We start from the raw sequence: 56175 nt of genomic DNA, 5'->3' as shown, positions 1-56175 counted from the left end.
TGCTGTTCAGTTTCGTGGTGGGCCTCGTGCTGATGGTGTTCGGAATGTACGGCAGGGTGAGCACGAACCTGCCACACGACAACCCCTACTGGCGGGCCCGCCACCCCGAGGCGGAGGAGCAGGCCGGATCACGGACTCAGGTGCCGTAGAGACCGCGGTCGTGCGGCCGAGGGCGCAATTCTGAGGTGCAGCGATGCCCGTCACCGCCCGCCGCTCCCGTTAGCCTGTCCTCATGCCCCGCTACGAGTACCGCTGCCGCGCCTGCGGCGACACGTTCGAACTGTCCCGCCCGATGGCCGAGTCGTCCGCTCCGGCGGCATGCCCCGAGGGGCACGAGGACACGGTGAAGCTCCTGTCGACGGTGGCGGTGGGAGGCACCGCGTCCGCGCCCGCCGCCCGCTCCACCGGAGGCTCCCAAGGGGGCTGCTGCGGCGGCGGCTGCTGCGGCTAGCCCTCCGTACGGACCGTCTTCAGGAATTCCCGCAGGATCCGTTCTCCGGCGAGCACTCCGCGCTCCGGCAACGCGACCACGGCCGGCCCGGCCCATCCGGCGTCGGCCAACTCGCCGTGCCCCGGCCGCCAGCCACGGTCCGCGGCCAGCAGCAGGTCGGCGTCGAGCAGCGAGTCCCCGGCGGCCAGCGTCAGCCCGGCCCCGGTCCGCCGCGCGACCTCCCGCATCGCCGCGCTCTTCGTCAGCGGCTTCGGCACGGCGTAGATCTTCCGCCCCTGCAGCGACACCGTCCAGCCGCGGTTCTCCGCCCACACCGCGAGGCTCTTCACCCACTCCTCGGGCAGCAGCTCCCGCTCCACCACCAGGTAGGTGAACAGGTCCTCGGCGACCCGGAGCTTGCGCAGCCACACCGGGTCGGCGTGCTCGGCCAGATACGCCTGCACCTCGTCCAGCGGCGCGCACTCGTCGGCCAGCCGCGCCAGCACCCGCCCGTGCCAGTCCCCGTCGGACACCCCGTCGACCAGCAGATGGCCGCCGTTGGCGCAGATGGCGTACCGCGGCGCCGGCCCCGGCAGGTTGATCCGCTCGTACTGCTTACGGGTCCGGGTGGTCGTCGGCACGAAGACGGCCGCGTCCCCGAGTTCGGTCAGCAACCGCGCGGACGTCTCGGTCAGGTACGACAGCGGCCTGCTCTCGTGCACCTCGACACAGAGCAGCCGGGGCGCCCGCGCGTCCGGCATGGTCAGGGAGAGCGCACCCGCCGAGTAGATGAGCGTACGGTCGAGATCGCTCGCCACCAGCACCGCCATCAGACGTTCACCGTCCTGCCGTCGGCGCCGGTCGCCCCGCGCGTGAATTTGGGATGGATCAACCCGACACAGGTGTAGGGCAGTTCGCCGACCTCCTCGACCGGCACACCGCGCTGCTCGGCCAGCAGCCGCACGTGGTCGAGGTCGGCGCCCGCCCCGGCCCGCGCCAGGATCTTCCAGGGCACCCGGCGCAGCAGCACCCGGGTGGTCTCCCCGACGCCCGGCTTGACGAGGTTCACGTCGTGGATGCCGTACTCCTCGCTGATCCGCTCGACGGCCGCCCAGCCCTCCCAGGTCGGCGTGCGGTCGGCGACGGCCAGCTCCTTCACGGCCGCGTCCACCGCGTCCACGACCTCCCCGAACCGGGCGGCGACCGCGTCCAGGAAGGCCACCGACACATCCGCCCCAGCCAGTTCGCGGTAGAACTTCGCGCCGTGGAAGTCGTCGGGACCCACCAGGTCGGCCCGCAGCACGGTCCGCGAGATCAGCCCGGAGACGGTCGAGTTGAGACAGGCGGAGGGGATCAGGAAGTCCTCCCGGGTGCCGTACGTCCGCACGCACGACCCGGGGTCCGCGAGCACCGCGATCTCCGGGTCGAACCCGGAGACGCCCTCCCGCTCCTCGAACTCCTCGACCGCGTCGGCGAGTTCCCGGGTGATCGCGCCCTTCCCGGTCCAGCCGTCCACGAAGACCACGTCCCGCGGGTCGTGGTGCGCGGCCAGCCAGCGCAGCGCGTTCGCGTCGATACCGCGGCCGCGCACGATCGACACGGCGTAGTGCGGCAGCTCGACGCCGTACCGGAACCGCGCCCAGCGGCGCATCAGCACGCCCACCGGAGTCCCGGCGCGGGCCAGCGAGACCAGCACCGGCCGGGCCGCCCGTTCGGCCAGCACGGTCTCCGTCACGACCCCGACGGCCTGCGCGATGCGGGCGGCCGAGGTCTCCAGGGCGGCGTGGAAGAGCGCCTGGTACCGCTCGCTCGGCTGGTACTCCACCGGCAGCGACTCCGCGTAGTGCGCGCCGCCGCTCTGGATCGCCTCCTCGCGTTCCTCGGTGGGTGCCTCCAGGGTGACGTCCGAGAGGTCCTGGAGCAGCCAGCCGACGTCCTCCGGCGGGTACGAGGAGAAGGCGGGGCCACGGAGGGGCTCGGGCAGCATGGCGGGGCTCTCTTCGGTCAGCGCGGGGACGTACGACGGTACAACCGCGAGCAGGACATGCGGGGCATGCGCGCCGAGCCGGGCCAACAGGCCGTCCGGGGCGTGGAGTTCGGGGGTGTCGCCGGCCGAGTCGACGAAGACGACCACCGCGTCGAAGCCGGCGCCGGCCACGTTGTACGCGTAGCGCTCGCCGGGGCCGTCGGCGGGGTTGTCGTGGGCCGGGAAGACGAGCCGGCTGCGGATGGCGTAACCGGGGTCGTCGACGGCCAGCACGGGTGAGCGGGTGGTGGTGGAGTACCGCACCTCGGCGGCGACGAGGGGCTCCAGTTCACGGGCGACTCTGAGGGGGGCGTACATCAGCTCCTCGAAGCCGAGGGTGAGTACGCGGCGGGCGTCGGGGGGCAGGGCCTCGGCGAGGCGCGCGGCCATGGCGGGGAGGGCCGCTTCCAGGCGTATTCGGTGAGCCGGGGTGAAGCCGTGGCGCCCGCCGTCGGGGAGGCCGTGCGGCCAGTGCAGGTCGATACGGGTGACGGTGAGGTCGTCCTTCGCCTGCGGGCCGGTGGGGGCTGGTCGCGCCCACGCGGCGGTAGCCGCAGGTTCGACACAGCCCCGCGCCCCTGGGTGGGGAGACTGGTCGTCGGCCTCAGGAGCCACCCCGGGAAGGGGCGCGGGGAACTGCGCGCTCAGCCCGGACGGCGCCGCACCCGGCTGACCACCTGCCGAGGCACTCTCCTCGTACCGCGCCACCAGCTCCTGCCCCTTCTCCAGCACCCCCGCCGGCAGGCGAACGGTGCCGGAGGCGCCGGCCACCAGGTCCACCCTCGCGCCGATCTCACCGGCGAGATCCGCGAGGCGCCCCGCGTCCGCGGGCGACCGCATATCCACCAGAGCCACCACGACGTAACGTTTCCGCGGATAACGGGCGTGCAGGTCCCTGATCGTGTTCAGGATCGTGTTGCCCGTGGAGAACTCGTCGTCGACCAGGACCAGCGGGCCCTCGCCGGAGAGCAGCGCGGGGTCCTCGGGGAGCAGCAGGTGGGACGTCGCGTGCGAGTGGGACTCCTCGAAGCCCCCCGCGGGCTCGACCCCGGCGACCGGCCGGCGCGTGGAGTGCAGGTACGGGGCGAGGCCGATACCGTCGGCCACCGAATGCCCGAGGCCCGTGGCCGTCTCGGCGTAGCCCACGACGACCGCCTGCCCGGCCTCCGTCTCGCCGAGGAGGTCGCGTACCCGGCGGCCCAGACCGAACCCGTGGCCGTACACCACCGCCGGCGACTGGGGCACGTGCTTGCCGAGCACGTTGGAGACCAGCAGGTGGGCCCGCTTCGGGTTGCGGCGCAGGGCGAGCCCGAGGAGGGCCCGCAGACCGTCGTCGCCCACGAGTTCGACGCCGAGCCGCTCGGCGACCCAGCTACCGGACCAGTCCCCGCTGTTCACTGCGATGTTCATGCGCTTCCTGTGTCGTCCCCTAGGCCCGTCAGCCGGGGATTCCGGCGGCGAGCAGCTCCACGAAGCCGACGTCCTCGTTGGCCACGCCGAACACCTCGGCCCGCAGCATGGTCCGCTCGGCCCAGGCGCGGTGCGGTTTCACCTCGTTCATCTTGTTCGTGTACGCCGAGCGGAGTACACCCCCGCCGCCCCGTTCCGGCCGCAGGATGTCCTGGGCGTCGCAGAACTCCTCGTGACTGACGACCGACAGCGCGTGCACGGGGATGACGTGCGAGGGGTGGATGCAGGTCTTGCCGAGCAGCCCGTTGGCCTGGTCAAGGGAGATCTCTCTCAGCAGGCCGTCCATGGCGTGCTCGATGAGCCGGTTGCGCAGTTCCACGGCCTGCTCCTCCAGGAAGGGGCTGGTCCGCAGCATCGGCTTGAACATGCGCTCGGGCACCCGGAAGTACTCCCAGACCGGCCCGGTCACCGTGAACCCGGTGCCGTCGGCCCGTCCCAGCATGTTCACCACGTCGGCGATGACGGAGGCGATGATCTGCACGTCGTAGGCGGTCATGTCGGGTGCCCGTCGCAGCCCGTACGACGAGCAGAAGTCGGTCACGCCCAGGCGCAGCGCCAGCACCTTGTCACGGTACTTGTCGACGGCGCGGGCGATGCCCTCGAGGGCGTCCACGCGCGTCTCGCGGTACATGAGCTCGGGTGTCTCCAGGACGGGCATCCCGAACAGCCGGCGGCCGCTGCGCGCCTCGGCGCCGTCCAGGGCCTGCAGGAAGGGGATGCCGCGCTCCTCGGTGAACTTCGGGAACACGAAGCCGGACAGCAGTGACACGCTGTCACCGAGCCGTCGTACGAGATCGGGGATCTGCTCGGGCTCGCGGACCCGGATGAAGAGCAGCGGCGGCTCCACGCCCTCCCGGACCCGGGCGGCCAGGTCGGCGAACTGCCGGACGAGGTTCTCCTCGCCCGCCACCACGTCCTCGTCGCCGATGGAGTCCTCCAGGCACAGCACCATCGAGACCACGCCGAGTCCCGCCTGTTTGACGATGTCGTCGGCGAGCCGTTCCCGGGTGGCCGGGCTGTACAGCGTGGCGCCCAGGGCCGCGGAGAGCAACCGGGCGGAGGAGTCGGCGGTGAACTCGCACGGCTCCTGGTGGAAGAGGCGCTGGCGCACCTCAGGTGCGATGTGCCCGAAATGACGCATAGAACTCCCCCGTGGCGTGGGCCTAGCCTGTGGAATGGGTAAAGGGTGGCCGGTAATAGTACGTACAAAGCCATGTCGAGGGTTCCCGCCGGGCATGAATTCCAGGTAACCCGCCCGTGTCGGCCGCGAGGCCCCCCGCGTTGTCGTGACCAGGACCGAGAGGGCAGGATGACCGCATGACGCACGCGATGCTGAAGGGGTCGAACGTCCCGCTGGAAGCCACCACGGTCCGGGCCGTGCTGCGCTGGACACCCGGGCAGGGAGTTCCGGACGTGGACGCCTCGGCGCTGCTCCTCGGCCCCGACGGACGTGTGCGCTCCGACGAGGACTTCGTCTTCTACAACCAGCCCCGGCACCCCTCCGGGAAGGTCTGGCGGCTCGGCAAGAAACGGGTGGCGGAAGGCCTCACCGACACGATCCAGACAGATCTCCCCGGTGTCGAGCCCAATGTCGGCCGAATCCTCCTGGTCGCATCGGCGGACGGCATCCCCTTCGAACACGTACCCGCCCTGCGCATCCTGCTGTACGACGCCTCGGCCCCCGACGCCGAGCCGCTGGCCCACTTCGACATCAAGCCGGAGACCGGCGCCGAGACGGCCCTGATCTGCGGCGAGCTGTACCGCAGGGGCGAGGGCTGGAAGTTCCGCGCGCTGGGCGAGGGCTACAGCAACGGACTCAAGGGCCTGGCGACCGACTTCGGCATCTCGGTGGACGAGTCGGAGACGCTGGACGAGCCCCAGGCCTCCCAGCCGCTGCCTCCCGAGCAGCCGACCTCGGTCCCGACCCAGCCGGCGTACGGCTACCCCCAGCCGACCTCACCCGCCCCGCAGCCGGCCTACGGCTATCCCCAGCAACAGCCCCGGTCGGGCTACGGCTACCCGCCACCGGCCCCGGTCCCGGTGGCGACGGTCCCGAACACGGACTTCCGGCTGCCTCCGCAGGGCCCGCAGTTCATCGGGCGGTGACGGGAGCCGCCCGGGGGGCTACTTCTCGACCTTCGTCTTGTAACCCCGCCCCCACTGCAGCCCCCACCCGTACAACCGGTCCAGCTCCCCCTGGAACCCGTACACGAACTTCACCTCGCGCCGGACGACCAGCTCGCCCTTCACGTTCTCGATCATGACCACCGCGCAGGACCGGGCCTGCGGATGCCGTTCGTCCAGGCCTATCTCGATCCGCGGTCCGTTGCTCGGATACAGCGTCACGACCGCGTGAGTACGGTCGAACGCCGGCGTCTGGTCGTAGATGTACACGAACACCAGCAGCCGCTTGATGTCGTCGCGGTGGTCCAGGTTGACGTACATCGTCTCGCCGGACGCCGACCCGAACCGGTCGTCGCCGCTGAGCTTGATGTACGGCGGTGCGTTGACGTCCCCGAGCAGGCCGCCGAGCGGCTGGACGACCCCCTTGCTCCCGTCGGTCAGCTCGTACAGCGCACCGAGGTCGAGGTCGACGTTGACCATGCTCTGCCCGTGCCCGACCACCTCCGGCGGCCTGAGCGCCTTGAAGGGGTGCCGGAAGAGGCTGGTCCGCTGTTCGCCGTCGAAGTCGGACGTCCGCATCCGCCAGCTCAGGTTGACGCGCAGGTTGCCGGTGGCCGCGCCCTGCTTGGTGAGGGACACCTGCTGGTGCCGCTTGGTGAGCTCGATGGAGTTGGACGCGGCGCTGCCCGAGTCGAACTCGGCCGCCCTTCCGCCGAGCAGCCCGTCGAAGAAACCCATTCCCGCCCCCAGAGACTTCTGCCAACGCCTCGGGGCGGCCGACCGTGTCGGCCGCCCCGAACAGAGCGTTCCTCGTCCAGAAGGGTGTCACACCCTCCGTTTTCGGCCCGGTGAGCCGGTTCAGACGCCGGACGAGACCTCAGTCTTCTCGTCCGTCCCCGCTTTTCCCTCCGCCACCGCCAGCCGCTGGTTGCGTCGCACGGAGGACCAGAACGACCAGCCGATCAGGACGACGCCGACGAGACCGGTGATGACCTCGTTGATCTGGTACTGGATGGTGACCATCAGGATGACCGCCAGCGCGCCGATCGCGTAGTGGGCGCCGTGCTCCAGATAGACGTAGTCGTCGAGGGTGCCCTGGCGGACCAGGTAGACCGTGAGCGACCGGACGTACATCGCGCCGATGCCGAGGCCGAGGGCCATGAGCACGATGTCGTTGGTGATGGCGAACGCGCCGATCACGCCGTCGAAGGAGAAGGACGCGTCCAGGACCTCCAGGTAGAGGAACATGAAGAACGCCGCCTGGCCGGCCAGGACGACCGCCGACTTCTTCTTGCCGCTGCGCTCGGCCTCTTCCTCCTCCTCGTGCTCGCGTTCCTCCTCGGCCTCCAGCCGGTCCTCGAAGAAGCCGGAGAGGCCGCCGACGATCATGTAGGTGATCAGGCCGGCGATACCCGCGATCAGGACCGTCTGCGCCTTGTCGACGTGGCCGCCGCCGTGCTGGTGGGCGTGGGTGGCGAAGGTGAAGGAGGTGATCAGCAGGACGATCAGGGCGATGCAGACCGCCAGCATGTCGACCTTGCCGAGCTTGGCCAGCGGGCGCTCGATCCAGCGCAGCCACTGGATGTCCCGGTCCTCGAAGATGAAGTCGAGGAAGATCATCAGCAGGAACATACCGCCGAAGGCGGCGATCGCCGGGTGGGCGTCGGTGACCAGTTCCTGGTACCGGTCCTTGTTGTTGAGCGCGAGGTCGACGGCCTCGATGGGGCCCATCTTGGCGGTGACCGCGACGATCACGACGGGGAAGACCAGTCGCATGCCGAAGACCGCGATGAGCACACCGACCGTGAGGAAGATCTTCTGCCAGAAGGCACTCATCTTCTTCAGGATTCCGGCATTGACGACCGCGTTGTCGAACGACAGGGAGATCTCGAGGACGGCGAGGATCGCGACGATGCCGAAGGCCTCCCACCCCCCGTAGAAGACCGCGGCGACCAGGCCGAGCGCGGTGATCGCGAACGACCAGCCGAAGGTTTTCAAAAGCACTGGTTACCCAATCATGGTGTGTGGGGGTACCTCCCAGACGGAGTCTGGGGGAGGGTCTCTCCCGCGCCGTACTCGGCTTTACTCACTGTTGACCACGGAGTCTAGAGGGCATCGGTGTCCTACGGCTCGCGCGGGCCCAACATCCGGCTGTGAGGGGTGCTACGAGACGTTCACACCGAAGTCGAGCGCGATACCCCGCAGTCCGGAGGCGTAGCCCTGGCCGACGGCCCGGAACTTCCACTCGCCCTGGTAGCGGTAGAGCTCGCCGAAGATCATGGCGGTCTCGGTGGAGGCGTCCTCGCTGAGGTCGTAGCGGGCGAGCTCCTGGCCGTCGGCCTGGTTGACGACCCGGATGAACGCGTTGGAGACCTGACCGAAGGTCTGGCCACGCTCGTCGGCCATGTGGATGGAGACCGGGAAGATGATCTTGTCGCACTCGGCCGGGACCTTGGGCAGGTCGACCAGAATCGATTCGTCGTCGCCCTCGCCCTCACCGGTGAGGTTGTCGCCGGTGTGCTCGACGGAGCCGTCGGGACTCTTGAGCTGGTTGTAGAAGACGAACCACTCGTCGCCGAGCACCCGGCCGTCCTTGCACAGCAACGCGCTGGCGTCCAGGTCGAAGGGGGCGCCGGTGGTGGAACGGGCGTCCCAGCCGAGTCCGATCATGACGTTGGTGAGGTTCGGTGCGGCCTTGGAGAGGGAGACATTGCCTCCCTTGGCGAGCGTGACGCCCATGGTGATGGTCCTCCCCTAGTGGTGCTTCTCCGGTTGTCCTGCGCGTCCGGCGCCGACCGTAAACGGTGCGGCGCCGGACAGAGCGGACGTGCGAGTGCCGAGGCCCTCGGATGGGCTCAGACGTTGACGCCGAAGTCCTGGGCGATGCCGCGCAGGCCGGAGGCGTAGCCCTGGCCGATGGCGCGGAACTTCCACTCCGCGCCGTTGCGGTACAGCTCGCCGAAGACCATCGCGGTCTCGGTCGAGGCGTCCTCGGACAGGTCGTAGCGGGCGATCTCGGCGCCGCCGGCCTGGTTCACGACGCGGATGAACGCGTTGCGGACCTGGCCGAAGGACTGCTGGCGGTTGTCGGCGTCGTAGATCGACACCGGGAAGACGATCTTGTCGACGTCGGCGGGGACCGTGGCCAGGTTGACCTTGATCACCTCGTCGTCGCCCTCGCCCTCACCGGTGAGGTTGTCACCGGTGTGCTCGACCGAGCCGTCGGGGCTCTTGAGGTTGTTGAAGAAGACGAAGTTCTGGTCGCTGGCGACCTTGCCGGCCGTGTCCAGCAGCAGCGCGCTGGCGTCCAGGTCGAAGTCGGTGCCGGTGGTGGTCCGGACGTCCCAGCCCAGACCGACGAGGACCGCGGTCAGGCCCGGGGCCTCCTTCGTCAGCGAAACGTTGCCGCCCTTGCTGAGGCTGACTCCCACGAGTCCTCCCTTGTGGTGTCCAGGGGCGGGGAGCCCCCGTGGCTTCGGATACCGGATCAACGATTCGATCCTAGTGACGGGTTCCCGCCCCCCGCAGGCCCTGGACCCCGAAGAATTACCGGGTGTCGGCCGTGTCGGCCCCTAGGGGATCGGTGGGCGGTCCGCGGAGCGGTCTACAGGGCGTCGAGCGCCCGCACGTAGTCGTTCAGGTCGCGCGCGTCCGGCAGTCCGTTGACCACGGTCCACCGCACGACGCCCTCCTTGTCGATGACGAAGGTGCCGCGCACCGCGCAGCCCTTGGCCTCGTCGAAGACGCCGTAGGCGCGCGAGGTCTCGCCGTGCGGCCAGAAGTCGCTGAGCAGCGGGTACTCCAGGCCCTCCTGCTCGGCGAAGACCCGCAGGGTGTGGATGGAGTCGTTGGAGACGGCGAGCAGCTGGGTGCCGCGGTCCTCGAACTGCGGCAGGTTGTCGCGCAGCTCGCACAGCTCACCGGTGCACACGCCCGTGAAGGCGAACGGGTAGAAGAGCAGCACGACGTTCTTCTCGCCGCGGAAGTCGGACAGCTTCACGGCCCGGCCGTGGTTGTCCTTGAGCTCGAAGTCGGGCGCCTTGTCGCCGACCTGGATCGCCATCGCTGCATCCCTTCGTAAGGGGCTGTTCGGGTGAGGACACCCTATGCGGCGGCCCTTGCGCGGCGATCACGGCAGGCCGACGGACGGACCGGGGCACGGTCCGTCCGCCGGTCGGGGCTCAGCGCTTCTTGGCGGCGCCCTTCGGGGTCAGCAGCCGGCTGCCGTTCCAGTCCTTGCCCACGCTGACGCTCTTCGTCTGCGAGAGGCCGGCGGTCGTGGCCGCCTCGCCGATGTCGCTCGGCTCGACGTAGCCGTCACGGCCCGTCTTCGGAGTCAGCAGCAGGATCCAGCCGCCTTCCTCCATGTAGGTGACGGCATCCACCAGCGCGTCCGTCAGGTCGCCGTCATCCTCACGGAACCACAGCACCACGGCGTCGGCCACGTCGTCGTAGTCCTCGTCCACCAACTCGGTGCCGATGGTGTCTTCGATGGACTCGCGGAGTTCCTGGTCGACGTCGTCGTCGTAGCCGATCTCCTGGACCACCTGGTCTGGCTGGAACCCCAGCCTGACGGCAGGGGTGGTCCGCTCCTCCGCGTGGTCCGCGGTCGCGCTCACGGGTTGCCTCCTGATCATGTCTTGTTGATTAACTCAGCCACGCGCGTGCGCGAAGCATTGGCCGTAGTCCACACGGGCGGGACCGATCGCGCAAGTACCCGGCCGTTCAGACCGCCGAAACGGTGACGATCCCGGCCGTGTCGCCGCAACTCCCGGCACCGTATCGCAGACAGGTGTGGCACACACCACTCCCTTTTGCCCGCTATGTTCCTTTCGGAATCATCCTCACATACGACGGTCGAACGAGTTTGCCAAACACGTCACACCCCGGGCGTATCGTTGCGTTTTGGCCGGGCCCGAGTTACCTCACGGTAGAGATGACGTGCGCTGCCCCGAGGTGGACGATGGACAGCGGTGCAGGGAAACGCAGGGATATGCAGGAAAACGCAGGTAATCAGTGCCCCTCTGACAGGTAAGGAACAGCGTGGCTTCCGGATCCGATCGCAACCCGATCATCATTGGCGGCCTTCCGAGTCAGGTTCCTGACTTCGATCCCGAGGAAACCCAGGAGTGGCTCGACTCGCTCGACGCCGCCGTGGACGAGCGCGGCCGGGAACGGGCCCGTTATCTGATGCTCCGCCTGATCGAGCGCGCCCGCGAGCGGCGGGTGGCCGTACCCGAGATGCGCAGCACGGACTACGTCAACACGATCCCCACGCGCGCGGAGCCGTTCTTCCCGGGCAACGAGGAGATCGAGCGCAGGGTCCTCAACGCGACCCGCTGGAACGCGGCCGTGATGGTCTCCCGCGCACAGCGTCCGGGCATCGGCGTCGGCGGGCACATCGCCACCTTCGCCTCCTCCGCGTCCCTCTACGACGTCGGCTTCAACCACTTCTTCCGCGGCAAGGACGACGGCCGCGGCGGCGACCAGGTCTTCTTCCAGGGCCATGCCTCCCCCGGTATCTACGCCCGCGCGTTCCTGCTCGACCGGCTCGGCGAGGAGCAGCTGGACGGCTTCCGCCAGGAGAAGTCGAAATACCCGAACGGCCTCTCCAGCTACCCGCACCCGCGCTCCATGCCGGACTTCTGGGAGTTCCCGACGGTGTCGATGGGCCTCGGCCCGATCGGCGCGATCTACCAGGCGCGGATGAACCGCTACATGCACGCGCGCGGGATCGCCGACACCTCGAAGTCGCACGTCTGGGCGTTCCTCGGCGACGGCGAGATGGACGAACCGGAGTCGCTCGGCCAGCTGTCCATCGCCGCGCGCGAGGGCCTGGACAACCTGACCTTCGTCGTCAACTGCAACCTCCAGCGGCTCGACGGCCCGGTCCGCGGCAACGGCAAGATCATCCAGGAGCTGGAGTCGGTCTTCCGGGGCGCCGGCTGGAACGTGATCAAGCTGGTCTGGGACCGCACCTGGGACCCGCTGCTCGCCCAGGACCGCGACGGCGTCCTGGTCAACAAGATGAACACGACCCCCGACGGTCAGTTCCAGACCTACGCCACCGAGTCCGGCGCGTACATCCGCGACCACTTCTTCGGCGACGACCAGCGGCTGCGCGCGATGGTCGAGCACATGACCGACGACCAGATCCTGCACCTGGGCCGCGGCGGCCACGACCACCGCAAGATCTACGCGGCGTTCAAGGCGGCCACCGAGCACCGGGGCCAGCCGACGGTCATCCTGGCCAAGACGATCAAGGGCTGGACGCTGGGCCCGAACTTCGAGGGCCGCAACGCCACGCACCAGATGAAGAAGCTGACGGTCGCCGACCTCAAGGGCTTCCGGGACCGGCTGCACCTGCCGATCTCCGACCGGGAACTGGAGTCCGGCCTGCCGCCGTACTACCACCCGGGCCGGAACTCGGAGGAGATCCAGTACATGCACGACCGGCGCAAGGGGCTCGGCGGTTACGTCCCGACCCGTGTCGTGCGCTCCCAGCCGCTCGCCCTGCCGGACGACAAGGCGTACGCGACCGTGAAGAAGGGCACCGGCCAGCAGTCCATCGCGACCACCATGGCCTTTGTCCGCCTCCTCAAGGACCTCATGCGGGACAAGGAGCTCGGCCGTCGCTTCGTACTGATCGCGCCGGACGAGTACCGCACCTTCGGCATGGACTCCTTCTTCCCGAGCGCGAAGATCTACAACCCGCTCGGCCAGCAGTACGAGTCGGTCGACCGCGACCTGCTGCTCGCCTACAAGGAGTCCCCGACCGGCCAGATGCTGCACGACGGCATCTCCGAGGCCGGCTGCACGGCCTCCCTGATCGCGGCGGGCTCGGCCTACGCCACCCACGGCGAGCCGCTCATCCCGGTCTACGTCTTCTACTCGATGTTCGGTTTCCAGCGCACCGGCGACCAGTTCTGGCAGATGGCCGACCAGCTGGCGCGCGGCTTCGTCCTGGGCGCGACCGCCGGCCGTACGACCCTGACCGGTGAGGGCCTCCAGCACGCCGACGGCCACTCCCAGCTGCTCGCCTCGACGAACCCGGGCTGTGTGGCCTACGACCCGGCGTACTCGTACGAGATCGCGCACATCGTCCGGGACGGCCTGCGCCGCATGTACGGCGGCGACGCCGAGCACCCGCACGGCGAGGACGTCTTCTACTACCTGACCGTCTACAACGAGCCGATCCAGCACCCGGCCGAGCCGGCCGACGTGGACGTCGAGGGCATCCTCAAGGGCATCCACCGGATCAGCGCGGGCACGGACGGCACCGTCCCGGCGCAGATCATGGCCTCCGGTGTCGCGGTGCCCTGGGCGATCGAGGCGCAGCGGATCCTCGCCGCGGACTGGAACGTGAAGGCCGACGTCTGGTCCGCCACCTCCTGGAACGAGCTGCGGCGCGAGGCCGTGACCTGCGAGGAGCACAACCTCCTCCACCCGGAGGAGGAGCAGCGCACGCCGTACGTGACGCGCAAGCTGAGCGGCGCCGAGGGTCCGTTCGTGGCCGTGTCCGACTGGATGCGATCGGTTCCGGACCAGATCGCGCGCTGGGTGCCGGGCACGTACCAGTCGCTGGGCGCCGACGGCTTCGGCTTCGCCGACACGCGCGGCGCGGCGCGCCGGTTCTTCCACATCGACGCGCAGTCGATCGTGGTCGCGGTGCTGACCGAGCTGGCCCGTGAGGGCAGGCTCGACCGCTCGGTGCTCAAGCAGGCCATCGACCGCTACCAGCTGCTGGACGTGACGGCGGCGCATCCGGGCGCGGCGGGCGGCGACGCGTAGCCGCTGCGCTCGGCTTCGGCCGGGGCGGGCGGCGGCCAGCCGCGGCGACGTCGTGGCTGGTCGCGCCCGCGCGGCGGAGCCGCAGCTCGGCGCAGGCCCGCCCCCTTCGGGGCGCGGATGATGCCTACGATGCCCCCATGGAGCGACAGTCCGCGCAGGTGCGTTGGGAGCAGCTGACCCAACGGCCGTTGCTGGCGCTCGCGGTGGCCTTCGCCGTCGCCTACGCCCTGCCGATCGTGGACAGTTCCGCAGGGCACGGCCTCACCGCGGTCTGCACGGCGGCGGAGTGGGTGGTCTGGGGTTCTTTCGCCGTGGACTACCTGGTACGGCTGGCTCTGGCGCCCCGGCGCAAGGAGTTCGTGCGGACCCACTGGATAGACCTGTGCGCGGTGGTGCTGCCGCTGCTCCAGCCGCTGCGGCTGCTGCGGCTCGTCGCCACGCTGACGCTGGTGGGGCGGCGGGCCCGGATGGCCTCGCAGATCCAGCTGACGACGTATGTGGTGGGCGCGGTCGTCGGACTGCTGATGTTCGGGTCGCTGGCCGTGCTCTCGGCGGAGCGGGACTCTCCGAACGGGAACATCCGGACACTGGGTGACGCGCTGTGGTGGTCGTTCACGACGATGACCACGGTGGGGTACGGCGACCACGCGCCGACGACCGGGCTGGGCCGGATGATCGCGGTCGGCCTGATGCTGTCCGGGATCGCCCTGCTCGGTGTGGTGACGGCGAACATCGCGACCTGGTTCATCGCACGGTTCGAGAAGGACGACGTGGAGGAGCGCCGGCAGACGGAGGCGATCGGGATGCTGACCGAGGAAGTACGGGCACTCCGCGCGGAGGTCACTGCTCTGCGCGAGGGGGTGGGGGCCGAGGTCACGCCGTCGCGCTCACCGGCGCTGACCGGGTGCGGCTGCGCCCACCCGTGCCGACCGGGGGTCCCCCCAGGCCTTTCGGGCTCTGGGGGAGGCACGACTGCCCGCGGCTGAGGCGCCCCTTCGGGGGCGCGGGGCTGTGTCGATCTGCGGCTCCGCCGCGTGGGCGCGACCCGCCCCCACCGGCCCGCAGCTAGACCGATACGCCCGCCAGCCAGAACAGAGCAAGCAGCGTGTCGATCGCTCCCAGCACCACCGCCACCAGCGCCGGTATGGAACTCTTCGGGTTCCATACCCGGCCCATGGAGAGCCAGCCGCACACCAGTGCCGCCGGCCCCAGCACGATCCCGAGCGCGAAGAAGCCGACCACGGCGAATATCGTGCCGATGATTCCGAGCGTGCCATGGTCCAGCCCGCTCCGCATACCTGTGCGGCCGCGTGAACGGGGGTACCCACGTGTTCGCTGGCCGAAGCTCGCCATCATCAACTCCCTGGTCTCCATGGACTGTTCGGGTGCGATGACCGGGTACCCCTGTTCCGCGTCCGCAGACCTGCCCGCGCGCTGCCCCCCTCCAGCAGCGCGCCGCGGCCCGGCTGTCCCCCATGCCCTGCGGAGGACTTGACCCACTGTGACCTGCGGCGCGTGCCGAGTGCGAGGAATCTTTAGCGGAGTCACCCTGATAGGGGAACTCCGCCAAAGGAAACCGGACATATCGACCTGCGTGTGTGCTGAACCCGCGTCAGATGTGCCCGACGCCCGCGCCGGCGTCCGCGTTCTCGCCGCGCTTGGTGAGCAGCGCGACCAGGATCGCGACCGCCGCCACACCCGCCGCGACCAACGAGGCGAGGCTCATGCCGGAGATGAACGTGTCGTGGGCGACGTCGGAGATCTTCGCGGCGATCTCCGCGGGCGTCCCCTTGGCGACCGGCGCGACACCGACCTGGACCGCCTCGGAGGCCTGCGCCAGCTGCGCGTCGGTCAGCTTCGGCAGCCCCGCGCCGGCCCAGTTGCCCGGCAGGTCGCTGTCGACCTTGGAGGCCATCACGGCGCCCAGCACGGCCGTACCGAGGCTGCCGCCGATCTGCATCGCGGCCTGCTGGAGACCGCCGGCCACCCCGGACAGCTCCATCGCCGCGTTGCCGACGATGACCTCGGTGGCGCCGACCATGACCGGCGCGAGGCCGAGGCCGAGCAGGGCGAACCAGATGGACATCAGGCCGCTGCCGGTGTCCGCCTTCAGGGTGGACATGCCGTACATGGCGATCGCGGTGGCCGCCATGCCGCCGGCCAGCGGGATCCGCGGGCCGAGCTTGGTGATCGCGGCGCCGGCCAGCGGGGAGCCGACGATCATCATGCCGGTGAGCGGAAGGAGGTGGAGGCCTGCGTCGACCGGGTCCATCCCGTGCACGTTCTGCAGATAGAACGTCACGAAGAACAGGCCGCCCATGAAGGCGATGGCCATCAGGACCATCAGGACCACGCCCGCGGAGAGCGGGACCGAGCGGAACAGGGTGAGCGGGATCAGCGGCTCCTTGACCCTGGTCTCCCAGAACGAGAAGAGGGCGAAGCCCAGCACGGACACGGCGATGAACGTCCACGTCAGGCCGGCGCCCCAGCCCCAGCTCGGCGCCTTGATGAGCGCCCAGACCAGGCAGAACATCGCGCCGGAGAGCAGGGCGATGCCGAGCAGGTCGAAGGAGCGCGGCGCGTTCTCCGCGCGGTGGTCACGCAGGATCAGGACGCCCAGGACGAGGGCGAGCAGGCCGACCGGCACGTTGATGAAGAACACCGACTGCCAGCTGACGTGCTGCACCAGCACGCCGCCGAGGATCGGGCCGCCCGCGGTGGAGGCGCCGATGACCATGCCCCAGATGCCGATCGCCATGTTGAGCTTCTCGGCCGGGAAGGTGGCCCGCAGCAGGCCCAGCGCGGCCGGCATCAGCAGCGCGCCGAACAGGCCCTGGAAGACGCGGAAGGTGACGACCAGGCCGATGCTGTCGGACAGGCCGATGGCGCCCGAGGCGGCGGCGAAGCCGACGACGCCGATCAGGAAGGTCTGCCGGTGGCCGAAGCGGTCACCGAGCTTGCCCGCGGTGATCAGGGAGACCGCGAGGGCGAGGAAGTAGCCGTTGGTGATCCACTGCACCTGGGCGAAGGTGGCGCCGAGGTCCTTCTGGATCGCCGGGTTGGCGATGGCCACGATGGTGCCGTCGAGGGCGACCATCATGACCCCGACGGCGACGGTGATCAGGGTGAACCAGGGGTGGCCACGCAGGCCGGGGGCCGGCGGCTGTTCCGGCAGGGCTGTAGGTGGTGCGTCCCCCGACCCCGCCGTGTCGATCGTGGTCTGACTAGTCATACGATCGAGGCTAGTGACAGCCGCTGACAGTTGACAAACGAAATCACTAGTCAGTAACTGTCAGACATGGAAACGCTGCGCGAACGCAAGAAACAGCGCACCCGGGACGCGCTGCTGCGCAACGCGCTGGAGCTGTTCGTGACCCGGGGCTACGAGCACACCACCATCGACGAGATAGCCGAGTCCGTCGACGTCTCGCAGCGCACCTTCTTCCGCTACTTCGCCAGCAAGGAGGACGTTGCCTTCTTCGTGCCACGGCTCACCGAGGCGCACTACGTCGAGGCGGTGCGCCGGCGGCCGGCCGAGGAGACCCCGCTGGAGGCGCTGCGCCGGTCCGTCATGGACAGCTGGGACAGCATCGAGGAGGCCATCGAGCGGTACGTCCCGGTGGAACTGCTGATGCGCACGTACAAGATGATCGAGGCGACGCCGGTGCTGTTCGCCGCCCATCTGCGGCGGCAGTCGGAGACGGAGGAGGAGATCGCGCGGATCGTCGCCGAGCGGGAGGGCGTCGACGCGGACACCGACCCGCGGCCCCGGCTCGTGGTCGCCGTGTTCGGCGCGGTCATCCGGGTCACCGAGCGGCACTGGTCGGTCGGCGACGACTTCAGCGTCACGGCGATCCGCGAACTCACCTCGTCGTACCTCGACCAGCTGGGGCCGGCGCTCACCGGGAACTGGCGCGAGCGCCCCGCGAGCTGAGACGGGCCGCACGAGGCGTGATGGGCCACACGTTTGCCGAAACGTGATAACTGTCACTCAGTTACCGCGAGACCCCTTCGTTCTCCTAGTGTGTCCTCCCAGTGACTTCCTTCGACACCTCCCCGCCACTGAACGTCTGGCGCGCGCTGCTTGCCCTGGCCGTGGTGTTCGTGATGCTCGCGACCACCGGCTGGACGGCCATGCGCGCGCACCGCGAGACCACCGCCATGCAGACCTCCCTCGCCAAGTGGGAGCACGGCAGCCTGCGCGGTCTCCACCTGCCGGACCCGGAGGCGTCCCCCGCGCTGCTCACCCGTTTCTTCGCCACGCTCACCGTGCCGGAGCGCGACCGGCTCGTGCACCGCTACCCGCTCGTGGTCGGCAACATGAACGGCGCCCCGGCCGCCCTGCGCTACCGGGCCAACCACATCGCCCTCGACCAGCAGCGCGCCGTCGAGAAGAAACGCATGCACGACCCACGGCTCACCGCGGCCGGCCAGCAGGACGCGGGCCGCCGGATGCACCGTTACGAGGCGCTGATGGCGAAGGGCCGGCAGATCCTCGCCTTCGACCCGGACGGCAGCGGCCGGGTCGCCGAGGTGTTCGGCGACCTCACCAGGGCCGAGCGGGTCTCCGTCGTCGTCCCCGGCGTCGACACCGACCTGCTCACCTTCCAGCGGACGAACCGTCAGTACACCGCCCCGGTGGGCATGGCCAAGGCGCTGTACAAGGCGGAGCGCACGGCGAGCCCCTCGACCCGTACGGCGGTGATCGCCTGGGCCGACTACACCGCGCCCGACGGTCTCGGCGTGGGCGCGGCGACCGGCACGGCCGCCGCGCAGGGCGCCGTACGCCTCAACGCGCTGCTGCGCGCGCTGCCCGGCGAGGCGCCGGTGTCGATGTTCTGCCACAGCTACGGCTCGGTGGTCTGCGGGGTGGCCGCGCACTACATGCCGGACCGGGTGTCCGACATAGCGGTGGCCGCCAGCCCCGGGATGCGGGTCGAGAACGCCGCGCACCTGGGCACCTCGGCCCGGGTGTGGGCGATGCGGGACGCCACCGACTGGATCCAGGACGTCCCCTACATGGAGCTCGGCGGACTCGGCCACGGCGCCGACCCCGTCTCCTCCTCCTTCGGGGCACGGGTGCTGTCGGCGCACGACGCACAGGGACACGCCGGCTACTTCGAGCCGGGCACGGACAGCCTGCGCAATCTCGCCGACATCGGGGTTGGCGCGTACGGCTCGGTGACGTGTGCCCACGACGATGACGGGTGCCGGGCGGGTTTGTCCGGCACGTTGATGGCCGGACGCGCGTAGAGACAGCAGGAAGTGCGGTATGCGCGGGGATGGGACTGGGAAGCACGTGCCGCATACGATGAGCCGCATGGGTGACGTACTGGCCGGATTTCATGCCGCCTGGGAGTTCGAGTCCGACTCCGTGCTCATCCGCTACGAACGGGGGATTCGCACACCCAGGCTCTTCCAGACGCTGGGGGAACGCCGGGTGCCGTTCGCCGCGCTCGCGGGGGTGACGCTCGCCCCCGGCAAACGGGGCACCGTGGTCCTGCGAGCCGAGCCGCGCCCGGGCGCCGATCCCCTGATGGAGGCCGCCGCCGGGCAGCTGAAGGACGGCAGCGACCCCTACCGGCTCGTCCTCCCGGCCGAGCGGGAGACCCTCGCGGAGTACTACGCCGACGAACTGCGCGCGGTGCTCACCGAGTCCGCGTCCGAGCCGGCCGAAAGGTTTCTGGTGCCCGCGCCCGAGGCACCCCGGCAGTTCAAGGCGTACGACGGCAAGGCGAGCTTCGACGGCCGGGCCGTGCACTTCCGCTGGTCGTGGACGGGCGCGTCGACGGCCAAGTGGAAGGCCGGCGACCAGCGCTTCGCGGTGGCCGATCTCGGGGGCGTGGAGTGGCGGTCCCCGGAGGTCTTCGAGGGGCACCTGCGACTGCTGCGCCGCGCGGACCTGACGGGGGCGGCGCCGGCGGTCGCGGCCGACCAGGACCCGGCGACCGTGGTGTTCGGGCTCGGGTACGGGCCGGTGCACGAGTCGTTGCCGTTCGCGGCGGCGGTCCTGGAGGCGGTACGGGCGAAGGGCGGGGCCGCACTGCCGGCGTCGGCGGGCCGGCGGGACCCCGCGGACATCGCGGAGCGGATTCGCCATCTGGGCGAACTGCACGAGGCGGGGCTGGTCACCGACGAGGAGTTCGCCGCGAAGAAGGCGGAGTTGCTGGCCGAGCTGTGAGGGCGCCTCAGCCGGCACCCTGCTCATAGAAGCTGATCTTCCGGTCCAGCACCGACAGGGTGTCGTGCAGTTCGGCGATCCTCGACACGACGTCCCTGCGCGTCTGTTCCAGGAGTTCCCGGCGGTCGGAGTAGGTGGTCTCGCCCTCTCTCACCAGTTCCGCGTATCTCACCATGTCCGCCACCGGCATCCCGGTCAGGCGGAGCTTGGTCACGAAGTCCAGCCAGTCCAGGTCGCTGTTGCTGTAGCGGCGCTGGCCGGTGTGGGAGCGGTCGATGTGGGACATCAGCCCGATCCGCTCGTACCAGCGCAGGGTGTGGGCGGTCAGTCCGGTGAAGGCGACGACCTCGCTGATCGTGTAGCGGTCCTGCCCTTCGGGGCGCGGATGCCGGCGGGGCGGGGCGGAACAGATGTCGGCGGGTGCGCGGTCGGACTGCTGAGTGGGCGCCGCGGTCGAGGTCTGCATCACCGTCATGACTCAACGCTATGGCCTTGGAGTGCGCTCGAAGCAAGCGGAACCCGGTAAGACGGTAAGAAATGCGCGCGACGCGGGGACGGCCGATGACTACCGTGCGCGGGTATGAGTCTCGTACGCCGTGCCAGGCCCGAGGACGCACCGGAAGTGCTGCGTCTGCGCCAGGTCATGATCGACGCACTGCCCGGTGGGGACACCACCACCCACTGGCACGCCCTGGCGCTGCCGGGGCTCCGGGAGAGACTGGGCGAGCCGGACGGGGACTTCGCCGCGTTCGTCGTCGACCACCCGGACCGGCCGGGGGCGCTGGCCGCGCTGGTCGTCGGGACCCTCGACTACCGGATCGGCAAGGCGTCCAGTCCGCACGGGCGCTCCGGGTACGTCTTCAGCGTGGCCACCGACCCGGACGCGCGTCGCCGCGGGTACGCGCGCGCGTGCATGGCGGAGCTGCTGGCCTGGTTCCGCGAGCGGGGCGCCGGGCAGGTCATGCTGACCGCGTCCGCCGAGGCCGAGCCCCTCTACGCCTCGCTCGGCTTCGTCCACAAGCCGGACCCCACGATGACCCTGACGCTCTGATCCGCATAGGCTCGTGAGCATGTCCTTGCAGAGCCTTGCGTCGATCGAGAACTGGCCGGTCCCCACCGCGGCGGCGGGTGCCGTACGGGCCGACGGGACGGTCCTCGGCACCCACGGTCCGGCCGGGCAGCGCTTCCCGCTGGCCTCCGTGACCAAGCCGCTCGCCGCGTACGCGGTGCTCGTCGCGTACGAGGAGGGGGCGGTCGAGTTCGACGAGCCGGCCGGTCCTGAGGGGTCGACGGTACGGCATCTGCTCGCGCACGCCTCGGGGCTGGCCTTCGACGAACACCGGGTGACGGCGCCGCCCGGGGAGCGGCGGCTGTACTCCAACGCCGGGTTCGAGGTGCTCGGGGACCATGTCGCCAAGGCGACGGAGATGCCGTTCGGCGAGTACCTGCGGCAGGCGGTCCTCGAGCCGCTGGGCATGACGTCGACGTCTCTGGAAGGGTCGCCGGCGAAGGACGGCGTCTCCACGGTCTCCGACCTGCTCCGCTTCGCGGCGGAGTTGCAGGCGCCGAGGCTGCTGGATCCGCGGACGGTGGCGGAGGCGACGCTGACCGTCCAATACCCGGGGACGAAGGGCGTGTTGCCGGGGTACGGCCACCAGAACCCGAACGACTGGGGGCTGGGCTTCGAGATCCGGGACTCCAAGTCCCCGCACTGGACGGGCGGTTCGTCCTCCCCCCGCACCTTCGGCCACTTCGGCCAGTCCGGCACGTTCCTGTGGGTGGACCCCGAAGCGGGCGTGGCGTCGGTGGCCCTGACGGACCGTGCGTTCGGCCCCTGGGCGGTCGAGGTCTGGCCGGCATTCACGGACGCGGTCCTGGCGGAGCTGCGCGGCTGAGCCCTGCCGGGGCCCGGGGGCGGGGACGCTCACCGGCGCTGACAGGTTGCCGCCCGCGCCCACCCGTGCCGCCCTGCGGCACGCCTGCCCGCGGCTGAGTAGAGGCGGCGGCCACAGCGCCCCGTCAGGGGCGCGGGGCTGTATCAATCTGCAGGCTCCGCCGCGTGGGCGCGAACGGCCCCCACCGGCCCGCAGGCGACGTGCTACCCCGCCATCTCCCACACCAACACCTCCGCCGCCGTGATCCCGAGCGCGTCCAGGTCCTTCGCCCCCGCCACCCGAACCGAGTCCCCCGCCCCCAACGGCTCCCCGCCCACCCGCACTTCCCCCCGCACCACGTGCACGTACACATACGCCCCGTCCGGGACCGCCGTCCGCTCCCCCGCCCCCAGCCGGCGGACGTGCAGCATCGCCGCGGCCTCCGGGACGGCGTACGGCGTCGAGTCGGCGATGCCGCGGACGATCTCGTACGACGGTTCGCCGCCCGGGCGTACCGGGGCCAGCCACATCTGCACGAACACCAGCGGCACCGCCCCGTCGTTGCGCTCCACGTGGCGGACACCCCCCGCCGAGCTCAGCCGCTGCACGTCCCCCCGGCGTACCACCGTCTCGTTGCCCGCCGAGTCGCGGTGGGTCAGCTCGCCCTCGACCACCCAGCTCACGATCTCGGTGTGGCTGTGCGGATGCTCGTCGAAGCCGGCGCCCGGTTCCAGGCGCTCCTCGTTGCACGCGATGATCGCGCCGAAGCGGAGGTTGTCGGGGTCGTAGTGCGGCCCGAAGGAGAAGGCGTGGCGGGACTCGATTCCGGCTGCCGGGTCCCCTCCGGGGTAGCGCTCAGCCGCGCGCCGTACGTCCATCACGGAACCACCGTAGACCGCAGTCGGCACCCGGCGGCGCACGCTCCCGTCCGGATAAGGCAGTCTTGTCCCCGTGCCCGAACCCGTAACGCGCAAGTCCGACCCCTCGGCTCATGCAGTCCATCAGCACTCGGCGACCCTGAAGCGGCTGGAGAAGTCGTCCGGCAGCCTCGCCGCCCAGGCCATCGCGCGGATGGACGAGACCCTGTCGTGGTACCGGGCCATGCCTCCGGAGAACCGTTCCTGGATCGGGCTCGTCGCCCAGGCGGGCATCGCGGCCTTCACCGAGTGGTTCCGGCACCCCGACGCACCCCAGGCCATCTCCACCGACGTCTTCGGGACCGCCCCGCGTGAGCTGACCCGGGCGATCACGCTGCGGCAGACCGTGGAGATGGTGCGGACGACGATCGAGGTCATGGAGAGCGCCATCGACGAGGTGGCGGCCCCCGGCGACGAGAGTGTGCTGCGGGAGGCGCTGCTGGTCTACGCCCGGGAGATCGCCTTCGCCACCGCCCAGGTGTACGCGCAGGCCGCCGAGGCACGGGGTGCCTGGGATGCCCGGCTGGAGTCGCTGGTCGTCAACGCGGTGCTGAGCGGGGAGGCCGACGAGGGGGCGGTGAGCCGGGCCGCCGCGCTGGGCTGGAACTCGCCCGAGCATGTGTGTGTCGTGCTCGGTACCGCGCCCGACGGGGACAGCGAGCTGACCGTCGAGGCCATCCGGCGGGCCGCCCGGCACGCCAAGCTGCAGGTGCTCACCGGGGTGCTCGGGGACCGGCTCGTGGTCATCGCGGGCGGCAGCGACAACCCGCTGGCCGTCGCCAAGTCGCTGATCGGGCCCTATGCCGCCGGTCCGGTGGTCGCGGGGCCCGTCGTACCCGATCTGCTGGCCGCCACCCGGTCCGCGCAGGCCGCCGCCGCGGGGCTGAAGGCCTGTTCCGCCTGGCAGGACGCGCCGCGTCCGGTGCTGGCGGACGACCTGCTTCCGGAACGCGCCATGGCAGGTGATCCGGGCGCACGCGAGCAGCTGGTGGAGGAGATCTACAGACCGCTGGAAGAAGCGGGCTCGGCGCTGCTGGAAACGCTGAGCGTCTATCTGGAACAGGCGAGCAGCCTGGAGGGTGCGGCCCGGATGCTCTTCGTCCACCCGAACACCGTGCGCTACCGGCTTCGACGTGTGACTGACGTCACCGGATGGTCGCCGTCCGATGTACGATCCGCCTTCACGCTGCGGATCGCACTGATCCTGGGGCGTCTGGTCGATGGAGATCCCCAGCCATAGGATTTTGTCGGGGGTCCACAAAACCCCCTCGTGTTCTTCGTCCCTGTCCCCACGGGCGGCCGTGGGGTTCCCCAAGAGAGAGTGTGAGAGTGCTCGTACTCGTCGCTCCCGGCCAGGGCGCCCAGACGCCCGGCTTCCTGACCCCCTGGCTCGAACTCCCCGGTGCCCAGGACCGTTTGCGTGAATGGTCCGATGCCATCGGGCTCGATCTGGTGCACTACGGCACGAACGCCGACGCGGACGAGATCCGGGACACCGCGATCGCGCAGCCGCTGCTCGTCGCCGCCGGGATCCTGTCCGGCGCGGCACTCGGTGCCATGACGGACATCGCGCCGGGCGCGGTCGCGGGGCACAGCGTCGGTGAGATCACCGCCGCCGCCTTCGCGGGCGTCCTGGAGGACACCGAGGCGCTGCGCCTGGTCCGCAGGCGCGGTCTGGCGATGGCCGAGGCCGCCGCGATCACCGAGACCGGGATGTCGGCGCTGCTCGGCGGCGACCCGGACGTCTCGGTCGCGCACCTGGAGAAGCTGGGCCTGACCCCGGCGAACATCAACGGCGCGGGCCAGATCGTCGCCGCGGGCACCCTGGAGCAGCTCGCCGCGCTGAGCGAGGACAAGCCCGAGGGCGTCCGCAAGGTCGTCGCCCTCAAGGTCGCCGGCGCCTTCCACACGCACCACATGGCTCCCGCGGTCGACAAGCTGGCCGAGGCCGCCAAGGAGCTCGCGCCCGCCGATCCGAAGCTCACCTACGTCTCCAACCGGGACGGACGGGCCGTCACCTCCGGCGACAGGATCGTGGAGCGGCTGGTCGGACAGGTAGCCAACCCGGTCCGCTGGGACCTGTGCATGGAGACCTTCAAGGAGCTGGGCGTGACCGCCCTGCTCGAGGTGTGCCCCGGCGGCACCCTGACCGGCCTGGCCAAGCGCGCGCTGCCCGGCGTGAAGACGCTCGCCCTGAAGACCCCCGACGACCTCGACGCGGCCCGCGAGCTCATCGCCGAGCACAGCTGAATTAGGAGCCCACTGCGATGTCGAAGATCAAGCCCAGCAAGGGTGCTCCGTACGCGCGCATCCTCGGCGTCGGCGGCTACCGCCCGACCCGCGTGGTGCCCAACGAGGTGATCCTGGAGACGATCGACTCGTCCGACGAGTGGATCCGGTCGCGCTCCGGCATCGAGACCCGGCACTGGGCGGGCCCCGAGGAGACGGTCGCCGCGATGTCGATCGAGGCGTCCGGCAAGGCGATCGCGGACGCGGGCATCTCCGCCGAGCAGATCGGCGCCGTGGTCGTTTCGACCGTCTCGCACTTCAGCCAGACCCCGGCCGTGGCGACCGAGATCGCCGACAAGCTGGGCACGAACAAGGCCGCCGCCTTCGACATCTCCGCCGGCTGCGCGGGCTTCGGCTACGGCCTCACCCTCGCCAAGGGCATGGTGGTGGAGGGTTCCGCCGAGTACGTGCTCGTCATCGGCGTGGAGCGGCTCAGCGACCTGACCGACCTGGAGGACCGGGCCACGGCCTTCCTGTTCGGCGACGGCGCGGGCGCGGTCGTGGTCGGCCCCGCGCAGGAGCCGGCGATCGGCCCGACGGTGTGGGGCTCCGAGGGCGACAAGTCGGAGACCATCAAGCAGACCGTGCCCTGGGACCGGTTCCACGTCGGCGACGTCACCAACCTCCCCCTCGACAGCGCCGGGAACATCAAGTTCCCCGCGATCACGCAGGAGGGCCAGGCGGTGTTCCGCTGGGCCGTGTTCGAGATGGCGAAGGTCGCTCAGCAGGCGCTGGACGCGGCCGGAATCAGCGCGGACGACCTGGACGTCTTCATCCCGCACCAGGCCAATGTGCGGATCATCGACTCGATGGTGAAGACTCTCAAGCTGCCGGAGCACGTCACGGTCGCCCGTGACATCCGCACCACCGGCAACACCTCGGCCGCCTCGATCCCGCTCGCGATGGAGCGGCTCCTGGCGACCGGTGAGGCGAAGAGCGGCGACACCGCGCTCGTCATCGGGTTCGGGGCGGGTCTCGTCTACGCCGCCACTGTCGTTACCCTCCCCTAGGCACTCCGTGCCGGATCATGCATCCGGTACCGGAAACGCCGCCAGCAACACCGCAGCAACCGTCTGGAACATCTAAGAAGGAGCGCCTGACATGGCCGCCACTGAGAAGGAGATCGTCGACGGTCTCGCCGAGATCGTGAACGAGATCGCCGGGATCCCCGTGGAGGACGTCCAGCTGGACAAGTCCTTCACCGACGACCTGGACGTCGACTCGCTGTCCATGGTCGAGGTCGTCGTCGCCGCCGAAGAGCGCTTCGACGTCAAGATCCCGGACGAGGACGTCAAGAACCTGAAGACCGTCGGGGACGCCACCAACTACATCCTCAAGCACCAGGACTGAGTTCCCGCCGGGTCCCGGGCCACCTGCCCGGGTACCCGGCAGGTTCCCGGACTGCGAGGCCCCGCCACCCGGCGGTGGCGCCGTCGAATCCCGTATCCGTTGGAGAAAGAATTCCCGTGAGCCCGACCAATCGCACCGTGGTCGTCACCGGTATCGGCGCAACCACACCGCTGGGTGGCGACGTAGCTTCGTTCTGGGAGGCCCTGATCGCCGGCAAGTCCGGTGTCCGCCTCCTGGAGCAGGACTGGGCGGCCGAGCTGCCCGTCCGTATCGCGGCACAGATCGCCGTCGAACCGGGCGAGATCATCCCGCGCCCGCAGGCCCGCAAGCTGGACCGGTCCGCGCAGTTCGCGCTGATCGCCGCCCAGGAGGCCTGGAAGGACGCCGGTTTCACCGCCAAGGCCGGTGAGGACTCGTCCGCCAACCCCGACCGGGTCGGCGCCGTCATCGCCTCCGGCATCGGCGGTGTGACGACCCTCCTCGACCAGTACGACGTGCTCAAGGAGAAGGGCGTACGCCGTGTCTCCCCGCACACCGTGCCGATGCTGATGCCCAACTCGCCGGCCGCGAACGTCGGTATCGAGCTGGGTGCGCGGGCCGGTGTGCACACGCCCGTGTCGGCCTGCGCCTCCGGCGCCGAGGCCATCGGGTACGCCATCGAGATGATCCGCACCGGGCGTGCGGACATCGTCGTGGCCGGCGGCACGGAGGCGGCGATCCACCCGCTGCCGATCGTCGCGTTCGGCAACATGATGGCGATGTCCAAGAACAACGACGACCCCGAGGGTGCGTCGCGGCCCTACGACTCCGGCCGTGACGGCTTCGTCCTCGGTGAGGGCGCGGGCGTGATCGTCCTGGAGTCCGAGGAGCACGCGAAGGCGCGCGGGGCGCGGATCTACGTCGAGGCGGTCGGGCAGGGCATCTCCGCCGACGCGCACCACATCACGCAGCCGGAGCCGTCGGGCAACGGCATCGCGCACGCGCTGCAGAACCTGCTCGACAACACGGACCTGAAGCCGGCCGAGATCGTGCACGTCAACGCGCACGCGACGTCGACGCCGCAGGGTGACGTGGCCGAGATCAAGGCGCTGCGGAAGGTGTTCGGCGACGACGTCGACCACATGGCCATCTCGGCGACCAAGTCGATGACGGGGCACCTGCTGGGCGGTGCGGGTGGTATCGAGACCGTCGCGTCGATCCTGGCGCTGGTGAACCGTACGGCGCCGCCGACCATCAACCTGGACAACCTCGACCCCGAGGTCAGCGCGGATGTGGTGCGGGGTGAGGCGCGTGCGCTGCCCGAGGGTCAGATCGCGGTGCTGAACGACTCGTTCGGCTTCGGCGGGCACAACGTGGTCCTGGCGTTCAGGACCGTGTGAGAAGCGTTGCAGCAAGGCCCGTGGCCCGGACTCCGTGAGTGGAGTCCGGGCCACGGTGCGTTTCGTTGTCGGCGACGGCCGGTGGGGGCTGGTCGCGCAGTTCCCCGCGCCTCTGAAGGGGCGCTCGCCCCTGGTCTTTTTAGGGGCGCGGGGAACTGCGCGACCAGCCACGACGGCGCCGCAGCCGCCCGACGGCGATCGCGGCCCTTCCGACGGCGCTCTCAGACCACCTGGTGGAGCCAGCGGACCGGGGCGCCCTCGCCCGCGTAGCGGAACGGCTCCAGTTCGTCGTCCCAGGGCTTGCCGAGGAGTTTGGCGATCTCGGCCTCCAGGTCGGTCTCCCCGCGCTGTGAGCGCGTCATCGCGGCCCTCAGGCGGTCCTCCGGGATCAGGATGTCGCCGTGGATTCCGGTGACCGCGTGGAAGATGCCCAGATCGGGGGTGCAGCTGTAGCGCTCGCCCTCGGCCTTCGCGCAGGGCTCGGCCGTGACCTCGAAGCGCAGCAGGTGCCAGCCGCGCAGGGCGGAGGCGAGTTTGGACGCCGTGCCGACCTCGCCCTGCCAGGAGAACTCGGAGCGCCAGGTGCCGGGGGCCGCCGGCTGCCGGATCCAGTCGAGGTTGACGCGCGTGCCGAGCACCCCGGCGACGGCCCACTCGACGTGCGGGCACAGCGCGCGCGGCGCGGAGTGCACGTACAGAACTCCACGTGTCGTCACCGGAACCTCCGGGCAGAGCGGGACATCTTGCTGGCTGGCTGGCGGCAGTGACACGAAGGCCGCGTTGATGGCGAGGCTACCGTGCGGCGGTGCAAGGAGTGTGACGTACCGTCGGTCCCACAGCCAGGAAACCCCTGCCATTCACCCAGGGGGACGCTTGTACGGGGGTGGACCGTTGCAGGGCGGGGGGTGGGAACTCGCGTGCGTTGTTATGAAGGGGCACCAACCAGCCGACCTGACCAGCCGACGGAGAGGACCAGCGGGGTATGCGCAAGCAGCGACGCCGACGTTCGCGTGCCCTGACCGGTGTCGTCGCCACGACCGCCGCGCTGGCGCTGGCCGGGTGCGACGTGATCGGCGGCTCGTCCTCGGCGGGTGACGGCGGCCGGAAGCAGGCGCCCCGGGCCGTGTCGGTGTGGGACCGCAGCCCGGCCTCGATCGCGGCCGTCGGCGACTCCATCACCCGTGGTTTCGACGCGTGCACGGTGCTCTCGGACTGCCCGGAGGTGTCCTGGGCGACCGGCACCAGCGACCAGGTGGACAGTCTGGCGGTACGGCTGCTGGGGCGGACCGGCGCGGTCGACCACAGCTGGAACTACGCCGAGACGGGCGCCCGGATGGCCGACCTCTCCGCGCAGATGGCCGAGGCGGTGGCACGCAGGCCGCAGTTGGTGACGGTGATGGCGGGCGCGAACGACGCCTGCCGCAGGTCGGTACGGGCGATGACCTCGGTGGCCCACTTCCGCACCCAGTTCGAGGACGCGATGGGCACCCTGCGCAAGTCGCTGCCGAAGACGCAGGTGTACGTGTCGAGCGTGCCGAATCTGAAGCGGCTGTGGTCACAGGGGCGGACCAACCCGCTGGGCAAGCAGATCTGGAAGCTGGGCATCTGCCCTTCCATGCTGGGCGACGCCGACGATCTGACCAGTGTGGCGACCCTGCGCCGGGACAGGGTGCAGCAGCGGGTCGAGGAGTACAACAAGGTGCTGGCGGAGGTCTGTGCCAAGGACCGGCGCTGCCGTTTCGACGGCGGGGCGGTGTACGAGTACCGCTTCGGCACGGATCAGCTGAGTCACTGGGACTGGTTCCACCCGAGCACCGACGGCCAGTCGAAGCTCGCCGCGATCGCCTACCGGACCATCACGGCGGCGGACCCGGTGGACTAGACCCTTGGCTTAGGGTTTCCCTCATGAGCGAACTTTTCGGCACACTTTCCGACGGCACCGAGGTGCACCGCTGGACCCTGGAGCGGGCGGGGACCCGGGTGCGGGTCCTGTCGTACGGCGGAATCGTGCAGTCGGTCGAGGTGCCGGACCGGGACGGGCGGACGGCGGACGTGGTGCTGGGGTTCACCGGCCTGGACGGCTACCTGGAGCATCCGGGCCCGTACTTCGGCGCCCTGGTCGGCCGGTACGCCAACCGGATCGCGCACGCCCGCTTCCCGCTGGACGGCGTGACCTACGCCCTGGAGCCGAACAACGGGCCCAACTCCCTGCACGGCGGATCCGGCGGCTTCGACAAGCGGGTGTGGGCGGCCGAGGGCGTCGAGCACGGGGTGCGGCTGACGCGGGTGAGCCCGCACGGGGAGGAGGGCTTCCCGGGGCGGCTGGAGCTCACGGCGACGTACACGCTGGACGCGTCCGGCGCGCTGCGGGTCTCCTACGAGGCGGTCACCGACGCGCCGACCGTCGTGAACCTCACCAACCACAGCTACTTCAACCTCGCGGGCTCCGGGAACGCGGGCGGCCATGAACTCCGGATCGCCGCCTCCCGGTACACCCCCGTCGACGGCGACCTGATCCCGACCGGGGTCCTGGCGGACGTCTCCGGCTCCCGTTTCGACTTCCGCACGGCCCGCAAGGTGGGCTCCGGCTACGACCACAACCTGGTCCTCGACAAGGGCGTCACCGACTCCCCCGCCGAGATCGCCGAGCTGCACGACCCGGGCTCCGGCCGCACCCTCACGGTGGCCACCACCGAACCCGGCGTCCAGCTCTACACGGCCGAACACCTGAGCGGCCCGTTCGCCCCGGGCGACGGCATCGCCCTGGAGACCCAGCACTTCCCGGACTCCCCCAACCGCCCGGACTTCCCGAGCACCCGCCTCGACCCGGGCACGGTGTACCGCTCTCAGACGGTGTACGGCTTCGGGGTGCGGGACTGACCGAGACAGCCGCAAGCCCCGGTCCAGGGGTCAGGTCCCGGACCGGGGCTGCTCAGGGGGGACAGGTCCCGGCTCAGACCCTAGCCTCGGCTGTGGGCCGACGGCCGGTGACCGCCCTCCCCACAGCTATCCCGTACGAACCCTTCACAAACACCCGCGAGCCGTCCCACATCCCGGACACCCGCCACGGGACCCCGCCGGGGCCGAGTGGATCCCGGAGTGAACCGCCGAGCAGGGGTATGTCGCCACCGGGCTCGGGGTGGCCCTGCTGCCGGCGCCGGCGGCCACCGCCGTACGCCCGGACATCGTGCTGCTGCCGGGGCTGGACGACGGCGCCCCGGCACGGGCCGTGTACGCGGCGACGGCGCGCGGCCGGGCCCCGGCCGCTGCGGAGTTCGTGACCGCGCTCCGGGAGGTGGCCCGGTCGCTCCCCCCGGCATGGACCACACCGTGTCCCGCAAGCGATACTGCGGCCCGAACGGCACCACGCACCCCACTGCGACGGAAGGCCAACTCCCGTGAAATCGCTGCGCGTTCGGATCGGTGTTCTTGGAATCGCCCTGCTGGCCGGGGCGCTTGCCCCGGGCGCCGCACACGCGGCCACCGCGCCCTCCCCCACCGCCGAGGAGCAGCGGCTGGACCGGGCCGTGCCGCAGGAGATACTCCGGCGGTCCGGGTTCGACGCCGTGGCACCGGAGTTCGCGCGGACGCTCGACGGCGCGCGGTCCTACGCGCAGGCCCGGCGGATCGTCGCGGGGCACGGGTCCGCGTTGTGGCGGCGCGCCGTGGACCGGGCGCAGGGGCGGGGGCCGGTCTCCGGTGACATCAGCCGGGACGACGACCGGCCGCTGTACTGGGCGCGGCTCGGGATGACCCGTGACGTGCGCACCTGGGAGCCGGGGTTCGGGCTGAGCGAGCGGCAGCGGGCGGCGCTGCTCGACGTGCTGGAGCGGACCTCGCGCGGGCAGACCGACATCCGGTATCCCGGCAGGGGTGTGCGGCGGATCCTGGTCACCGGGTTCGACCCGTTCACGCTCGACCGGGACATCCGGATCTCCAACCCGTCCGGGGCGAGTGCGCTGGCCCTCGACGGCACGGTCGTCCAGACGGCGGAGGGTCCCGCCCGGGTGGAGACGGCCGTCTTCCCGGTGCGGTGGGACGACTTCGCGCAGGGGACCGTGGAGCGCACGCTGCGGCCGTATCTGCCGAAGGTGGACCTGTTCACGACGGTGAGCCAGGGGCGGGTCGGGCGGTTCGACGTGGAGCGCACCAACGGGGCCTGGCGGGGCGGGTTCCCCGACAACGACAACGTGAGCCGGACGGAGACCGTCCCGGTCGCCGACCCGGCCTCGCAGCCGCAGTGGACGACCACCACCCTGCCGTACGCGGCGATCGTGGCGGCGCCGACCGGGCGGTTCCCGGTGTACGACCACACCGAGGTGACCGAGATCCCGGCGGGCGGCACGGACGCCGTCGTACGGGCGGACGGGCCGACTCCCGGGTCCACGGCACGGGCCGGGGGCGGCGGGGACTACCTGTCCAACGAGATCGCCTACCGGGCCACGCTGCTGCGGGACCGGCTGGGGCTGCACGACAGTCTGCCCGGCGGGCATGTGCACACGCCGGTGCTGCAGTTCGGGGCCGGGAACACCACCGAGGTGACCGATCCGGAGTTCGTGCGGAACCGGGTGGACATCATCGACCAGGTGCGGGCGATCGTGACCGTGGCGGCGGACGCGAGCTTCAGGAAGTGAGCCGCCGGTCCCGGTCCCGGTCCTGGTCCGGGTCCGGGTCCGGGTCTTCCTGTGCCGTCTCCTCGCCCAGCAGGTCGCGGGCGAGGAGGGTGGCGCCCGCGACCGCGCCCGGCATCAGGAACACCGCGACGAAGGGGACCAGGAAGGCGAGGCCCAGCGGGGCGCCGAAGCCCCACACCAGGGTCTTGCGGGAGCGCAGCAGGGCGAGCCGGGCACGCAGGTCGACCCCCCGGCGCTGGAGGGCGACGGCGGCGAGTTCCTCGGTGAGGAAGAAGCCGGTCACGAAGAAGCCGACGACCGGTACGACGGTCTGCCCGACGAGGGGCAGGAAGCCGAGGGCGAAGAGCAGCAGGCCCCACAGGCCGGCCCGGAGCAGCACGCGCAGGCTGTCGCGGGCCGAGATCCACAGCTCGCGCCAGAACGGCAGCCCGGACTCGGGCGCGGTGCCGTCGGGCGAGACGTCCGCGTCGACCTTCTCGGAGAGGTTCTCGTAGAAGGGCTGGCCGATCAGCAGCGTGACGGCGGTGAAGGTGAGGACCGCGAGCAGCAGGCCGAGGGCGAAGAGCACGGCGGTGAGGAAGCCGCGGAAGAGGCCGAGCCAGGGGCTGGACCAGTCGTCGGCGAACGGGGTGGCCCAGGCGACGAAGTCCTCTCCCCATATCGCGAGGGCGACCAGCGCCGCCGCGTACAGGACGAGGGTGATCAGGCCGGGCAGCAGACCGAAGCCGTACTGCTTGCCGTGCCGACCGACCCACCGCTGGCCCTTGAGCAGATATCCGAAGCCCACGCCGAGATCACGCATGGCGAAAACTTTACCGGTGCGGTCCCGGGGCACGGCGGGGGCATGGAGCCACCGGGACAGCGGTGCCGCCAAGACCTCCTGGTCGCTGTTGAGTCGAACGGGTGCATCCCGCCGTACCGATTCTCAGGAACCAGAGGGCAGGGCGTTGTTCACCATGGGAGCTGCTTGCGGCGGCTCGGTTGAGGAGAGCGGATGACGCAGGAGATCACCGTCCGGGGCACGGTCGCGGAGGGCTTCGAAGGTGTGCGCGAGGAGTTCGCCGCCTTCGTCGCCGGCGAACCGACCGACTACGAGGGACAGTTGTGCGCGTACGTCCACGGCCGGCGGGTCGTCGACCTGTGGGCCGGCGAGGGGTCCGACGGGGACTCCCTCTACGGCGTGTTCTCGTCCACCAAGGGCGCGGCCCATCTCGTCGTGGCGATGCTGGTGCAGGACGGCACGCTGGAGCTGGACCGTAAAGTCACCTACTACTGGCCGGAGTTCGCCGCCGAGGGCAAGGGCACGCTGACCCTGCGGGACCTGGTCGCGCACCGGGCGGGCCTGGTCGGCACCGACACCGGGTTCAGCCCGCAGGAGCTGACCGACGACCGGGCGATGGCCGAACGCCTCGCCGACCAGCGGCCGTTCTGGCGCCCCGGTACCGCCTTCGGCTACCACGCCCTCGTCATCGGGGCCCTCACCGGCGAGGTGGTACGGCGGGCGACCGGCCGTACCCTCCAGGACGTGTACGAGGAGCGGGTCCGGGCACCGTACGGCCTCGGCTTCTTCCTGGGCCTGCCGGCCGCGCACGAGCCGCGTTTCCGCACGACCCGGCCGATGCGGCCGACACCGGAGCAGCAGGCGCTGCTCGACGCCCTCCCGTCCGGCCCGCGGACGCTCGCCGGGATCGCCTTCAACGAGCACGCCGCCGAGCCCGTGGACCTGGTGGCGCTGCCCAACGACCCGCGGGTCCGTGCCAGGGGCCCGGCGTCCTTCGGCGGGGTGGCGTCGGCGCGCGGCCTGGCCGGGATGTACGCGGCGCTGCTCAGCGAGATCGACGGCAAGGCCCCGCTGCTGAAGGAGGACACGGTCGCGGAGTTCGGCCAGTTCCACTCGGTGGGGTACGACCTGGTGGCGCGTGCCCACAAGTCGTACGGCCTGGGTTTCCAGGCGACGGCGGACATCTGGCACCCGTTCCTCGGCGCGGGCACGATCGGCCACAGCGGCGCGGCGGGCTCCCAGGCCTTCGCGGACCCGAGAAGCGGGGTCGCCTACGGCTACACCCGGCGACGGTTCGCGTTCCCGGGCGGGGCGGCCCCGGAGAACGACGGCCTGGCGAAAGCCGTACACAAGGCAGCACTTGAAACCCTCTGAGCGCAACCTGCCCAAGGGGCGCGAGGAACTGCGCGAGCAACCAAAGACGACCCGCACCCGGCCCTGATCCCGCACCCGGCAAGACGAGAGGCCGCACCCCACGTCCAAGGGTGCGGCCTCCCCACAGCGCAACGACGATCGTCAGGCCAGCGTCACGCTGATGTTCCCGCGCGTCGCCTTCGAGTACGGGCACACGCCGTGCGCCCGCTCGACGAGGTCACGGGCGACGAGCTCGTCGACGCCCGGAATCTCCGCCGAGATCTCGACGATGATCCCGAACCCCTCCTCGTTCTTCCCGAGTCCCACCTTCGCGGTGACGGTCGAGCCCGAGACGTCGGCCCCGGCCTGCCGGGCGACGACGCCCAGCGCTCCCTGGAAGCACGCGGCGTACCCCGCGGCGAACAGCTGCTCCGGGTTGGTCCCGGCCCCGCTGCCGCCCATCTCCTTCGGCGGGTTCACGACGACGTCGATCCGGCCGTCGTCCGTGGCGACCCGGCCGTCGCGGCCGTTCTCGGCCGTGGCGACGGCGGTGTACAGGACGTCGGACTGCTGAATGGGCATGCGGTTTCTTCTCTCCTCGGTCCGCCGCGACTCGCGCCCACGATCGACGACGGTTTCGGAAAGAAGTTACCGCATGCCGAAAAGCGTAGGCAGCCCTACAGCTTGACGATCATCTTCCCGGTGTTGTCGCCGCGGAGCACCCCGAGGAACGCCTCCAGGTTGTTCTCGATGCCCTCGACGACCGTCTCGCCGTACTTCAGCTGCCCGGCGGCCACCCACGGGCCGACCTCGGCGACGAACTGCGGCTGCAGGTCGTAGTGGTCGCCGACCAGGAAGCCCTCGATCCGGCCGCGGGTCTGGATGAGACGGGCGAGGTTCCTCGGGCCGGGGGCGGGCTCGGTGTTGTTGTAGACGGAGATCATGCCGCAGACCGCGATCCGGCCGTCCCGGTTCAGCTGCCCGATGGCCGCCTCCAGATGGTCTCCGCCGACGTTGTCGAAGTAGACGTCGACGCCGTCGGGCGCGGCCGCGCGCAGCTGCTCGCCGACCGAGCCGTTCTTGTAGTTGAAGGCCGCGTCGAAGCCGTACTCCTCGACCAGCAGCTTGACCTTCTCGTCGGAGCCGGCCGAGCCGATCACCCGCGAGGCGCCCTTGAGCTTCGCGATCTGGCCGACCTGGCTGCCGACCGCGCCGGCCGCGCCGGAGACGAAGACCGAGTCGCCCTCCTTGAAGGAGGCGGTGCGCAGCAGGCCCGCGTAGGCGGTGAGGCCGGTCATGCCGAGGACGCCGAGGTACGTCGACAGGGGCGCCGCCGCCGCGTCGACCTTGACGGCGTTCTTCGCGTCCATGACCGCGTACTCGCGCCAGCCGAAGAAGTGCAGGACGTGGTCGCCGGCCGCGATGCCCTCGGCGTTCGACTCGACGACCTCGCCGACCGCGCCGCCCTGCATGACCTTGCCGAGCTCGAAGGGAGCGGCGTACGACTTGGCGGCACTCATCCGGCCGCGCATGTACGGGTCGACGGAGAGGTACTTGTTCCGCACGAGCACCTGCCCCTCGCCCGGTGCCGGGACCTCTGCCTCGACCAGGGCGAAGTCCTCGGGCTTCGGCCAGCCGACGGGACGGCTCAGCAGGTGCCACTCGCGGTTGATCATGACGTGCGCCTTTCCTAATTACTTCAGTACCTGAAACAACCATGCTCCTTAATATTTCAGGATGTCAAGTAACGGGGTACTCTTGGGCGCATGTCGTCCTCACAGTCCAGTCCAGCGAAGACCCGGCGACCCGACGCCCTGTCCCTGGAGGTCGTCGAGCTGATCGGGGATGTCGTGTCCCGTTTCTACGCGGACTACGAGGAGGCGGCGGGTGAGCACGCGCTCACCGGGGCGCAGGCGCGGCTGCTCAGCCTGCTCTCGCTGGAGCCGCTGCCGATGCGGAAGCTGGCGCAGAAGCTGAAGTGCGAGCCGTCGAACGTGACGGGGATCGTGGACCGGCTGGAGGCGCGGGGGCTCGCGGAGCGGCGGCCCGACCCGGCCGACCGCCGGGTGAAGCTGGCCGCGGCGACGGACGAGGGCCGCCGGGTCGCCCGCGAGCTGCGCGACGGGCTGCGCTTCGCGCGCGAGCCGCTGGCGGGGCTGTCGGACGCGGAGCGGCTGGCGCTGCGGGATCTGCTGCGGCGGATGCTGGACGCGTAGCGGGGGCCGCCGCCGAGGCCGGCCGGCAGCCCCCTGCGACGGTTACGCGAACTGGCCGGGGCGGTAGTCGCCCGCCGGCTGCTGGAAGATGACGTTCAGCCGGTTGTAGGCGTTGATCAGGGCGATCGTCGCCACCAGCGCGACGAGTTCCTCTTCGGTGTAGTGCTTGGCCGCGTTCTCCCACACCTCGTCGGGGACCCCGCCCGCCGCGTCGGCGATCCGGGTGCCCTGCTCGGCCAGTTCCAGTGCGGCGCGCTCGGCGTCGGTGAACACGGTCGCCTCGCGCCAGGCGCCGACCATGTGGAGGCGCTGCTGGGTCTCGCCGGCGGCCGCCGCGTCCTTGGTGTGCATGTCGAGGCAGAAGCCGCAGCCGTTGATCTGGCTGGCGCGGATCTTGACCAGTTCCAGGGTGGCGGCGGGGATCGACGTCCCCTCAGCGGCCTTGCCCGCGCCGTTGAAGGCCTTGATCAGCTTGTTGGCGGTGGGGCTGGCGAAGAGGTTCAGACGGGCTTCCATGGTGTTCCTCCGTTGGGTTCAGCGGGATACACACCTATGACGGAGCGGGTTCTGCGGATGTGACACGGCACCGAGGATTTGCTGGGTTTGCTTCGGTGGACCTTCGGCTCGGGTCGCCCCTAGGAGCACCACCACAGGAACCGCGTGCACGAATGGCTCTGCGACGGGGTCGGGCTCGGATTGGCGGTCGTCGGGTTCGCCGTCGGGGTCGAGGCCGCCGAGGAAGTCGGTGCCGCCGTCGGTGTCTCGGGACCCGACCCCGTGCCCGTCGTCGCCGACTGTGCCGACGGGTCCTTCGGGGACGCCGACGGGGAGTCGGACGCCTTGTCCTTCGACGCGGAGGGGGACGGGGAGGCCGAAGGGTCGGCGGAGGCCGAGCTCGCCGGACCGGTGGCGCCGGACGTGTCGCCCAGGGGCTCGGCCGTCGTGCCCGGGGACGACGTCGACGTGCCGCCGTCGGCGGTGTCGCCGCCTGCCGAGGCCGGGCCGGGGCTGGTGAACGGTATGGCGTCCGTGCCGAGTTCGGCGAGGCTCAGGGCGCCCGCCGCCAGTACGCACGCCACGCTCACGAGCAGGACCCTGCGGCGCCGCCGGCGATGGGCCGCGGCCTTGCGGTCGCGACGGCTGCCGTCGGGCCCGGACGGTTCCTCGACGCCCTCGGAGAGGCTCTCGGCGGCTCGCCCCCGGCTCCGGCCGCCACGCCCGCGCGCCGCCCGTCGCCGGTCCGCCCGGCCACCCGGCAGCGGCTCGTCGTCCTCGTCGTCGTACCCGTCACCGTCGGTGCCGGTGCCGGTGTCTCCGTGGCCGTCGCCGGGGAAGTCCGGCTCCGGGTAAGGGGCTTCACCGGTCGCGGCCGGGTCGGGGGCCGTCGCTTCCGGCGCGGACGCGCGTAGCGTCTCGGCGGGAGTGCCGCACCCCGGACATGCGAGGGCGCCGTTGAGGTGCCGTCGGCACGGGTGGCAGTAGTCCATGACGCGGGAAGACTAAGTTCCCCACCGGTCACTTAACCACCCGGCCCTGTGAAGGTTCTGTGGGGGACCGAAAAAGCTGTCGAAAGCCTTGCCGAAACCGTTACCTGTTCGCCCCATTGACACCCTTGCCGCCCCGTCCTTACTGTCACGCCAGCATTTCGAACGTGTGACGAAATCTCGAACAGCTGAGGGGCAACTGCCGTGCGCATCACCGGAATCAGCACGCACGTGGTCGGGACGCCGTGGCGCAACCTGACGTACGTCCAGGTGCACACCGACGAAGGGATCACGGGAGTCGGCGAGACCCGGATGCTCGGGCACACCGACGCGCTGATCGGCTATCTGCGGGAGGCCGAGGCCAACCACATTCTCGGTTCCGACCCGTTCGCAGTGGAAGACCTCGTACGCCGGATGAAGTACGGCGACTACGGCCGGGCGGGCGAGATCGTCATGTCCGGCATCGCCGTGATCGAGATGGCCTGCTGGGACATCAAGGGCAAGGCCCTGGGCGTGCCGGTGTGGCAGCTGCTCGGCGGGAAGGTCACCGACAGGGTCAAGGCGTACGCCAACGGCTGGTACACGACCGAGCGGACGCCGGAGGCCTACCACAAGGCCGCCCAGGGGGTGATCGAGCGCGGGTACCGGGCGCTGAAGATCGACCCGTTCGGGACCGGGCACTTCGAGCTCGACCACGAACAGACGCTGTACTCCGTGTCGCTGATCGAGGCCGTGCGGGACGCCATCGGGCCGGACGCCGAGCTGATGCTGGAGATGCACGGCCGCTTCTCCCCCGCGACGGCCGTACGGCTCGCGCGCGAGCTGGCGCCCTTCAAGCCGGCCTGGCTGGAGGAGCCCTGCCCGCCGGAGAACCTGAAGGCGCTGGAGAAGGTCGCCGCCAAGGTGGACATCCCGGTCGCCACCGGTGAACGCATCCACGACCGCGTCGAGTTCCGCGAGCTCTTCGAGAGCCAGGCCGTGGACGTCATCCAGCCGGACGTCGGCCATATCGGTGGAATCTGGGAGACGCGGAAGCTGGCCGCCACCGCCGAGACGCACTACGTACTGGTCGCGCCGCACAACGTCGGCGGGTCCGTGCTGACCGCCGCCTCCCTCCAGGTCGGGTTCACCTCCCCGAACTTCAAGATCCTGGAGCACTTCAACGACTTCGCCGACGCCGAGATCAAGAAGGTGGTCAAGGGCGCGCCGGAGGTCGTCGACGGGTACTTCCAGCTGTCCGACGCACCCGGCCTGGGGGTGGAGTTCGACGCCGACGCCGCCGCGGAGTTCCCGCAGCAGCAGGCCCGCTTCGACCTCTGGGCCGACGGCTGGGAGCAGCGCAAGCCCAAGGGGACCAAGTGAGCTCCCAGGTCGTCGTCGAGGCGCCGGGCAGCCACCGGGTGGAGGAGCACACGCCTCGCGAGCCCGGCCCCGGCGAGGCGCTGGTCGCCGTGCACGCGGTCGGGATTTGCGGAAGCGACCGCGAGGTCTACCAGGGGAACCGGCCCGAGGGGTACGTCCGGTACCCGCTGACGCCGGGACACGAGTGGTCGGGGACGGTCGAGCGGGTCGGCCCCGGTGTCCCCGCCTCGCTCGTCGGCCGCAAGGTCGTCGGCGAGGGGTTCCGGAACTGCCAGGTGTGCGACCGGTGCCACGCCGGTGAGACCACGCTGTGCACGGACGGGTACGAGGAGACCGGGTTCACCCAGCCGGGCGCCATGGCCGCCACGCTCACGCTCCCGGCGCGGCTGCTGCACGCCCTGCCGGACGACGCGGACCTGACCGCCGCCGCCCTCCTCGAACCGGCCGCCTGTATCGCGGCGGCCGCGCTGAAGGGCAACGCGCAGCCGGGTGAGCGGGTCGCGGTGGTCGGCACCGGGACGCTCGGGATGTTCGCCGTGCAGTTCCTGAGGGCGATCTCGCCGGGCGAGCTGCTGGTGGTCGGGACCCGGAACGACCGGGAGGCGCTGTCCCGGAGCTTCGGGGCGACCGACTTCCGCACCAGGGACCAGGAGCTTCCCGACGACTTCGACGTCGTCATCGAGACGGCCGGGTCCGCGTCCGCCGCGCGCACCGCCGCCGCGCTGCTCCGGCGTGGCGGGCGCCTGGTCCTGACCGGTATCCCGGCCGCGGGTGCCGAGGGCCTGGACCCGACCGATCTCGTCGTACGGCAACTGGAGGTGCACACCGTCTTCGGGGCACCGCCGGACGCCTGGTCGCACACGGTGCGGGTCTTCGGGGCCGGGCTCCTCGATCCGCTGCCGCTGGTCACGCACGAGCTGCCGCTGACCGAGTTCCCCCAGGCCATCGAGCTGGTGGGGACCGGTGATCCGAAGGTGGGCAAGGTGCTGCTCCGCCCCTAGCCGTACGCCGGCCGCGGCGTGCCCTGACCTCGCCGTGGCCGGCGTACCACCCAGCCTTTTTCTGCCCCGAGCCGCGAACCTCGTCCGAAATACCGAACACGAAGGACAGCTTGTGACGACCGACGCATCCGTTACGGCGGCCCGCCGACCCGGTGAGCAGGCACTCACCGCCCTCGGGCTGGGCGCGCCCGCCCTCGACCCCGCCGACGCCTCCGCCCACACCTTCCCGGGCGGCGGCAAGTGGCGCACCGAGATCCCCTCCTGCGAGGGTCCCGAGGCGCTGGCCGTCGTGCTCAAGGAGTCCTCACGGCTGGACGTGCCGATCCACCGGATCAGCCAGGGCAGCGGCGTATGGATGCTCACCGACGCCGAGATCACCGAGATGGTCGAGGCGACCGGCGAACGTGACATCGAGCTCTGCCTGTTCACCGGTCCGCGCGGCACCTGGGACATCGGCGGCTCCGTGCGCTCCGACTCGCGGGGGGCCGGACTGCGCGCGCGTGGCCACGACGCGGTCGCCGGATGCGTCGAGGACGCCGTGCGGGCCACGGAGCTGGGCGTCAGGTGTCTGCTCGTCGCCGACGAGGGCGTGCTGTGGACGCTGCACCGGGCCCGGCAGGCGGGGATCATCCCGGCCGACACCACGCTGAAGGTGTCCGCGCTCGTCGGGCCGGTCAACCCGGCGTCGTACTCCGTCTTCGAGCACCTCGGCGCCGACTCCGTCAACGTGCCGAGCGACCTGACGCTCGATCACCTCACCGAGATCCGCCGGGTGTCCGGCGCTCCCATGGACATGTACATCGAGGCCCCCGACGACCTGGGCGGCTACATCCGGATGTACGAGGTCGCCGAGCTGATCCGGCGCGGCGCACCGATCTACCTGAAGTTCGGCCTGTCCAAGGCGCCCGGCATCTACCCGTGGGGCACCCACCTGCGGGACGTGACCCTGGACACCGCGCGGGAGCGGGTGCGGCGGGGGCGGCTCGCGCTGGACCTGCTGGCGCGGCACGGGGCGGACGGCGACATGGCGCCGCTCGGGTCCCGGCTGCCGGGTTCTCTCCGCCGGTTCCCCGTCGAGGGTGCCACCGGATGACCGACGGGGACTGCGGGCCGTCGGTGGCTGGTCGCGCAGTTCCCCGCGCCCCTTGGGCGTTGCCCCTCGGAGCGCTTCAAAGACCTCGCAAGTACCTCTCAACGACGAGAAGAACAGGGACCGATCACATGCGCACTCGTAGAAGCGCCGTCACCCTCATAGCCGGGGCCGCCTCCCTCGCTCTCACCCTGTCCGCCTGCGGGCAGAGCGGCGAGGGCGGCAGCAAGGACGACGGCGGCAGCGCCAAGGGCGGCACGATCGGCATCGCGATGCCGACCAAGTCCTCCGAACGCTGGATCGCCGACGGCAACAACGTCGTCAAGAACCTGAAGTCCAAGGGCTACAAGACCCAGCTGGTCTACGGCGAGGACGACCCGGAGACCCAGGTCTCGCAGATCGAGAACCTGATCACCCAGGGCGTCAAGGGCCTGATCATCGCGGCCATCGACAACAAGTCCCTGAACAACGTGCTCCAGGAGGCCGCGGACGCCAACATCCCGGTCATCGCCTACGACCGCCTCATCCTCGGCACCAAGAACGTCGACTACTACGCGTCCTTCGACAACGAGAAGGTCGGTGTCGAGCAGGGCACGTACATAGTGCACAAGCTGGGCCTGGACAGCGGCAAGAAGGGTCCGTTCAACATCGAGCTGTTCGCCGGCTCGAACGACGACAACAACACCAAGTACTTCTTCAACGGCGCGATGAGCGTGCTCCAGCCGTACATCGACAAGAAGGAGCTGGTGGTCAAGTCCGGCCAGACCGCGCTGAACAAGGTCACCACCCTGCGCTGGGACGGCGCGACCGCACAGGCTCGCATGGAGGACATCCTCACCTCCGCCTACAAGTCCGCCAAGGTCGACGCGGTGCTCTCGCCGTACGACGGCATCTCGATCGGCATCCTCGCCGCGCTGAAGTCGGACGGCTACGGGTCCAGCAGCCAGCCGCTGCCCGTCATCACAGGGCAGGACGCCGAACTGGCCTCGGTGAAGTCGATCATCGCGGGCCAGCAGACGCAGACCGTCTACAAGGACACCCGGCAGCTCGCCAAGGTCGCCGCGACCATGGTCGACGACGTCCTGAACAAGAAGACCCCGCAGGTCAACGACACCAAGACCTACGACAACGGGTCCAAGGTCGTCCCCGCCTACCTGCTCCAGCCGGTGAGCGTCGACAAGTCCAACTACGAGGACGTCCTGGTCAAGGGCGGCTACTACACCGACGCCGAGCTCAAGTAATCCGCCGGCTCCTGATCGACCATCACTGACTGGAAGGCAGACCATGGCGGGACCCGTCCTGGAAATGCGCTCGATCGTCAAGACCTTTCCCGGTGTCAAGGCGCTCTCGGACGTCACCCTGACCGTCCGTCAGGGCGAGGTCCACGCCATCTGCGGAGAGAACGGCGCCGGCAAGTCGACCCTGATGAAGGTCCTCTCCGGCGTGCACCCGCACGGCAGTTACGCGGGCGACATCCTCTTCGAGGGCGAGCTGTGCAGGTTCGGTGACATCCGGGCGAGCGAGCAGCGCGGCATCGTGATCATCCACCAGGAGCTGGCGCTGTCGCCGTACCTCTCGCTGGCGGAGAACATCTTCCTCGGCAACGAACACGCCAAGGGCGGGTTCATCGACTGGCGGGAGACCCTGCGGCACGCCACCGAGCTGCTGCGCCGGGTCGGTCTCGACGACCACCCGGAGACCCGCGTCACCGACATCGGCGTGGGCAAGCAGCAGCTGGTGGAGATCGCGAAGGCGCTGTCGAAGAAGGTGAAGCTGCTCATCCTCGACGAGCCGACCGCGGCCCTGAACGACGAGGACAGCGGCAAACTCCTCGACCTCATCCTGGAGCTGAAGAACCAGGGCATCACCTCGATCATCATCTCGCACAAGCTCAACGAGATCCGCCGGGTCGCCGACTCGGTGACGATCCTGCGTGACGGCCACTCCATCGAGACCCTCGACGTGAAGGCGAAGGAGACGACCGAGGAGCGGATCATCGCGGGCATGGTGGGCCGCGACCTGGACCACCGCTTCCCGGAGCGGACCGCGTACGAGGGCGAGGAGGACGCGGCCCCGGCGCTGGAGATCCGCGACTGGACCGTGCTCCACCCGATCGACCACGAGCGCAGGGTCGTCGACGACGTGTCGATCCACGTCCGGCGCGGCGAGATCGTCGGCATCGCGGGCCTGATGGGCGCGGGCCGGACCGAACTCGCGATGAGCGTCTTCGGGCGGTCCTACGGCCGGTACGCGGGCGGCTCGGTCCTCAAGGACGGCACCGAGATCCGTACCAGGTCGGTCGCGGAAGCGGTCGGGCACGGCATCGCGTACGTCACCGAGGACCGCAAGCACTACGGCCTCAACCTCATCGACACCATCAACCGAAACATCTCACTGACCGCGCTGAACAAGGTCGCCAAGCGCGGGATCGTGGACGAGCACGAGGAGCGGCAGGTCTCCGAGGGCTACCGCACGTCCATGAACATCAAGGCTCCGACCGTCTTCGAGCCGGTGGGCAAGCTGTCGGGCGGCAACCAGCAGAAGGTCGTCCTCAGCAAGTGGATCTTCGCGGGCCCGGACGTGCTGATCCTGGACGAGCCGACCCGCGGGATCGACGTCGGCGCCAAGTACGAGATCTACACGGTCATCGACCAGCTCGCCGCCCAGGGCAAGGCGGTCGTCTTCATCTCCTCCGAGCTGCCCGAACTGCTCGGCATGTGCGACCGCATCTACACCATGGCCGCGGGCCGGCTGACCGGTGAGGTGCCCCGGGCCGAGGCCACGCAGGAAGTGCTGATGCGCCATATGACGAAGGACAAAGAGGTAACGCGATGAGCACGGATGTCACCGCCAAGAGCCCGGCGCCCGCGCCGCCGGGCAGGAGCGGATCGGCAGACGGCACCGGCCTGATCCGGCTGGTGCTCGACGGCCTGCGCCGCAACATGCGCCAGTACGGCATGCTGATCGCGCTCGGTCTGATCGTCGCCCTGTTCGCGGTGTGGACCGACGGGGACCTGCTGCTGCCGCGCAACGTCTCCAACCTGGTCCTGCAGAACAGCTACATCCTGATCCTCGCCATCGGCATGATGATGGTGATCATCGCCGGCCACATCGACCTGTCGGTCGGCTCGCTGACGGCGTTCGTGGGCGCCTTCGCGGCCGTGCTGACGGTCAATCACGGGGTGGCCTGGCCGGTCGCGTTGATCCTGTGCCTGACGATGGGCGCCGTGGCCGGCGCGCTGCAAGGCGTGCTGATCGCCTACTTGGGCATACCGTCGTTCATCGTCACCCTCGCCGGGATGCTGCTCTTCCGCGGTCTCACGGAGATCCTGCTCCAGGGCCAGACCATCGGCCCGTTCCCGAACGGCCTGCAGAAGCTGGGCAACGGCTTCCTCCCCGAGGTGGGCCCGCACACCAACTACCACAACATCACACTGCTGCTGGGTGTCGTGCTGATCGCCGCCGTGGTCTGGCAGGAGTTCCGGGACCGGCGCCGCCAGCAGGAGTTCGCCCTGGACGTGCCGCCCACCCGGCTGTTCCTGCTCAAGCTGACCGCGCTGATCGCCGCCATCCTCGTCCTCACCCTGCTGCTCGCCAGCTACAAGGGCGCCCCGATCATCCTGATCGTCCTGGGCGCGCTGGTCGTCGGCTACGGCTACGTGATGCGCAACGCGGTCTTCGGCCGGCACATCTACGCGATCGGCGGCAACCTGCCGGCGGCCAAGCTGTCCGGCGTCAAGGACAAGAAGGTCTCCTTCTACGTCTTCCTGAACATGGGCGTGCTCGCGGCCCTGGCCGGTCTGGTGGTCGCCGCCCGGCTGAACGCGGCCTCGCCGAAGGCGGGCGACGGCTTCGAACTGGAGGCGATCGCCTCCTCGTTCATCGGCGGCGCCTCCATGAGCGGCGGTGTCGGCACCATCCTCGGTGCCATCATCGGCGGTCTCGTCCTCGGCGTGCTGAACAACGGCATGAACCTTCTCAGCGTCGGCACCGACTGGCAGCAGGTCATCAAGGGCCTCGCCCTCCTCGCGGCGGTCGGATTCGACGTGTGGAACAAGCGCAAGTCCGGTTCGTAGTCAGCGCGGGCCCCGCCGGAAGGCGGGGCCCCTTCTCCACACAGGAGCCGCACATGGAACTGAACAGACGCACGGTCATCGCCGGCGCCGCGGCCGCGGGCCTCGCCGCGAGCACCCTCGGCGCGGGTACGGCGCAGGCGGCCTCGGGAGGCCGGAAGCCCGTGAAGGAACTCTTCGGTACCCTCGCCGACGGTACGAAGGTCCACCGCTGGTCCCTGGAGAACGGCGGCACCCGCCTCAAGGTCCTCTCCTACGGCGGCATCATCCAGTCCCTGGAGATCCCGGACCGGCACGGCAAGTACTCCAACGTGTCGCTCGGTTACGACAACCTGGCCGCGTACGTCGCCGGAACCACCTTCTTCGGCGCGACCATCGGCCGGTACGGGAACCGGATCGCCAAGGGGCAGTTCACCCTCGACGGCAAGAGCTACCAGCTCTCCGTCAACGACGGCGTCAACAGCCTGCACGGCGGCGCCAAGGGCTTCAACACGAAGGTCTGGGACATCGAGGGCTTCACCTCGGGCTCCGACGTGGGCCTGCACCTCCACTACACGAGCGTCGACGGCGAGATGGGCTACCCGGGGACCCTCAGGACGAAGGTGACCTTCACCCTGAACCGGCACGGCGACTGGACCATCGACTACGAGGCCACCACCGACAGGCCGACCGTGGTCAACCTCACCAACCACACCTACTGGAACCTCGCCGGTGAGGGCACCGGCACGATCGAGGACCACGAACTGACGATCGCCGCCGGCCGCTACACGCCCACCGACTCGGGTCTGATCCCGACGGGCGAACTGGCCACGGTCTCCGGTACCCCCTTCGACTTCCGCAAGGGCAAGCCGGTCGGCCGGGACATCCGCGCGGGTCACCCCCAGCAGGTGCAGGCCAAGGGCTTCGACCACAACTGGGTCCTCGACAAGGGCGTCACGGCCAGGCCGGAACACATCGCCACCCTGCGCGACCCGCGCTCCGGCCGGACCCTGAAGATCGCCACGGACCAGCCGGGTCTGCAGTTCTACTCGGGCAACTTCCTCGACGGCACCCTCATCGGCACCTCCGGCCACACCTACCGGCAGGGCGACGGGCTGTGCCTGGAGACCCAGCACTTCCCGGACTCGCCGAACCACGCGAGCTTCCCGTCGACGGTGCTTCGGCCCGGGCAGACCTACAGGTCCCGGACGATTCACAGTTTCGGGGCCTGAGAGGGAGTGGGCGCGGCCGGTAAGGGGCTGGTCGCGCCCACGCGGCGAAGCCGCATATCGGCACAGCCCCGCACTCCCTACGGGGCTCTGAAAGTCACGTTTCTTTCACATCCGTTGAACAGCGTCACACGAGACTCCGTACTCAAAGGTGGCCCGTGCTCCCCCGCGCGGGCCACCCAAGACGACGGGCCCGGTCGTCCCCACCGGGCCCGCCTCATACGGAGGTTCAATGGCAGGCAACGTCACCTCGTTGTTCCGCAGCGGCGCGCACAGCCCGTCGATGGCGGCGCTGACCCGCGAGGGGGGCGAGGGGGCCGGTCCCGTCGACTTCTGTATTCCCTGCAATCCGTACTTCCCCACCCCGGCGATGATGGAAACGATGGCGTCCAGACTGAAGGACATCATCACGTTCTATCCGAGCAGCGCCGACACCATCACCGCCGAGCTCTGCCAGCTCCTCCAGCTCCCGCCGCAGGCCGTCGCCATGGGCAACGGCTCCACCGAGCTGATCACCTGGATCGACCACCTGCTGGTCCGCGAGTCCCTCGCCATCCCCGTCCCCACCTTCGGCCGCTGGACCGACCAGCCGATGGAGACCGGCAAGCGCGTCGACATGTTCCCGCTCCAGGAGTCCAACGGCTTCGCCCTGGACCTCGCGCAGTACGCCGAGTTCATCCGCAAGCGGGGCACCAGGGTCGCCGTCATCTGCAACCCCAACAACCCCGACGGCGGCTTCCTGCACAAGCAGGCCCTGGTGCAGTTCATGGACGCCATGGCCGACCTGGACCTGATCGTCGTCGACGAGTCGTTCCTGGAGTTCGCCGACGCCGAGGCCGAGCCCAGCGTCGTCCAGGAGGCGATGCTCCGGCCGAACGTCATCGTGCTGCGCAGCCTCGGCAAGAACTTCGGACTGCACGGCATCCGGTTCGGCTACATGGTCGCCAACCCCTCGCTGGCCGGCAAGGTCCGCTCGATGCTGCCGAAGTGGAACCTCAACGCGTTCGCCGAGTACGTCGTCTTCATGCTCAAGGAGCACGGCGCCGAGTATGCGCAGAGCCTGCTCCAGGTCCGCAAGGACCGGCTGGAGATGGCCAGCCAGCTCTCCGTCCTGCCGGGTCTGACCGTCTACCCCTCGCAGGGCAACTTCCTCTTCGTACGGCTTCCCGTCGGTGCCGAGGGCACGGTGGTCCGGGACCGGATGCTCACCGAGCACCGCATCCTGGTCCGCGAGTGCGGCAACAAGATCGGTTCGTCCAGCCGCTTCCTGAGGCTCGTGGTGCGCCCCGAGGTGGACGTGCGTCGCCTGGTGTCCGCCATGGAGCAGGTGCTCTACGGGTCCAGGAGGGGAGCCGCCGTGCCCGAGCTGGGCAATGGGACCAGCTACAGCTCGGGTACGGCGGCGGTTGACCGGCTGGTGAGCGAGACCAACGGAGCGGGCATGCAGCTCGCCCAGGCCGTCGGCATGGGACCCGTCCCGGGTCTCACCGCGGCGCCGGCCACGGGGCCGGGTCTCACCGCGGCGCCGGCCATGGGGCCGGGTCTCTCCGCCGCTCCCGCCGCCGGTGTCGGCATGCCGCTCCCCGTCGCCGGTCCGCCGGCCGGGATGTCGATGCCGGCGGCAGCGGCCGCCATGCAGCAGCCTCAGCCGATGGTGGCCCAGATGCAGGCGCCCATGCCGCCCCCCATGCAGGCGCCGATGCAGGCGCCGCCGATGCAGATGCCCATGCAGCAGGCCCCGGCTCCCGTGCCGACGCCTGCCCCGGCCGGGCCCACCCCGACCGGGGTTCCGGCGCGGGGCGGGCTGACCGCCGCGCAGGTGCGAGGGATGACGGCGCCGGCGCCTCCGCCGCCCGGACTGGCCCCGGCGCCGGCCACGGGGTGGCCGAACGCGCAGAGCTGGCCCAACGCGGCGGGGATGGGGCAGGCCGGGTAGGCGCCCGCCGTACGGGGTGCGGGGCGCCGTACGGGGTGCGGTGCGGGGGCGGGTGCGGCGCCGTCGTGGCTGGTCGCGCAGTTCCCCGCGCCCCTTGCGGGGCGCTTGATCTGGACGGGGCCAAGATTCGCGCCGTCCGGTCGCGCCCACGCGGCGGCAGCCGCATATCGACACAGCCCCGCGCCCCTAACGGGGCACGTTCCCACCACCCACGGCGACTTGCGACCCCGCCCGGACCAAGCGCCCCTTCAGGGGCGCGGGGAACTGCGCGGTCGGCCCCCGCCGGCCCGCGGTGAACGGATCGCGCGACCGGCGGAGCGCTCAGCCCCGCACGGCGTGCAGCAGCGACGCTCCGAGGGGGAGCGCGTAGCAGGCCGTCGGCTTGAAGCCCGCCCCCTCCAGGAGGCGCCCGTAATGGGCCTCTTCCCTCTCCCGGCCGCCCACGTTGCACAGCATGTGGACGTCCCAGGCTGCCGCCGTGCCGCCGGGCAACAGGCGTTCCACAAGGAGCAGTTGGCTGCCCTCGCGCATCGCCTCGGCGCAGCGCCGCAGGACGGTCGCGCAGCGTTCGTCGTCCCAGTCGTGCAGGACGCGGGACAGGAGGTAGACGTCGCCGCCCTCCGGTACGGACTCCGTGAAGTCCCCGGCGGTGAAGGTGCAGCGGCCGGTCAGGTCGGAAAGTTCCGTGCGGGCCGCCTCCAGGGCTTCCGGTCGCTCCAGGAGGACGCCCTCGACATGGCCGTGGGCCCGCAGCACCCGGCCGAGCAGCGCGCCGTTGCCGCCGCCGACGTCCACCACCCGCCGTACGCCGGAGAAGTCGACCAGGTCGGGGACCGGGGTGAACATCTCCGCGCTCGCGGCCATCGCCCGGTGGAAGAGGTCGCCGAGTTCGGGGTGCTCGGCGAAGTAGGGGAAGTGGTGCTGTCCGTAGCGGTGGGCGAAAGCTTCCTGCCCGGTGCGTACGGCGTACGTCAGGCCGGCGAAGGAGTCGTAGAACGGGCCGCCGTACAGCAGCGCGAGCGGGTGCAGGGAGAACTCGGTGCCGGTGTGCAGGGGCTCGCCGAGGGCGGTGAGGTGGTAGGTGCCGTCGGCCGAGGCAGTCAGCAGGCCGAGGGTGGCCAGGTAGCGCAGGAGCCGGCGCAGCGCGTCGGGGTCGGTGCCGGTGTGGCCCGCGAGGGTGTCGGCGTCCAGGCCCGGCCGGGCGGCGAGGTGGTCGGCGATGCGGAGTTCGGCCATGGTGCGGACGGCCTGGGTGGCCCAGGCCCCGGTCATCACGCCGAGGAGGGAGAGGGTCGCGTCCGGCACGGGGTCGTGGCGGCCGGGAAGACGCAGTTCGAAGCGGCGGTGGTGGGCGGTGCGGAAGTAGAGGACGGTGACGTTCTCGTGTTTGTTGTAGCCGCCGCCGTCCGGGACCGCGCCCGCGCGTTCGGTCAGCAGGGTGCGCAGTCCGGCCGGGATCACCCGTCCCGGTGCGGTCACGGCGAAGGCGTGGTGGGACTCGTGGCCGGCGGCGCGTTCGTCGGCGGCGACCGTCTCCAGGGGGGAGCCGGGCGGTACGGGCAGCGCGAAGATCTCCACGGTCCGCCCGGCGACGGGCACGTGCACGATGGCGACCGGGCTGTCGGCGACCGCCGACCCGTAGCGCCGGGCCAGCCGGCCGCGTACCACCACGCTGGGTGTGACGGGTCCCGGTTCCAGCCCGGCGCGCCGCAGTTCGTCGGGGAGTGCGTCGAGGGAGGCGGGGAAGACCAGCACGGCGGTGTGGTCGTAGACGAGATGGCGGGCGACGTCGGCCCGCTCCTCGGCCGTCAGATCGGGCAGCAGGTCGGCGAGGACCCGGTCGGTGTCGTGGTCGCGGACGTGACCGGCCGCGTGCCGGATCCGTTCCAGGTCGGTTTCCGTCAGACATGCTTGAACGACGGAGAGGTTCATGAAGGGTTCCCGTTGATCGTGGGGTGGGGAGAGACCGGGGGTTGTGGGCCCGGGGATCAGATGCCGGTGTAGTTCTCGGCGAAGAGGTCCTGGTGGGAGCGGGAGGTGCGGAGGCTCTCCAGTCGGGCGTACTGCAGCGCCCGCCCGTAGCGGGCCGTGTCGTCGTCGCCGTCGGGGCCGTGCAGCAGGGTGCTCATCCACTGCGAGAACTCGTGGGCGTGCCAGATGCGGGGCAGGCAGCCGCCGGCGTACCGGGCGAGGCCGGCCTCGTCGCCGTGTGCCACGGCCTGTGTGAGGGCGCGGGCGAGCAACTCGGCCTGCAGGACGGCGAGGTTGGCGCCCTTGGCCGCGGAGGGGCTGATGAGCCCGGCGGAGTCACCGGCCAGCCACAGCCGTCCGGTGCCCGGGGACTCCAGTACGTCGGAGCGCAGGTCGACGAGTGTCTTCTCCAGGACGGTTCCCTCGCGCAGCGGCCCGAACTCGGCCGTCCGCAGCCGGGTCGCCAGCTCCGTCCAGATCCGGTCCTCGCTCCACTCGGCGGGGTCGGTGCCGCGCGGGCACTGCAGGTAGTACCGGGTGACGGAGGCGGTGCGGGCCATGTGGCCGGCGAACCCCCGCTCGTGCAGGGCGTATCCGACGGCCGACAGGCTGGGCGGGGCCGCGACCAGCACGGCCAGCCAGGAGACACCGTGGTCCCAGCGGGCGGTCCGGGTGCCGTGGGCCGTCATCGTGGCGCGGCCGATCCCCCGGTGTCCGTCGCATCCGGCGACGTACCGCCCGGTGACGTCCGTGCCGCCGCGCACCCGTACCCGGCCGTCGGTGACCTCCTCGGCCTCGGCGCCGAACCGGATCTCCCCGCCGCGCCGCAGGTACTCGGCGATCAGGTCCCGTACGAGTTCCTGCTGGGGGTAGACGGTGTGCGGCTCGCCGAGACCCAGCTTTCCGTAGTCCAGGGTGAATTCGCCCCGGTCACTGCGGAACAGGCAGGTCGTGTGGGTCTGTCCGCGGGCGAGCAGGCCGGCGGCCAGGCCGTTCTCCGTGAGGACCCGCACCGAGTGGGGGGCGAGGAAACCGGCCCTGGCCCGGCCCTCGACCGCTTCCCGGGCGCGCCGCTCCAGGATCACGCAGTCGACACCGCGGTCCAGAAGCAGGTTCCCCAGCACGAGCCCTGCCGGTCCAGCGCCGACGATCACCACACCGACCTGTGCTGTTGCCATACCCGCCCCCGAAGATTCCTTTTGGCCAGGAGGTTTCATATCAGCCGGATCCTGGATACAGGAGGCCAAAGGGGGTTGAAGCGGGATGATTAGCCCGAAAGGGTTGCCGGAGGCGACGAACGCGAGAGGCCCGGGGGGCAAACGCCGCGGTGCCCGTCCGCAATCTTGCGGACGGGCACCGGATGGAGCGCCGGGCAGGCCTTGCACCTGCATTTCCCCGCAGGAAGCGGGGCGTCTTTCCTTGGACCACCAACGCAGCACCAGCCACCGGGTTCAGCGGCGACCAGCTCTGAGACGATCATACCGTATCCGGCACGCTCTCCTGCTCCTCGTCGAGCCCGCGGACCAGGCCGCGCAGGACGGGCCCGTACTCGGGGTGGGCGAGGGCGAAGGCCATCTGGGCGACGAGGTAGTCGGCCGGGTTGCCGGTGTCGTACCAGCGGCCCTGGATGACCTGCCCGTACACGGCCCGGCTGGCGGCGTAGGCGTTGATGGCGTCGGTCAGGTAGACCTCGCCGGTGCGGTGTTCGTACCAGCGGCGGGTCTGCTCGCGCAGTTCGTCGACGATGCCGGGGGTGATGACGTAACCGCCGATGGCCGCGTACGGGGACGGGGCGTCGGCCGGCGCGGGCTTCTCCACCAGGCCGGTGATGCGCAGCTGTCCGTCGCCGAGGTCCTCCTTGACTATCGGCACGCCGTAGCGCTGGGAGTCGGCGGGGTCCATCGGCAGCAGGGCCAGCACCGGGCAGCCGGTCTGCTCGTAGGCGCGGATCAGTTGCTGGGCGCGGGGGACGTCGGCGACGAACACGTCGTCCGGCCAGAGCACCAGGACCGGCTCGTCGCCGAAGGAGCGGGCGGCGTTCAGCACGGGCGTGCCGTTGCCGTACGGGCCGTACTGGTCGAGGTAGGTGATGTGGCCGCGACGGGCCAGCTCGGCGACCTCCTCGACGGCGTCCGCGTAGGCGGTCTTCCCGTCGGCGCGCAGCTGTTCCACGAGCCCGGGGTTGGGCCGGAAGTGGTCCTGGATCAGACTCTTGCCGCCCGAGACGACGATGGTGATGTCGGTGATGCCGGAGTTCACCAGCTCCCGCACGGTGTGCTCGATCACCGGTTTGTCGCCGACCGGGAGCATCTCCTTCGGCGTGGCCTTCGTCAGCGGCAGCAGACGGGAGCCGAGTCCGGCGGCGGGGATCACGGCCCTGCGGATCGTCGGGGGCATCAGGTCTCTCTCGGTCGGACGGCACGGGATACGCCGACGCTACCAACGGCCCCTGTCCCACCCGGCAAACGCCGACCGACCGGACCCCTTCGTCCAGGCGACTTCAAGGCGAAGTCGAGACGAAGGCCGGGACGAAGGTCGGGACGAAGGCCGATGGCCGCGCTGAAGGGGGACGGGCCTCTCGGCCCGCGGGCTTCCCCGCCGAGGCCAGGCCCACCCGGCTACTCCGTCTCCGTCTCCGTTTCCGTGGCGTCGGGGACCGCTCCCCGGGCGCGTAGTCCGGCGATCTCGGCGGGGCCGAATCCCAGTTCGGCGAGGATCTCGTCGTTGTGCTCGCCCAGGTCGGGCGCCCGTCTCGCCGGCACCTTCGGCACCCCTCGGAGGTTGACCGGGCTGCTGACCGTCTCCGTCAGGCCGCTGACCCCCTCCAGCGGGACGACGATGTCGTTCTCGCGCAGTTGCGGGTCCCGCGCGGCCGCTTCCGGCGTCTGGATCAGGCTGTAGGTGATGCGTTCCCGGCCCAGCGCCTCCTTCCAGTGGTCGAAGGTCTGCGAGCGGAACGCGGTGTCGAGCAGCTCGGCCAGCGCGGAGGCGTGCCGGACCAGGCCCTCCAGGTCGGCGAACCGGGGGTCCGCCAGCAGTTCGGGGTGTCCGACGGCGCGTGCCAGTCCCTGCCAGCGCGCGGGTGAGGCGACCAGCATGAACCACTCGCCGTCCGCGGTCCGGTAGGGGTTGATCAGCGGGTTCGCCGGGGCCTTGCGGTCGTGCAGTTCGAAGGGGGTGCCGTCGGCGAGCGCGCCGGCCACCAGGGTTCCGGTGGCCCAGACGCCCGTGGCCAGCAGCGAGGTTCCGACGTTGGCCCCTTGTCCGGTTCGCTCGCGGTGGTAGAGGGCGGTGGTGATCGCCGCGTAGATGGCGATCGCCGTCGTGTAGTCGCCGCTGCCCCAGACCGGGACGGTCGGCGGGGCGCCCGCGTCGCGGGTGGAGGCCAGCAGTCCGCTGCGCGACCAGAAGGCGGTCAGGTCGAAGCCCGGCTGCCGGGCGTCGGGGCCCGTGTCCCCGAAGCCGGTGAGATCGGCGTAGACGACCCGCGGGTTCCAGCCCGCGACCTCCTCGTAGCCGAGGTGCAGCTTCTCCCTTGTGCCGTGCGGGAAGTTGGTGATCACCACGTCGGCCCACTCGACGAGCCGCTTGAGGACCTCGACGGCCGACGGCGCCTTCAGGTCGAGCACCATGCCCCGCTTGTTACGGTTGGCGAGGTGCCAGCTGTAGTTCGCCTCGGCCTGCGGACTGGGCGGTACGGAACTCAGCCGCCGCTGGGGGTCGCCCGCGCCCGGCGGCTCGATCTTGATGACGTCCGCCCCGAAGTCGGACAGCACGGTGGCCGCGGCCGGTCCCGCGATGAACGAGGACGCGTCGAGCACCTTCAGGCCGGTGAAGACGGATTCGGTGGTCATCGTCATCACTTCACGAAGGCGCTCAGGCCGTCGGTGACGGCGCGTCCCACGATCAGGGTCTGGATCTCCCGCGTGCCCTCGTACGAGTAGAGGGCCTCGGCGTCGGCGACGAAGCGGCCGACCTTGTAGTCCAGGACGATGCCGTTGCCGGCCAGCAGCTCCCGGGCCCACCCGACGCTCTCCCGCATCCGCACGGTGCAGTACGCCTTCGCCAGGGCGGAGTGCTCGTCCTTGAAGATCCCGGCATCCTGCAACTGGGCCAGGCGCACCACCATCCCGCACGAGGCGGTCGCGTTGCCGAGCATCTTCACCAGCAGGTCCTGGACGAGCTGGAAGCCGCCGATCGGGCGCCCGAACTGCTCGCGTTCCTTCGCGTACTGCAACGCGATCTCGTAGGCGCCGAACATCACGCCCACGGCCTGCCAGGCCACCCCGCTGCGGGTCTGGCGCAGGATGTTGGCGGTGTCCTTGAACGAGTTCGCGTTCTGCAGCCGGTTGGCCTCCGGGACGCGGCAGCCCTCCAGCACGATGTCGGCGTTCTGCACGATCCGCAGCGCCATCTTGTTCTCGATCTTCGTCGCGGTGAACCCGGGGGTGTCCTTCTCCACGACGAAGCCCAGCACGTGGTTGGTCTCGGTGTCCCGCGCCCAGATGACGACCAGGTCGGCGAAGGTCGCGTTGCCGATCCACCGCTTGGCCCCGTCGAGGATCCAGCCGTCGCCGTCGCGGCGCGCGGTCGTCCTCAGGCCGCCGGCCACGTCGGAGCCCCCGTGCGGTTCGGTCAGGCCGAAGGCTCCGATCTTCTCGAAGCGGCTCATCGCCGGCAGCCACCGCTGCTTCTGCTCCTCGGAGCCGCAGGCGAGGATCGAGCCCATGGCGAGCCCCGTGTGCACACCGGAGAAGGTCGCCAAGGACGCGTCGGCATGCGCGAACTCCAGCGCGAGGAATCCCGAGAGGAGATTGCTCGGCTTGGATTCCGCGGAGGCCGGGTCCGCCCAGTCCACCAGCCCGAGCCCACCGATTCCCGGCACCAGTTGAAAGGGGAACTCGGCCCGCGCCCAGTAGTCGTCGACGAGGGGAGCGGCCTGCGTGTCGAGGAATGCCCGGACGCGCTCGATCTTCTCCCGCTCGCCGTCCGTCAGCAGTTCCTCGAAGGAGTAGAAGTCGGCGGGCAGCCGCCCTGCGCCCAGGTAGGGACCTGACGGTGTGGGCAGAAGCGGGGTGGCACCCATGGAAATCCTCCTCCAGCACGGTTCTCTGGCGCGATTAGACCCGGATCCCGTCCCGATTCCCGCGAGCCCTCGCCGTGCAAGGGGCGCCCTCGTCGCCGCGAACGACCCCAATGGCCCCCTTCAGGCCCGGTACCGGCGCGTGCCGTGGC

52 protein-coding genes (1 of these 52 cut by a window edge) are annotated in these 56175 nt (G+C 70.5%); 28 read left to right on the top strand and 24 right to left on the bottom strand.

Annotation, left to right across the window (positions count from 1 at the left end; genetic code table 11):
- Both ACWDGI_RS16295 and ACWDGI_RS16290 read left to right on the top strand, forming a co-directional pair.
- Nucleotides 1-149, top strand: the 3' portion of a protein-coding gene (locus ACWDGI_RS16295) for a DUF4383 domain-containing protein (RefSeq protein WP_450759480.1). It extends 394 nt beyond the left edge of the window; 149 of the gene's 543 nt are visible here — the last part of the coding sequence; its start codon lies off the left edge, out of view; its stop codon occupies nt 147-149.
- 83 nt (nt 150-232) lie between these two features.
- The gene (locus ACWDGI_RS16290) at nt 233-451 is read left to right on the top strand and encodes an FmdB family zinc ribbon protein (RefSeq protein ID WP_450759478.1); all 219 of its coding nucleotides are present in this window, start codon (nt 233-235) and stop codon (nt 449-451) included.
- Here ACWDGI_RS16290 and ACWDGI_RS16285 read toward each other — a convergent pair.
- The 3 genes from ACWDGI_RS16285 to ACWDGI_RS16275 are packed head-to-tail and all read right to left on the bottom strand — an operon-like array spanning nt 448 to nt 5067.
- Nucleotides 448-1260: an HAD family hydrolase gene (locus ACWDGI_RS16285; protein WP_450759476.1), complete on the bottom strand. Its 813-nt coding sequence runs from the start codon at nt 1258-1260 to the stop codon at nt 448-450. The two genes, ACWDGI_RS16290 and ACWDGI_RS16285, sit on opposite strands and share 4 nt — an antisense overlap.
- Complete coding sequence (locus tag ACWDGI_RS16280; RefSeq protein WP_450759474.1) at nt 1260-3866, bottom strand: phosphoribosyltransferase; 2607 nt, start codon at nt 3864-3866, stop codon at nt 1260-1262. Before ACWDGI_RS16280 ends, ACWDGI_RS16285 begins: the two co-directional genes overlap by 1 nt.
- A gap of 28 nt (nt 3867-3894) precedes the next feature.
- A complete protein-coding gene (locus ACWDGI_RS16275) occupies nt 3895-5067 on the bottom strand; it encodes an HpcH/HpaI aldolase/citrate lyase family protein (protein WP_450759472.1) in 1173 nt (390 codons plus the stop codon).
- A 176-nt stretch (nt 5068-5243) separates the two neighbouring features.
- On the opposite strand from ACWDGI_RS16275, the gene ACWDGI_RS16270 reads away from it, so the two are divergent.
- The gene (locus ACWDGI_RS16270; protein ID WP_450759470.1) at nt 5244-6032 is read left to right on the top strand and encodes a TerD family protein; all 789 of its coding nucleotides are present in this window, start codon (nt 5244-5246) and stop codon (nt 6030-6032) included.
- A gap of 18 nt (nt 6033-6050) precedes the next feature.
- Here ACWDGI_RS16270 and ACWDGI_RS16265 read toward each other — a convergent pair whose 3' ends face one another.
- The 6 genes from ACWDGI_RS16265 to ACWDGI_RS16240 all read right to left on the bottom strand — a co-directional run bounded on the left by ACWDGI_RS16265 (nt 6051) and on the right by ACWDGI_RS16240 (nt 10669).
- The gene (locus ACWDGI_RS16265; protein WP_450759468.1) at nt 6051-6788 is read right to left on the bottom strand and encodes a TerD family protein; all 738 of its coding nucleotides are present in this window, start codon (nt 6786-6788) and stop codon (nt 6051-6053) included.
- A 120-nt stretch (nt 6789-6908) separates the two neighbouring features.
- The gene (locus ACWDGI_RS16260; RefSeq protein WP_450759466.1) at nt 6909-8054 is read right to left on the bottom strand and encodes a DUF475 domain-containing protein; all 1146 of its coding nucleotides are present in this window, start codon (nt 8052-8054) and stop codon (nt 6909-6911) included.
- Between the two features lie 159 nt (nt 8055-8213).
- Nucleotides 8214-8789, bottom strand: a complete 576-nt coding sequence (locus ACWDGI_RS16255) for a TerD family protein (protein ID WP_351692136.1) — start codon at nt 8787-8789, stop codon at nt 8214-8216.
- A gap of 116 nt (nt 8790-8905) precedes the next feature.
- Entirely contained in the window at nt 8906-9481 is a 576-nt protein-coding gene (locus tag ACWDGI_RS16250) for a TerD family protein (RefSeq protein ID WP_450759464.1), read from the bottom strand.
- 173 nt (nt 9482-9654) lie between these two features.
- Nucleotides 9655-10113, bottom strand: a complete 459-nt coding sequence (locus ACWDGI_RS16245; RefSeq protein WP_450759462.1) for a peroxiredoxin — start codon at nt 10111-10113, stop codon at nt 9655-9657.
- A gap of 118 nt (nt 10114-10231) precedes the next feature.
- Entirely contained in the window at nt 10232-10669 is a 438-nt protein-coding gene (locus ACWDGI_RS16240; RefSeq protein WP_351692127.1) for a DUF3052 domain-containing protein, read from the bottom strand.
- Between the two features lie 424 nt (nt 10670-11093).
- Here ACWDGI_RS16240 and aceE point away from each other — a divergent pair, with 424 nt between their 5' ends.
- Nucleotides 11094-13841, top strand: a complete 2748-nt coding sequence (gene aceE, locus ACWDGI_RS16235) for a pyruvate dehydrogenase (acetyl-transferring), homodimeric type (RefSeq protein ID WP_450759460.1) — start codon at nt 11094-11096, stop codon at nt 13839-13841.
- Between the two features lie 137 nt (nt 13842-13978).
- Nucleotides 13979-14827, top strand: a complete 849-nt coding sequence (locus ACWDGI_RS16230; protein ID WP_450759458.1) for a potassium channel family protein — start codon at nt 13979-13981, stop codon at nt 14825-14827.
- A gap of 79 nt (nt 14828-14906) precedes the next feature.
- On the opposite strand, the gene ACWDGI_RS16225 is transcribed toward ACWDGI_RS16230, so the two are convergent.
- On the bottom strand, nt 14907-15194 hold the full coding sequence (locus ACWDGI_RS16225; RefSeq protein WP_450760051.1) for a small hydrophobic protein: 288 nt from the start codon (nt 15192-15194) through the stop codon (nt 14907-14909).
- Between the two features lie 259 nt (nt 15195-15453).
- Nucleotides 15454-17073, bottom strand: coding sequence for an MFS transporter (locus tag ACWDGI_RS16220; protein WP_450759457.1), 1620 nt, complete (start codon nt 17071-17073; stop codon nt 15454-15456).
- A gap of 66 nt (nt 17074-17139) precedes the next feature.
- Here ACWDGI_RS16220 and ACWDGI_RS16215 point away from each other — a divergent pair, with 66 nt between their 5' ends.
- From ACWDGI_RS16215 to ACWDGI_RS16205, 3 genes are all read left to right on the top strand, one after another.
- Nucleotides 17140-17775 (top strand): TetR family transcriptional regulator, encoded by a 636-nt coding sequence (locus ACWDGI_RS16215; protein ID WP_450759455.1) that lies wholly within the window; start codon nt 17140-17142, stop codon nt 17773-17775.
- Between the two features lie 101 nt (nt 17776-17876).
- Complete coding sequence (locus ACWDGI_RS16210) at nt 17877-19094, top strand: alpha/beta hydrolase (protein ID WP_450759453.1); 1218 nt, start codon at nt 17877-17879, stop codon at nt 19092-19094.
- A gap of 67 nt (nt 19095-19161) precedes the next feature.
- Nucleotides 19162-20022 carry a DUF4429 domain-containing protein gene (locus ACWDGI_RS16205; protein ID WP_450759451.1) on the top strand — a complete coding sequence of 287 codons (861 nt, stop codon included), beginning with the start codon at nt 19162-19164 and terminating at the stop codon, nt 20020-20022.
- A 7-nt stretch (nt 20023-20029) separates the two neighbouring features.
- On the opposite strand, the gene ACWDGI_RS16200 is transcribed toward ACWDGI_RS16205, so the two are convergent.
- Nucleotides 20030-20497: a MerR family transcriptional regulator gene (locus ACWDGI_RS16200; RefSeq protein WP_450759449.1), complete on the bottom strand. Its 468-nt coding sequence runs from the start codon at nt 20495-20497 to the stop codon at nt 20030-20032.
- Between the two features lie 105 nt (nt 20498-20602).
- Here ACWDGI_RS16200 and ACWDGI_RS16195 point away from each other — a divergent pair, with 105 nt between their 5' ends.
- The gene (locus tag ACWDGI_RS16195) at nt 20603-21073 is read left to right on the top strand and encodes a GNAT family N-acetyltransferase (protein WP_450759447.1); all 471 of its coding nucleotides are present in this window, start codon (nt 20603-20605) and stop codon (nt 21071-21073) included.
- Nucleotides 21074-21092: 19 nt separating this feature from the next.
- Nucleotides 21093-21917 (top strand): serine hydrolase domain-containing protein, encoded by an 825-nt coding sequence (locus ACWDGI_RS16190; RefSeq protein ID WP_450759445.1) that lies wholly within the window; start codon nt 21093-21095, stop codon nt 21915-21917.
- A 203-nt stretch (nt 21918-22120) separates the two neighbouring features.
- Here the strand turns inward: ACWDGI_RS16190 and ACWDGI_RS16185 are convergent, their stop codons facing one another.
- Entirely contained in the window at nt 22121-22774 is a 654-nt protein-coding gene (locus ACWDGI_RS16185) for a pirin family protein (RefSeq protein WP_450760049.1), read from the bottom strand.
- A 73-nt stretch (nt 22775-22847) separates the two neighbouring features.
- Here ACWDGI_RS16185 and fasR point away from each other — a divergent pair, with 73 nt between their 5' ends.
- The 5 genes from fasR to fabF all read left to right on the top strand — a co-directional run bounded on the left by fasR (nt 22848) and on the right by fabF (nt 27831).
- Nucleotides 22848-24053 carry a fatty acid biosynthesis transcriptional regulator FasR gene (gene fasR / locus ACWDGI_RS16180; protein ID WP_450759443.1) on the top strand — a complete coding sequence of 402 codons (1206 nt, stop codon included), beginning with the start codon at nt 22848-22850 and terminating at the stop codon, nt 24051-24053.
- An 89-nt stretch (nt 24054-24142) separates the two neighbouring features.
- A complete protein-coding gene (locus tag ACWDGI_RS16175; protein WP_450759441.1) occupies nt 24143-25063 on the top strand; it encodes an ACP S-malonyltransferase in 921 nt (306 codons plus the stop codon).
- A 17-nt stretch (nt 25064-25080) separates the two neighbouring features.
- Entirely contained in the window at nt 25081-26112 is a 1032-nt protein-coding gene (locus tag ACWDGI_RS16170) for a beta-ketoacyl-ACP synthase 3 (RefSeq protein WP_450759439.1), read from the top strand.
- Between the two features lie 91 nt (nt 26113-26203).
- The gene (locus ACWDGI_RS16165) at nt 26204-26452 is read left to right on the top strand and encodes an acyl carrier protein (protein ID WP_351731548.1); all 249 of its coding nucleotides are present in this window, start codon (nt 26204-26206) and stop codon (nt 26450-26452) included.
- A gap of 116 nt (nt 26453-26568) precedes the next feature.
- Nucleotides 26569-27831: a beta-ketoacyl-ACP synthase II gene (fabF, locus tag ACWDGI_RS16160; protein ID WP_450759437.1), complete on the top strand. Its 1263-nt coding sequence runs from the start codon at nt 26569-26571 to the stop codon at nt 27829-27831.
- Between the two features lie 221 nt (nt 27832-28052).
- Here fabF and ACWDGI_RS16155 read toward each other — a convergent pair whose 3' ends face one another.
- Entirely contained in the window at nt 28053-28547 is a 495-nt protein-coding gene (locus ACWDGI_RS16155) for a DUF3145 domain-containing protein (RefSeq protein WP_123977426.1), read from the bottom strand.
- A gap of 266 nt (nt 28548-28813) precedes the next feature.
- On the opposite strand from ACWDGI_RS16155, the gene ACWDGI_RS16150 reads away from it, so the two are divergent.
- From ACWDGI_RS16150 to ACWDGI_RS16140, 3 genes are all read left to right on the top strand, one after another.
- Complete coding sequence (locus ACWDGI_RS16150; protein WP_450759435.1) at nt 28814-29713, top strand: SGNH/GDSL hydrolase family protein; 900 nt, start codon at nt 28814-28816, stop codon at nt 29711-29713.
- Between the two features lie 23 nt (nt 29714-29736).
- Nucleotides 29737-30711, top strand: a complete 975-nt coding sequence (locus ACWDGI_RS16145; RefSeq protein ID WP_450759433.1) for an aldose epimerase family protein — start codon at nt 29737-29739, stop codon at nt 30709-30711.
- A gap of 518 nt (nt 30712-31229) precedes the next feature.
- Nucleotides 31230-32465: a pyroglutamyl peptidase gene (locus ACWDGI_RS16140; protein ID WP_450759431.1), complete on the top strand. Its 1236-nt coding sequence runs from the start codon at nt 31230-31232 to the stop codon at nt 32463-32465.
- On the opposite strand, the gene ACWDGI_RS16135 is transcribed toward ACWDGI_RS16140, so the two are convergent.
- Entirely contained in the window at nt 32455-33267 is an 813-nt protein-coding gene (locus ACWDGI_RS16135) for an EI24 domain-containing protein (RefSeq protein ID WP_450759429.1), read from the bottom strand. The two genes, ACWDGI_RS16140 and ACWDGI_RS16135, sit on opposite strands and share 11 nt — an antisense overlap.
- A gap of 192 nt (nt 33268-33459) precedes the next feature.
- Here ACWDGI_RS16135 and ACWDGI_RS16130 point away from each other — a divergent pair, with 192 nt between their 5' ends.
- On the top strand, nt 33460-34620 hold the full coding sequence (locus tag ACWDGI_RS16130; RefSeq protein WP_450759427.1) for a serine hydrolase domain-containing protein: 1161 nt from the start codon (nt 33460-33462) through the stop codon (nt 34618-34620).
- Between the two features lie 141 nt (nt 34621-34761).
- Here ACWDGI_RS16130 and ACWDGI_RS16125 read toward each other — a convergent pair whose 3' ends face one another.
- Both ACWDGI_RS16125 and ACWDGI_RS16120 read right to left on the bottom strand, forming a co-directional pair.
- The gene (locus ACWDGI_RS16125; protein WP_450759425.1) at nt 34762-35181 is read right to left on the bottom strand and encodes an organic hydroperoxide resistance protein; all 420 of its coding nucleotides are present in this window, start codon (nt 35179-35181) and stop codon (nt 34762-34764) included.
- Nucleotides 35182-35276: 95 nt separating this feature from the next.
- A complete protein-coding gene (locus tag ACWDGI_RS16120) occupies nt 35277-36275 on the bottom strand; it encodes an NADP-dependent oxidoreductase (protein WP_450759423.1) in 999 nt (332 codons plus the stop codon).
- 90 nt (nt 36276-36365) lie between these two features.
- Here ACWDGI_RS16120 and ACWDGI_RS16115 point away from each other — a divergent pair, with 90 nt between their 5' ends.
- A complete protein-coding gene (locus ACWDGI_RS16115) occupies nt 36366-36815 on the top strand; it encodes a MarR family winged helix-turn-helix transcriptional regulator (RefSeq protein ID WP_450759421.1) in 450 nt (149 codons plus the stop codon).
- Nucleotides 36816-36857: 42 nt separating this feature from the next.
- Here the strand turns inward: ACWDGI_RS16115 and ACWDGI_RS16110 are convergent, their stop codons facing one another.
- Entirely contained in the window at nt 36858-37331 is a 474-nt protein-coding gene (locus ACWDGI_RS16110) for a carboxymuconolactone decarboxylase family protein (RefSeq protein ID WP_450759420.1), read from the bottom strand.
- A 119-nt stretch (nt 37332-37450) separates the two neighbouring features.
- The gene (locus ACWDGI_RS16105) at nt 37451-38302 is read right to left on the bottom strand and encodes an SCO2400 family protein (RefSeq protein ID WP_450759418.1); all 852 of its coding nucleotides are present in this window, start codon (nt 38300-38302) and stop codon (nt 37451-37453) included.
- A 201-nt stretch (nt 38303-38503) separates the two neighbouring features.
- On the opposite strand from ACWDGI_RS16105, the gene ACWDGI_RS16100 reads away from it, so the two are divergent.
- The 8 genes from ACWDGI_RS16100 to ACWDGI_RS16065 all read left to right on the top strand — a co-directional run bounded on the left by ACWDGI_RS16100 (nt 38504) and on the right by ACWDGI_RS16065 (nt 48969).
- Nucleotides 38504-39661, top strand: a complete 1158-nt coding sequence (locus ACWDGI_RS16100; RefSeq protein WP_450759416.1) for a mandelate racemase/muconate lactonizing enzyme family protein — start codon at nt 38504-38506, stop codon at nt 39659-39661.
- Nucleotides 39658-40662 (top strand): zinc-dependent alcohol dehydrogenase, encoded by a 1005-nt coding sequence (locus ACWDGI_RS16095; protein ID WP_450759414.1) that lies wholly within the window; start codon nt 39658-39660, stop codon nt 40660-40662. The genes ACWDGI_RS16100 and ACWDGI_RS16095 overlap by 4 nt, the downstream gene beginning before the upstream one ends.
- A gap of 112 nt (nt 40663-40774) precedes the next feature.
- A complete protein-coding gene (locus ACWDGI_RS16090; protein ID WP_450759412.1) occupies nt 40775-41755 on the top strand; it encodes a hypothetical protein in 981 nt (326 codons plus the stop codon).
- 128 nt (nt 41756-41883) lie between these two features.
- Nucleotides 41884-42993, top strand: a complete 1110-nt coding sequence (gene chvE, locus ACWDGI_RS16085) for a multiple monosaccharide ABC transporter substrate-binding protein (protein WP_450759411.1) — start codon at nt 41884-41886, stop codon at nt 42991-42993.
- 43 nt (nt 42994-43036) lie between these two features.
- Nucleotides 43037-44587, top strand: coding sequence for a multiple monosaccharide ABC transporter ATP-binding protein (gene mmsA, locus ACWDGI_RS16080; RefSeq protein ID WP_450759409.1), 1551 nt, complete (start codon nt 43037-43039; stop codon nt 44585-44587).
- The gene (mmsB, locus tag ACWDGI_RS16075) at nt 44584-45828 is read left to right on the top strand and encodes a multiple monosaccharide ABC transporter permease (protein WP_450759407.1); all 1245 of its coding nucleotides are present in this window, start codon (nt 44584-44586) and stop codon (nt 45826-45828) included. The genes mmsA and mmsB overlap by 4 nt, the downstream gene beginning before the upstream one ends.
- Nucleotides 45829-45881: 53 nt before the next feature.
- The gene (locus ACWDGI_RS16070; protein ID WP_450759405.1) at nt 45882-47036 is read left to right on the top strand and encodes an aldose epimerase family protein; all 1155 of its coding nucleotides are present in this window, start codon (nt 45882-45884) and stop codon (nt 47034-47036) included.
- Nucleotides 47037-47265: 229 nt separating this feature from the next.
- Complete coding sequence (locus ACWDGI_RS16065) at nt 47266-48969, top strand: pyridoxal phosphate-dependent aminotransferase (protein ID WP_450759403.1); 1704 nt, start codon at nt 47266-47268, stop codon at nt 48967-48969.
- 321 nt (nt 48970-49290) lie between these two features.
- Here ACWDGI_RS16065 and ACWDGI_RS16060 read toward each other — a convergent pair whose 3' ends face one another.
- The 5 genes from ACWDGI_RS16060 to ACWDGI_RS16040 form a co-directional block, all read right to left on the bottom strand.
- Nucleotides 49291-50901: a methyltransferase gene (locus ACWDGI_RS16060; RefSeq protein ID WP_450759401.1), complete on the bottom strand. Its 1611-nt coding sequence runs from the start codon at nt 50899-50901 to the stop codon at nt 49291-49293.
- Between the two features lie 56 nt (nt 50902-50957).
- Complete coding sequence (locus tag ACWDGI_RS16055) at nt 50958-52118, bottom strand: 4-hydroxybenzoate 3-monooxygenase (protein ID WP_450759399.1); 1161 nt, start codon at nt 52116-52118, stop codon at nt 50958-50960.
- A 298-nt stretch (nt 52119-52416) separates the two neighbouring features.
- Nucleotides 52417-53337: a UTP--glucose-1-phosphate uridylyltransferase gene (locus ACWDGI_RS16050; protein ID WP_450759397.1), complete on the bottom strand. Its 921-nt coding sequence runs from the start codon at nt 53335-53337 to the stop codon at nt 52417-52419.
- Between the two features lie 221 nt (nt 53338-53558).
- Nucleotides 53559-54794, bottom strand: a complete 1236-nt coding sequence (locus ACWDGI_RS16045) for a CaiB/BaiF CoA transferase family protein (protein WP_450759395.1) — start codon at nt 54792-54794, stop codon at nt 53559-53561.
- A gap of 5 nt (nt 54795-54799) precedes the next feature.
- Entirely contained in the window at nt 54800-56026 is a 1227-nt protein-coding gene (locus ACWDGI_RS16040; protein WP_450759393.1) for an acyl-CoA dehydrogenase family protein, read from the bottom strand.
- Nucleotides 56027-56175: the final 149 nt, after the last annotated feature.

The organism is Streptomyces sp. NPDC001220 (assembly GCF_053597895.1).
Note: the sequence above shows the minus strand (reverse complement) of the source record. Positions and strands in the feature narration are given on the sequence as shown.

Excerpts from the sequence above, each read along its gene's own strand:
- ACWDGI_RS16190 (WP_450759445.1), top strand. The coding sequence starts at position 21,093 with ATGTCCTTGCAGAGCCTTGCGTCGATCGAGAACTGGCCGGTCCCCACC.
- ACWDGI_RS16185 (WP_450760049.1), bottom strand. The coding sequence starts at position 22,774 with ATGGACGTACGGCGCGCGGCTGAGCGCTACCCCGGAGGGGACCCGGCA.
- ACWDGI_RS16115 (WP_450759421.1), top strand. The coding sequence starts at position 36,366 with ATGTCGTCCTCACAGTCCAGTCCAGCGAAGACCCGGCGACCCGACGCC.
- ACWDGI_RS16230 (WP_450759458.1), top strand. The coding sequence starts at position 13,979 with ATGGAGCGACAGTCCGCGCAGGTGCGTTGGGAGCAGCTGACCCAACGG.
- ACWDGI_RS16040 (WP_450759393.1), bottom strand. The coding sequence starts at position 56,026 with ATGGGTGCCACCCCGCTTCTGCCCACACCGTCAGGTCCCTACCTGGGC.
- ACWDGI_RS16280 (WP_450759474.1), bottom strand. The coding sequence starts at position 3,866 with ATGAACATCGCAGTGAACAGCGGGGACTGGTCCGGTAGCTGGGTCGCC.
- ACWDGI_RS16120 (WP_450759423.1), bottom strand. The coding sequence starts at position 36,275 with ATGATCAACCGCGAGTGGCACCTGCTGAGCCGTCCCGTCGGCTGGCCG.
- ACWDGI_RS16195 (WP_450759447.1), top strand. The coding sequence starts at position 20,603 with ATGAGTCTCGTACGCCGTGCCAGGCCCGAGGACGCACCGGAAGTGCTG.
- ACWDGI_RS16105 (WP_450759418.1), bottom strand. The coding sequence starts at position 38,302 with ATGGACTACTGCCACCCGTGCCGACGGCACCTCAACGGCGCCCTCGCA.
- ACWDGI_RS16265 (WP_450759468.1), bottom strand. The coding sequence starts at position 6,788 with ATGGGTTTCTTCGACGGGCTGCTCGGCGGAAGGGCGGCCGAGTTCGAC.
- ACWDGI_RS16275 (WP_450759472.1), bottom strand. The coding sequence starts at position 5,067 with ATGCGTCATTTCGGGCACATCGCACCTGAGGTGCGCCAGCGCCTCTTC.
- ACWDGI_RS16200 (WP_450759449.1), bottom strand. The coding sequence starts at position 20,497 with ATGACGGTGATGCAGACCTCGACCGCGGCGCCCACTCAGCAGTCCGAC.
- ACWDGI_RS16255 (WP_351692136.1), bottom strand. The coding sequence starts at position 8,789 with ATGGGCGTCACGCTCGCCAAGGGAGGCAATGTCTCCCTCTCCAAGGCC.
- ACWDGI_RS16065 (WP_450759403.1), top strand. The coding sequence starts at position 47,266 with ATGGCAGGCAACGTCACCTCGTTGTTCCGCAGCGGCGCGCACAGCCCG.
- ACWDGI_RS16110 (WP_450759420.1), bottom strand. The coding sequence starts at position 37,331 with ATGGAAGCCCGTCTGAACCTCTTCGCCAGCCCCACCGCCAACAAGCTG.
- ACWDGI_RS16045 (WP_450759395.1), bottom strand. The coding sequence starts at position 54,794 with ATGACCACCGAATCCGTCTTCACCGGCCTGAAGGTGCTCGACGCGTCC.
- ACWDGI_RS16070 (WP_450759405.1), top strand. The coding sequence starts at position 45,882 with ATGGAACTGAACAGACGCACGGTCATCGCCGGCGCCGCGGCCGCGGGC.
- ACWDGI_RS16285 (WP_450759476.1), bottom strand. The coding sequence starts at position 1,260 with ATGGCGGTGCTGGTGGCGAGCGATCTCGACCGTACGCTCATCTACTCG.
- ACWDGI_RS16215 (WP_450759455.1), top strand. The coding sequence starts at position 17,140 with ATGGAAACGCTGCGCGAACGCAAGAAACAGCGCACCCGGGACGCGCTG.
- ACWDGI_RS16135 (WP_450759429.1), bottom strand. The coding sequence starts at position 33,267 with ATGCGTGATCTCGGCGTGGGCTTCGGATATCTGCTCAAGGGCCAGCGG.
- ACWDGI_RS16205 (WP_450759451.1), top strand. The coding sequence starts at position 19,162 with ATGGGTGACGTACTGGCCGGATTTCATGCCGCCTGGGAGTTCGAGTCC.
- mmsB (WP_450759407.1), top strand. The coding sequence starts at position 44,584 with ATGAGCACGGATGTCACCGCCAAGAGCCCGGCGCCCGCGCCGCCGGGC.
- ACWDGI_RS16060 (WP_450759401.1), bottom strand. The coding sequence starts at position 50,901 with ATGAACCTCTCCGTCGTTCAAGCATGTCTGACGGAAACCGACCTGGAA.
- mmsA (WP_450759409.1), top strand. The coding sequence starts at position 43,037 with ATGGCGGGACCCGTCCTGGAAATGCGCTCGATCGTCAAGACCTTTCCC.
- ACWDGI_RS16130 (WP_450759427.1), top strand. The coding sequence starts at position 33,460 with ATGACGCAGGAGATCACCGTCCGGGGCACGGTCGCGGAGGGCTTCGAA.
- ACWDGI_RS16055 (WP_450759399.1), bottom strand. The coding sequence starts at position 52,118 with ATGGCAACAGCACAGGTCGGTGTGGTGATCGTCGGCGCTGGACCGGCA.
- chvE (WP_450759411.1), top strand. The coding sequence starts at position 41,884 with ATGCGCACTCGTAGAAGCGCCGTCACCCTCATAGCCGGGGCCGCCTCC.
- ACWDGI_RS16150 (WP_450759435.1), top strand. The coding sequence starts at position 28,814 with ATGCGCAAGCAGCGACGCCGACGTTCGCGTGCCCTGACCGGTGTCGTC.
- ACWDGI_RS16165 (WP_351731548.1), top strand. The coding sequence starts at position 26,204 with ATGGCCGCCACTGAGAAGGAGATCGTCGACGGTCTCGCCGAGATCGTG.
- ACWDGI_RS16270 (WP_450759470.1), top strand. The coding sequence starts at position 5,244 with ATGACGCACGCGATGCTGAAGGGGTCGAACGTCCCGCTGGAAGCCACC.
- ACWDGI_RS16220 (WP_450759457.1), bottom strand. The coding sequence starts at position 17,073 with ATGACTAGTCAGACCACGATCGACACGGCGGGGTCGGGGGACGCACCA.
- ACWDGI_RS16125 (WP_450759425.1), bottom strand. The coding sequence starts at position 35,181 with ATGCCCATTCAGCAGTCCGACGTCCTGTACACCGCCGTCGCCACGGCC.
- ACWDGI_RS16245 (WP_450759462.1), bottom strand. The coding sequence starts at position 10,113 with ATGGCGATCCAGGTCGGCGACAAGGCGCCCGACTTCGAGCTCAAGGAC.
- ACWDGI_RS16170 (WP_450759439.1), top strand. The coding sequence starts at position 25,081 with ATGTCGAAGATCAAGCCCAGCAAGGGTGCTCCGTACGCGCGCATCCTC.
- ACWDGI_RS16290 (WP_450759478.1), top strand. The coding sequence starts at position 233 with ATGCCCCGCTACGAGTACCGCTGCCGCGCCTGCGGCGACACGTTCGAA.
- ACWDGI_RS16050 (WP_450759397.1), bottom strand. The coding sequence starts at position 53,337 with ATGCCCCCGACGATCCGCAGGGCCGTGATCCCCGCCGCCGGACTCGGC.
- ACWDGI_RS16145 (WP_450759433.1), top strand. The coding sequence starts at position 29,737 with ATGAGCGAACTTTTCGGCACACTTTCCGACGGCACCGAGGTGCACCGC.
- ACWDGI_RS16225 (WP_450760051.1), bottom strand. The coding sequence starts at position 15,194 with ATGGCGAGCTTCGGCCAGCGAACACGTGGGTACCCCCGTTCACGCGGC.